The 57,671-nt window shown below is 73.3% G+C and carries 30 protein-coding genes and 2 pseudogenes (1 of these 32 cut by a window edge); 22 read left to right on the top strand and 10 right to left on the bottom strand.

All coding sequences use genetic code 11. The features are described from left to right. The 4 genes and pseudogenes from C7C46_RS04650 to C7C46_RS04645 all read left to right on the top strand — a co-directional run. Window positions 1-2,866, top strand: a pseudogene (locus C7C46_RS04650) (amino acid adenylation domain-containing protein) (its annotated part extends 1,655 nt beyond the left edge of the window); the annotation flags it as partial. Between the two features lie 72 nt (window positions 2,867-2,938). Further along, a pseudogene (locus tag C7C46_RS37690) lies at window positions 2,939-4,159 on the top strand (amino acid adenylation domain-containing protein); the annotation flags it as partial. After that, window positions 4,142-4,753, top strand: coding sequence for a phosphopantetheine-binding protein (locus C7C46_RS37685; protein ID WP_425470021.1), 612 nt, complete (start codon window positions 4,142-4,144; stop codon window positions 4,751-4,753). The pseudogene C7C46_RS37690 and the gene C7C46_RS37685, both read left to right, overlap by 18 nt. Beyond that, entirely contained in the window at window positions 4,753-11,937 is a 7,185-nt protein-coding gene (locus C7C46_RS04645) for a non-ribosomal peptide synthetase (RefSeq protein WP_110665968.1), read from the top strand. The genes C7C46_RS37685 and C7C46_RS04645 overlap by 1 nt, the downstream gene beginning before the upstream one ends. Before the next feature lie 49 nt (window positions 11,938-11,986). Here the strand turns inward: C7C46_RS04645 and C7C46_RS04640 are convergent, their stop codons facing one another. Both C7C46_RS04640 and C7C46_RS04635 read right to left on the bottom strand, forming a co-directional pair. After that, the gene (locus C7C46_RS04640) at window positions 11,987-12,706 is read right to left on the bottom strand and encodes a helix-turn-helix transcriptional regulator (protein ID WP_245984162.1); all 720 of its coding nucleotides are present in this window, start codon (window positions 12,704-12,706) and stop codon (window positions 11,987-11,989) included. Next, window positions 12,703-13,344 (bottom strand): helix-turn-helix transcriptional regulator, encoded by a 642-nt coding sequence (locus tag C7C46_RS04635; RefSeq protein ID WP_110665987.1) that lies wholly within the window; start codon window positions 13,342-13,344, stop codon window positions 12,703-12,705. The genes C7C46_RS04640 and C7C46_RS04635 overlap by 4 nt, the downstream gene beginning before the upstream one ends. 319 nt (window positions 13,345-13,663) lie before the next feature. Between C7C46_RS04635 and C7C46_RS04630 the strand changes: the two genes are divergently transcribed. The 4 genes from C7C46_RS04630 (at window position 13,664) to C7C46_RS04615 (ending at window position 20,678) form a co-directional block, all read left to right on the top strand. Next, window positions 13,664-16,552: a type 2 lanthipeptide synthetase LanM family protein gene (locus C7C46_RS04630; RefSeq protein WP_181442197.1), complete on the top strand. Its 2,889-nt coding sequence runs from the start codon at window positions 13,664-13,666 to the stop codon at window positions 16,550-16,552. A gap of 81 nt (window positions 16,553-16,633) precedes the next feature. Further along, window positions 16,634-16,843 (top strand): hypothetical protein, encoded by a 210-nt coding sequence (locus tag C7C46_RS04625; protein ID WP_110665964.1) that lies wholly within the window; start codon window positions 16,634-16,636, stop codon window positions 16,841-16,843. 101 nt (window positions 16,844-16,944) lie between these two features. Further along, the gene (locus C7C46_RS04620; protein ID WP_110665962.1) at window positions 16,945-19,899 is read left to right on the top strand and encodes a helix-turn-helix transcriptional regulator; all 2,955 of its coding nucleotides are present in this window, start codon (window positions 16,945-16,947) and stop codon (window positions 19,897-19,899) included. Window positions 19,900-19,955: 56 nt separating this feature from the next. Further along, entirely contained in the window at window positions 19,956-20,678 is a 723-nt protein-coding gene (locus C7C46_RS04615) for a ribonuclease H family protein (protein ID WP_110665960.1), read from the top strand. 41 nt (window positions 20,679-20,719) lie between these two features. Here the strand turns inward: C7C46_RS04615 and C7C46_RS04610 are convergent, their stop codons facing one another. The 5 genes from C7C46_RS04610 to C7C46_RS34800 all read right to left on the bottom strand — a co-directional run bounded on the left by C7C46_RS04610 (window position 20,720) and on the right by C7C46_RS34800 (window position 24,957). Then, window positions 20,720-22,012, bottom strand: coding sequence for a sensor histidine kinase (locus C7C46_RS04610; protein ID WP_245984160.1), 1,293 nt, complete (start codon window positions 22,010-22,012; stop codon window positions 20,720-20,722). Next, window positions 22,009-22,821: a response regulator transcription factor gene (locus C7C46_RS04605; RefSeq protein WP_110665958.1), complete on the bottom strand. Its 813-nt coding sequence runs from the start codon at window positions 22,819-22,821 to the stop codon at window positions 22,009-22,011. The genes C7C46_RS04610 and C7C46_RS04605 overlap by 4 nt, the downstream gene beginning before the upstream one ends. Continuing rightward, the gene (locus tag C7C46_RS34805; protein WP_181442196.1) at window positions 22,818-23,723 is read right to left on the bottom strand and encodes a hypothetical protein; all 906 of its coding nucleotides are present in this window, start codon (window positions 23,721-23,723) and stop codon (window positions 22,818-22,820) included. The genes C7C46_RS04605 and C7C46_RS34805 overlap by 4 nt, the downstream gene beginning before the upstream one ends. A gap of 117 nt (window positions 23,724-23,840) precedes the next feature. Further along, on the bottom strand, window positions 23,841-24,446 hold the full coding sequence (locus C7C46_RS04590; RefSeq protein WP_181442195.1) for a class F sortase: 606 nt from the start codon (window positions 24,444-24,446) through the stop codon (window positions 23,841-23,843). Window positions 24,447-24,522: 76 nt separating this feature from the next. Beyond that, window positions 24,523-24,957, bottom strand: a complete 435-nt coding sequence (locus C7C46_RS34800) for a Tat pathway signal sequence domain protein (protein WP_181442194.1) — start codon at window positions 24,955-24,957, stop codon at window positions 24,523-24,525. Window positions 24,958-25,141: 184 nt separating this feature from the next. On the opposite strand from C7C46_RS34800, the gene C7C46_RS04585 reads away from it, so the two are divergent. The 8 genes from C7C46_RS04585 (at window position 25,142) to C7C46_RS04545 (ending at window position 34,229) form a co-directional block, all read left to right on the top strand. Next, window positions 25,142-25,864 (top strand): aspartate/glutamate racemase family protein, encoded by a 723-nt coding sequence (locus tag C7C46_RS04585; protein WP_110665952.1) that lies wholly within the window; start codon window positions 25,142-25,144, stop codon window positions 25,862-25,864. 302 nt (window positions 25,865-26,166) lie between these two features. Continuing rightward, complete coding sequence (locus C7C46_RS04580) at window positions 26,167-27,768, top strand: sensor histidine kinase (RefSeq protein ID WP_245984159.1); 1,602 nt, start codon at window positions 26,167-26,169, stop codon at window positions 27,766-27,768. Continuing rightward, window positions 27,768-28,175, top strand: coding sequence for a roadblock/LC7 domain-containing protein (locus C7C46_RS04575; RefSeq protein WP_110665951.1), 408 nt, complete (start codon window positions 27,768-27,770; stop codon window positions 28,173-28,175). The genes C7C46_RS04580 and C7C46_RS04575 overlap by 1 nt, the downstream gene beginning before the upstream one ends. Further along, window positions 28,172-28,552 carry a DUF742 domain-containing protein gene (locus C7C46_RS04570; RefSeq protein ID WP_110665949.1) on the top strand — a complete coding sequence of 127 codons (381 nt, stop codon included), beginning with the start codon at window positions 28,172-28,174 and terminating at the stop codon, window positions 28,550-28,552. Before C7C46_RS04575 ends, C7C46_RS04570 begins: the two co-directional genes overlap by 4 nt. Beyond that, complete coding sequence (locus tag C7C46_RS04565; RefSeq protein WP_110665948.1) at window positions 28,533-29,201, top strand: GTP-binding protein; 669 nt, start codon at window positions 28,533-28,535, stop codon at window positions 29,199-29,201. Before C7C46_RS04570 ends, C7C46_RS04565 begins: the two co-directional genes overlap by 20 nt. Next, window positions 29,198-30,676, top strand: a complete 1,479-nt coding sequence (locus C7C46_RS04560; protein ID WP_181442193.1) for a cytochrome P450 — start codon at window positions 29,198-29,200, stop codon at window positions 30,674-30,676. Before C7C46_RS04565 ends, C7C46_RS04560 begins: the two co-directional genes overlap by 4 nt. Window positions 30,677-30,942: 266 nt before the next feature. Next, the gene (locus C7C46_RS04550) at window positions 30,943-32,610 is read left to right on the top strand and encodes a TROVE domain-containing protein (protein WP_110665944.1); all 1,668 of its coding nucleotides are present in this window, start codon (window positions 30,943-30,945) and stop codon (window positions 32,608-32,610) included. A 104-nt stretch (window positions 32,611-32,714) separates the two neighbouring features. After that, window positions 32,715-34,229: a hypothetical protein gene (locus C7C46_RS04545; protein ID WP_110665942.1), complete on the top strand. Its 1,515-nt coding sequence runs from the start codon at window positions 32,715-32,717 to the stop codon at window positions 34,227-34,229. Window positions 34,230-34,370: 141 nt separating this feature from the next. On the opposite strand, the gene C7C46_RS04540 is transcribed toward C7C46_RS04545, so the two are convergent. Next, window positions 34,371-35,339 carry an SDR family NAD(P)-dependent oxidoreductase gene (locus C7C46_RS04540; protein ID WP_110665940.1) on the bottom strand — a complete coding sequence of 323 codons (969 nt, stop codon included), beginning with the start codon at window positions 35,337-35,339 and terminating at the stop codon, window positions 34,371-34,373. A 229-nt stretch (window positions 35,340-35,568) separates the two neighbouring features. Beyond that, entirely contained in the window at window positions 35,569-36,033 is a 465-nt protein-coding gene (locus C7C46_RS04535) for a calcium-binding protein (RefSeq protein ID WP_245984158.1), read from the bottom strand. Between the two features lie 96 nt (window positions 36,034-36,129). Between C7C46_RS04535 and C7C46_RS04530 the strand changes: the two genes are divergently transcribed. Together C7C46_RS04530 and C7C46_RS04525 are read left to right on the top strand one after the other, a co-directional pair. Then, window positions 36,130-36,438, top strand: a complete 309-nt coding sequence (locus C7C46_RS04530) for a hypothetical protein (protein WP_146258985.1) — start codon at window positions 36,130-36,132, stop codon at window positions 36,436-36,438. A 103-nt stretch (window positions 36,439-36,541) separates the two neighbouring features. After that, a complete protein-coding gene (locus C7C46_RS04525; protein ID WP_110665936.1) occupies window positions 36,542-38,821 on the top strand; it encodes a S9 family peptidase in 2,280 nt (759 codons plus the stop codon). A 358-nt stretch (window positions 38,822-39,179) separates the two neighbouring features. Here C7C46_RS04525 and C7C46_RS04520 read toward each other — a convergent pair whose 3' ends face one another. Continuing rightward, entirely contained in the window at window positions 39,180-41,090 is a 1,911-nt protein-coding gene (locus tag C7C46_RS04520; RefSeq protein WP_110665934.1) for a DUF2075 domain-containing protein, read from the bottom strand. 1,891 nt (window positions 41,091-42,981) lie between these two features. Between C7C46_RS04520 and C7C46_RS04510 the strand changes: the two genes are divergently transcribed. The 4 genes from C7C46_RS04510 (at window position 42,982) to C7C46_RS04495 (ending at window position 57,646) form a co-directional block, all read left to right on the top strand. After that, on the top strand, window positions 42,982-43,767 hold the full coding sequence (locus C7C46_RS04510) for an exonuclease domain-containing protein (protein WP_181442192.1): 786 nt from the start codon (window positions 42,982-42,984) through the stop codon (window positions 43,765-43,767). A 111-nt stretch (window positions 43,768-43,878) separates the two neighbouring features. Continuing rightward, a complete protein-coding gene (locus C7C46_RS04505; RefSeq protein WP_146258984.1) occupies window positions 43,879-48,894 on the top strand; it encodes a DEAD/DEAH box helicase in 5,016 nt (1,671 codons plus the stop codon). Next, window positions 48,894-51,425 carry a hypothetical protein gene (locus C7C46_RS04500; protein WP_110665927.1) on the top strand — a complete coding sequence of 844 codons (2,532 nt, stop codon included), beginning with the start codon at window positions 48,894-48,896 and terminating at the stop codon, window positions 51,423-51,425. The genes C7C46_RS04505 and C7C46_RS04500 overlap by 1 nt, the downstream gene beginning before the upstream one ends. A gap of 263 nt (window positions 51,426-51,688) precedes the next feature. Continuing rightward, complete coding sequence (locus C7C46_RS04495; RefSeq protein WP_245984156.1) at window positions 51,689-57,646, top strand: hypothetical protein; 5,958 nt, start codon at window positions 51,689-51,691, stop codon at window positions 57,644-57,646. Window positions 57,647-57,671 lie beyond the last annotated feature (25 nt).

The raw sequence follows: 57,671 nt of genomic DNA, 5'->3' as shown, positions 1-57,671 counted from the left end.
GGCCGACCGGCTGGCCTACCAGATCGCCGACGCCGGGGTCGAGCTGGTGCTCACCCAGCACGCGCTGCTGGACCGGCTGCCGGCCCACCCCGCGCCACTGGCCGTCGAGGCCGCCCGGCGTGCGTGGGCCGACGAGCCCGCGGCCGAGCTGACGGTCGAGCAACTGGACGGCGCCGACGCGGCGTACGTGATGTACACCTCCGGCTCGACCGGACGCCCCAAGGGCGTGGTGGTCACCCACGGCGGGATCCGCAACCGGGTGCTCTGGTCGGTGGACCAGTACGGGCTCGGCCCGGGGGAGCGGGTGCTGCAGAAGACCGTGATCGGCTTCGACGCCTCGATCTGGGAGTTCCTGTCGCCGCTGGTCAGCGGGGCCACCGTGGTCTGCGCGCCGCCGGAGGCGCACCGCGACCCGGCGGTGATGCTGCAGGCCGTGCTCGAGCACGGGGTGACGGTGCTGCAGTTGGTCCCCTCGGTGCTGCGGCTGCTGCTGGAGGAGCCGCTGCTGGCACGGTGCACCTCGCTGCGCGCGGTCTGCGCGGCCGGCGAGCCGCTGCCCGCCGCGCTCTGCGCCCGGCTGACCGCGGAGCTGGACGTCGCGGTGGTCAACACGTACGGCCCCACCGAGTGCACCATCGACGCCACCGCCTGGCGCTACCTGGCCGGGGAGCCGGTCGAGACGGTGCCGATCGGGCGCCCGCTGCCCGGCGTGCGCACCTACGTGGTGGACAGCCAGGACCAGCTGGTGCCGGTCGGGGTGCCCGGCGAGCTGCGGGTCGGCGGCGTCTGCCTGGCCCGCGGCTACCTGGGGCGCGGCGCACTGACGGCGGACCGCTTCGGGCCCGACCCGTACGCCGAGCGGCCCGGCGAGCGCTGGTACCGCACCGGCGACCTGGTGCGCCGCCGGGGGGACGGCGTGCTGGAGTTCCTGGGCCGGGTCGACCACCAGATCAAGCTGCGCGGCGTGCGGGTGGAGCCCGGCGAGATCGAGGCCGCGCTGCTCGAGCACCCGGCGGTGGCCGCCGCCGTGGTGGCCACCCACCGGCCCGAGGGCGGCGAGCCGGCCCTGGTCGGCTACCCGGTCCTCGTGCGGGGCGCCCGGGTGGGCGTCGAGGAGCTGCGCGAGCACCTTGCGGCGAGGCTGCCGGAGGCGATGGTCCCCTCGCTGCTGATCCCGCTGGACGCGCTGCCGCTGACGCCGAACGGCAAGGTGGACCGCCGCGAGCTGCCGGACCCGCAGCACCGCACGGCGCCCGCACCCGCGCCCGCCGCCGCCCCGCGCACCGCGACCGAGCGGCGGGTGGCCGAGCTGATGGCCGAGGTGCTCGGCCTGGAGTCGGTCGGGGTCGAGCAGGACTTCTTCCAGCTCGGCGGCCACTCGCTGCTGGCGATCCGGCTGATGCTGCGGCTGCGCCGCACCTTCGAGATCAAGCTGACGGTGGGCGACCTGTTCACCACCCGCACGGTGGCCGCGCTGGCTGCCCGGGTGGACGGCGCGGTGGCCGACCAGGACCCGGCGGCGCTGCGCCCGGTGCCGCGCACCGGCGACCTGCCGCTCTCCTACGGGCAGCAGCGGATGTGGTTCCTGGACCAGCTGGAGCCCGGCAGCGACGAGTACCTGATCCCGCTGGCGATGCGGCTCAGCGGCCCGCTGGACCTGGCCGCACTGCGCGGTGCGCTGGGCGCGACCGTGGCCAAGCACGAGGTGCTGCGCACCCGCTACCTGCCGGGCGACGGCGACCCGCGCCAGGTGGTGGACCCGGCGGGCCCCGTCGAGCTGGCCGTGCACGACGTCAGCGACCAGCCGGGCGCCGCCGAGCGGGCCAAGGCGCTGGTCGACCACGCCGGCTCGGTCCCCTTCGACCTGGCCCGCGAGTGCCCGCTGCGGGCCACCCTGGTCAAGGTCGCTCCTGCGGAGCACCTGCTTCTCCTGACGCTCCACCACATCGCTTTCGACGCCTGGTCGATGGAGATCTACCTGCGGGACCTGGACGCGGCCTACCGGGCGCTGGCGGCGGGCCAGGAGTCTGCGCTGACCGCCCCGGCCGTCCAGTACGCCGACTTCGCGCACTGGCAGCGCGAGCGCCAGCCGGCGGACGAGACCCGTGAGCAACTGGACTACTGGCGCGAGCGGTTGGCCGGTCTGGAGCCGGTCGAGCTGCCGACCGACCGGCCCCGTTCCACGGTGCGCGACACCCGCGGCGCGAACCTCGCCGTCGAGCTGCCCGCTCCGCTCGCCGAGCAGCTGCGGGCGCTGGCCGACCGGCAGGGCGTGACCCTGTTCATGACCCTGCTGACCGCCTTCCAGCTGCTGCTCGGCCGCTACACCGGCGGCACCGACGTGGTGGTCGGCACCCCGGTGGCCGGGCGGACCCGCCCGGAGACCGAGGACCTGGTCGGCTTCTTCACCAACACCCTGGTGCTCCGCACCGACCTGGCCGGCAACCCGGTGCTGGGCGACCTGCTGGCCCGGGTCCGCGAGGACTGCCTGGCCGCCTTCGCCCGCCAGGACGTGCCGTTCGAGCAGCTGGTGGAGGCGCTACTGCCGGACCGCGACCTGTCCCGCAACCCGCTGTTCCAGGTGATGTTCGAGCTGCAGCACCTGGCCGACCTGCCGACCCGGCTCGGCTCGGCCACTCTCGAACTGGTCGAGGCCGGACCGGCCGTGGCCAAGTTCGACCTCACCCTGACCGTCGCCCAGCACGCGGACGGCCGGCTGGAGTGCGGCTTCGAGTACGCCACCGCGCTGTTCGACCGGGCCACCGTCGAGCGGCTGGCCGGGCACTACCTGACCCTGCTGGCCGGCTGCGCGGCCGACCCCGGCGCCCGGATCGCGGACCTGGAGCTGCTCACCGCCCTGGAGCTGCGCGAGCTGCTGGCCCCGGAAGCCGAGGACGCCGCCGAACTGCTCGACCCGGCCGCGGAGCACGGCCTGACCGTGCCGCAGCTGTTCGAGCGCCAGGTGGCCCGCGACCCGGGCGCGGTGGCGGTGGTCTGCGCCGGGGAGGAGCTGGACTACGCCGAACTGGCCGCCCGGGTGGACGCGTTCGCGCACCGCCTGGCCGCCCTCGGGGTCGGCCCGGAGACCGTGGTGGCCAGCTGCCTGGAGCGCAGCACGGCGGCCGTGGTGGTGCTGCTCGCGGTGCTCAGGGCCGGTGGCGTCTACGTCCCGTTCGACCCGCGGCACCCCGCCGAGCGGCTGGCCTTCATGATCGACGACGCCGCGGCCGAACTGGTCGTCACCAGCGCCGAGTTCGCCGAACGGTTCGTCGGGCGCCGGGTGCTGCTCGCGGACACCGCGGCGCCAGGCGCGCCCGCCGGGGAGCTGACGGCGGCCGAGCCGGACAACCTGGCCTACGTCATCTACACCTCCGGCTCCACCGGCCGCCCCAAGGGGGTGATGATCAGCCACCGGTCCTACGCCCACCACTGCCGGGTGATCGCCGACGCCTACGGCATCGCCCCGGGGGAGCGGGTGGTGCTGCTCTCCGCCCTCACCTTCGACGTGGCGATGGACCAGATCGCGGCCACCCTGACGGCCGGCGCCACCGTGGTGGTCGGCGACCCGGTCTTCTGGACCCCGGCCGAACTGCCCGCCCGGCTGGCCGAGCACCGGGTGACGATCATGGAGATCACCCCGTCCTACTACCGGGCGATGCTGGAGGCGCCCGAGGCTGGGCGGCTGAGCACGCTCAAGCTGGTCAACGTCGGCAGCGACGTGGTCACCGCGGCCGATGCCCGGCGCTGGGCCGCGCTCGGCCTGCCCGGCCGGTTCCTGTGCAACTACGGGCCCACCGAGGCCACCGTCACCTGCCTGCTGCACCCGGTGGACCAGGCCCGGCTCGCCGACCAGCCCCCGGCGGCCACCATGCCGCTGGGCCGACCGGTGCCCGGCACCCGGGCATACGTGCTCGACGCCGAACTGCGCCCGGTCCCGGCCGGCGTGCCCGGCCAGCTCTGCCTGGGCGGCATCCGGCTGGCCCGCGGCTACCACCGCCGGGCCGCGCTGACCGCCGAGCGCTTCGTGCCGGACCCCTACGGCGCCGAGCCCGGCGCCCGGCTCTACCTGACCGGCGACCTGGTGCGCCGGCGGGCCGACGGCGTGCTGGAGTTCCTCGGCCGGCTGGACCAGCAGGTCAAGCTGCGCGGACTGCGGATCGAGCTGGGCGAGATCGAGGCCGCGCTGCTGCGCCACCCCGCCGTGCAGGAGGCCGCGGTGCTGGCGCACCGCACCGCGCCCGGCGAGAGCCTGCTGGCCGGCTACCTGGTGCCCCGCCCGGGCCGGCAGGCCCCGCAGCCGGCCGAGCTGCGCGCGCACCTGCGCGAGCTGCTGCCGGACTACATGGTCCCCGCCCAGTGGGCGGTGCTCGACGTCCTGCCGCTGACCCCCAGCGGCAAGGTCGACCGCAAGGCGCTGCCCGCCCTGGCCCGCCCGGCCGAGCAGCGCGGGTACCTGGCGCCGCGCGACCCCGCCGAGGAGGCGGTGGCCGGGTTCTGGTGCGAGGTGCTGGGCCTGGACCGGGTCGGCGTGCTGGACGACTTCTTCGCGCTCGGCGGCCACTCGCTGCTGGCCACCCGGGTGCTGGCCCGGATCCGGTCGGCGTTCGGGATCGACCTGGCGCTGCGCGTGCTGTTCGAGGCGACCACCGTGGCGGAACTCGCCGACGCGGTGTCCACCGCGGTCGAGGCCGAGGTGGCCCGGCTGACCGACGACGAGGTCGAGGCCCTCCTCGCCCAGAAAGGTGTCCGGTGATGACCGAGACCGTGGTTGACCGCGCCGCCCTGCGGCAGGAGCTGCTGCGCCGCCGGCTCAGCGGCACGGCCCCCGCCGCCCCGCGCGAGGACGGCATCCGCCGGGCTCCGCGCAGCGGCCCGCTGCCGCTCTCCTTCGCCCAGCGCCGGCTGTGGATCCTGGACCAGCTCCAGCCCGGCGGCACCGAGTACCTGATGACCGCCGCGCTGCGGCTGAGCGGCGAGCTGGACCGGTCCGCGCTGCGCACCGCGCTGGACGCCCTGGTGGCCCGGCACGAGGTGCTGCGCACCTGCTACCCGCTGGAGGCCGGCGAGCCGGTCCAGCTGATCGGGGCGCCCGCCCCGCTGCCGCTGACCGAGCTCGACCTGACCGGCCTGGACCGGGAGGCGGCCTGGGCCCGGCTGGCCGCCCTGGCCACCTGGGACCGCACCCCGGTCGACCTGGCCCGCGGTCCGGTCTGCTCGGCCACCCTGGCCCGGATGGCCGAGGAGGAGCACGCGCTGCTGCTGACGGTCCACCACATCGCCTCCGACGGCTGGTCGGAGGAGCTGCTGGTCCGTCAGCTGACCCGGGGTTACGCGGACGCGGTGGCCGGCCGCTCCGTGGCAGCCGAGGGCTCGGGCCCGCAGTACGCCGACTTCGCGCGCTGGCAGCGCGAGCGGCTCTCCGGCGACCTGCTGGAGCGCCAGTCGGCCTACTGGAAGCAGCGGTTGGCCGGCCTGCCACCACTGGAGCTGCCCACCGACCGTCCCCGCCCCCCGGTGCGCGACACCGCCGGCGGCCAGGTCCCGCTGACCGTGCCGGCCGAGGTGGTCCGCCGCCTGAACGAGCTGGCCCGGGCCCAGGGCGCCACCGCCTTCATGACGCTGCTCGCCGCCCACAGCGTGCTGCTGGGCCGCTGGACCGGACAGCGCGACCTGGCGGTCGGCACCCCGGTGGCCGGCCGGGACCGGCCCGAGGTGCAGGAGCTGGTCGGGCTCTTCCTCAACACCCTGGTGCTGCGCACCGACCTGTCCGGCGCCCCCTCCTTCGCCGAGGTGGTCCGCCGGGTCCGGGCCACTGCGCTGGACGCCTACGCCCACCAGGACCTGCCGTTCGAGCAGCTGGTGGACGCGCTGGTGCCCGAGCGCGACCCGTCCCGCAACCCGCTGTTCGCCACCATGCTGCTCTGGCAGGACGGTTCGGCCGACGGCGCGCCCCAGCGCGCCGGGGGACTGCTGGTCGAACCGCTGCCGGTGGGCGAGAGCTCGGCCAAGGTCGAGCTGACCGTCGGGGTGGCCGAACAGCCGGACGGCTCGCTGGCCGGCGGGGTCACCTACGCCTCGGCGCTGTTCGACCGCGGCACCGCCGAGCGGTTCGCCGCCCAGCTGGTCCAGCTGCTGCACAGCGCCGTCGCGGACCCCGAGCGGCCGATCGACGAGCTGGAAGTCCTCCCGGCGGCCGAGCGGGAGCTGGTGCTGCGCGGGTGGAACGACACCGCGCGGCCGTACCCGACCGGCACCCTGGCCACCCTGTTCGAGGCCCAGGCGGCCCGCACCCCGCAGGCACCCGCCGTGCGCTTCGAGGGCACCGAGCTGAGCTACCGCGAGCTGGACGAGCAGGCCGAGCAACTGGCCCGGCGGCTGCGGGCGCGCGGGGTCGGACCCGAGTCGGTGGTCGGCGTCTGCCTGCACCGCGGCCCGGGCCTGGTGGCGGCCCTGCTCGGCATCCTCAAGGCGGGCGGCGCCTACCTGCCGCTCGACCCGGACTACCCGGCCCAGCGGCTGGCGTACATGCTGGCCGACTCCGGTGCCCGCCTGGTGGTCACCGACCCCGAGCTGGCTCCGGCGGGCGCCGAGCCGGTGTACCTGGACGCGGCCGAGGAGCTGCCGCAGCCGCTGCCCGCCCCGGTGCCGGCCGGCCCCGGGCACCCGGCCTACGTGATCTACACCTCGGGCTCCACCGGCAACCCCAAGGGCGTGCTGGTCGAACACCGGGCGATCGTCAACCGGCTGCACTGGATGCAGCAGGAGTACGGGCTGACCGCCGCCGACCGGGTGCTGCAGAAGACTCCGTACAGTTTCGACGTCTCGGTCTGGGAGTTCTTCTGGCCGCTGACCACCGGGGCCACCCTGGTGGTGCTGCGCCCCGGCGGCCACCGCGACCCGGCCGAGATCGCCCGGGTGGTCGCCGCCGAGCAGGTCAGCACCCTGCACTTCGTGCCCTCGATGCTGCGCGCCTTCCTGGCCCACCCGCTGCCCGAACTACCCACGCTGCGGCGGCTGGTGTGCAGCGGCGAGGCGCTGACCGGCGACCTGGTCGAGGCGGTGCACGCGCAGCTGGACTGCGAGCTGCACAACCTCTACGGGCCCACCGAGGCCGCGGTGGACGTCACCGCGATCCGCTGCGAGCCGGGCACCCCGGTCACCATCGGCCGCCCGATCGCCAACACCCGCTGCTACCTGGTGGACCGTGAGCTGCGCCCGGTCCCGATCGGCGTCCCGGGCGAACTGCTGCTCGGCGGTGTTCAGTTGGCCCGCGGCTACCTGAACAGGGCGGCCCTGACCGCGGAGCGCTTCGTGCCCTCCCCGTTCGAGGCCGGCCGGCGGCTCTACCGCACCGGCGACCTGGCCCGGTGGCGTCCCGACGGCACCATCGAGTACCTGGGCCGACTCGACCACCAGGTCAAGATCCGCGGCCAGCGGGTCGAACTGGGCGAGATCGAGGCCGCGTTGACCGAGCTGCCGGGCATCGCCGCGGCCGCCGTCACGGTCCACCAGCAGCAGCTGGTCGCCCATCTGGCCCCCGGCACCGCCGATCCCGAGCAGGCCCGGGAGCAACTGCGCCGCCGGCTGCCCGCGCACCTGGTCCCGGTGCACTGGACGCTGCAGGACGCGCTGCCGCTGACTCCCAGCGGCAAGGTGGACCGCAAGGCGCTGCCCGAGCCCGGCGGCACCAGGGCCCAGCTCGGCGGCGACTACCTGGCCCCGCGCGACGAGCTGGAGCAGGCGATGGCCCAGGCCTTCGCCGAGGCGCTCGGCCTGGACCGGGTCGGCGTCCAGGACAGCTTCTTCCAGCTCGGCGGCGACTCGATGCGCGCCATCAGAGTGGTCGGCGCGCTGCGCGAGCAGGGCATCGAGCTGGCCGTGCACGACCTGTTCACCCGTCAGCGGGTGGCCGAACTGGCCGCCCTGGTCCGCACCGAGCCCGCCGCCCGCACGGCGCAGGCCGCCCCGGTCGCCCCGTTCGAGCAGCTCACCGAGGCGGACCGCAAGCTGCTGCCGCCCGGCCTGGTGGACGCCTACCCCATGGCCCAGACCCAGGCCGGCATGGTCTACGAGCTGCTGGCCGGTGCCGACCAGGCCGTCTACCACAACGTCTCCTGCTACCGGGTCGGCGACGACCTGCCCTTCGACCCCGCGACCATGCACGCCGCGGCCGCGCTGCTGACCGCCCGGCACGAGATCCTGCGCACCTCCTTCGACCTGTCCACGTACGGCGAGCCGCTGCAACTGGTGCACGAGAGCGCCGAACTGCCGGTCGGCCTGGACGACCTGCGGGCGCTGCCCGAGGCCGACCGGCAGGCCGTGCTGGACGGCTTCCTGCTGGCCGAGCGGCGCCGCCGCTTCGACCTGGACCGGCCCCCGCTGCTGCGGTACCACGTGCACCTGATCAGCGATCAGGAGTGGCTGCTGACCCACACCGAGTGCCACGCGATCCTGGACGGCTGGAGCCACACCTCGGCCGTCGCCGAACTGCTCGGGCTGTACCGCACGCTGCGCCGCGGCGGCACCCCGGCGTTCCCGCCGCCGCCCCCCGCGCGCTTCGCCGACTTCGTCGCCCTGGAGCGGGCGGCGCTCGCCTCGCCCGCCGACCGTGCCTTCTGGGCCGAGGCCGTCACCGGGCGCGAGCGGTTCGAGCTGCCGGCCGGCTGGGCGGGCGGCAGCGCCGACGAGAAGGCCACCATCCTGGACGTCCCCTACCAGGAGCTGCTGCCGGGCCTGCGCCGGCTGGCGGCCGCGGCCGGCGGCTCGCTGAAGAGCGTGCTGCACGCCGCCCACCTCAAGGCGCTGGGCCTGGTCACCGGGCGCCGCCGGTTCTTCGGCGGACTGGTCTGCAACGGCCGGCCCGAACAGGCCCGCGGGGACGAGGTGCTGGGCCTGTACCTGAACACCGTGCCGTTCGCGGCCGAGCTGTCCGCGCCGACCTGGCGCGCGCTGGTCGCCGAGGTGTTCGCCGGCGAGGCCGCGCTCTGGCCGCACCGGCGGTTCCCGATGCCGGCCATGCAGCGCGAGTGGGGCAGCAGCGAGCCGCTGATCGAGGTGGCCTTCGGCTACCTGGACTTCCACGTGCTGGACTGGGAGTCCGGCGAGGTCACCATGGTGGACGACTTCAGTCCGAGCGAGCTGGCCCTGGAGGTGTGGACCTTCCCCGGCGTGCTGCGCCTGGGCGCCCGGCCGGACCGGGTGGGCCGGCGCCACCTGGAGCTGCTGGCGCGCTGCTACCGGCACGTGCTGGAGGCGATGGCGGCCGACCCGGACGGCGACGCGGCGGCGCTGACCCTGCCGCCGGCCGACCTGGCCGCCGCGGTGCGGGCCGGCAACGACGCGGCCCCGCCCGCCCCGGTCGAGCTGCTGGTGCCGGAGCTGGTGGCCGCGGCGGCCCGGGCCACGCCCACCGCCACGGCGCTGCGCCGGGGCACGCAGACCGTCGGCTACGCCGAGCTGGACGCACGGGCGAACCGGCTCGCGCACCGGCTGGGGGAGCTCGGCGTCACCACCGAGTCGGTGGTGGGACTACACCTGCCGCGCACCCCGGAGCTGTTCGTCGCGCTGCTGGCGGTGCTGCGGGCCGGCGGTGCCTTCCTGCCGCTGGACCCGGCCTACCCGGCGGACCGGCTGCGCCACATGCTCGACGACGCCCGGGCCGCCGTGGTGCTCAGCACCCCCGAGCTGGCCGACCGGCTCCCGGCCCACCTGGCCGACCGGGTCGAGGTGCTGGACGAGAGCGCCTACCTGGCGCTGCCCGAGCAGGCCCCGGTGGTGCCGCTTCACCCGGACCAGCTCGCCTACGTGATCTACACCTCCGGCTCCACCGGCCTGCCCAAGGGCGTCGGCGTCCCGCACCGCGGCGCGCTGAACCTGCGTCAGGCCCAGCTGGCGCCGCTGCGGGTGGCCCCGGGCGACCGGGTGCTCCAGTTCGCCTCACCCAGCTTCGACGCCTCGGTCTGGGAGGTGCTGATGGCGCTGACCAACGGCGCCGAACTGGTGCTGCCGCCGCCGGACACCGACCCCGGCGACCTGCGCCGACAGGCGCCGCTGGTCACCCACATGACCCTGCCGCCCTCGCTGCTGGAGCGGCTGGACCCGGCCGACTTCCCGCAGCTCAAGCTGCTCGTCTCGGCCGGCGAGGCCTGCCCCGCCGAACAGGCCGCGCGCTGGGCCCGGCACACCGGGTTCGTCAACGCCTACGGCCCGACCGAGACCTCGGTCTGCGCCACCCTGACCCCCGTGGCCGCGGACGACGCCGGCCGGACGCCCTCGATCGGGCGCCCGATCGAGGGCGTCCGCTGCTACGTGCTCGACGAGAGCGGGCAGCCGCTGCCCGAGGGGGTGGCCGGCGAGCTGTGTGTCGGCGGCGCGGGGGTGGCCCGCGGCTACCTGGGCCGGGCCGCGCTGACCGCCGAACGGTTCGTCCCCGACCCCTACGGCGAGGTCCCGGGCGGGCGGCTGTACCGCACCGGCGACCTGGTCCGCCGTGAGGCCGACGGCGCCCTGCGCTACCTGGGCCGGCGCGACCACCAGGTCAAGGTGCGCGGCCTGCGGGTCGAGCCGGGGGAGATCGAGCACCTGCTGCTCGAGCACCCGGCCGTGGCCGCCGCCGCGGTGACCGCGCACCGGGCCGGCACGGCGGCCGCCACGCTGGTGGCGTACGTCAAGGCGGTGCCCGGGCAGCAGGTCGGCGCGGCCGAGCTGCGGGCCCACCTGCGCGGGCGGATCCCGCAGGCGCTGGTCCCCGGGCACTTCCTCACCGTGGCCGAGTTCCCGCTCACCCCGGCCGGCAAGGTGGACCGGGCCAAGCTGCCCGCCCCCGAGGGCGACCGGCCGCAGCTGGCCACCGCCTACACCGCGCCCAGCGGCGAGCTGGAGTGCGCGCTCGCCGAGGCCTGGGCCGAGGCGCTGGAGGTCACCCGGGTCGGCGCCCAGGACGACTTCTTCGAACTGGGCGGCCACTCGCTGGCGATGATGCGGATCGTGGCCACGCTGCGCGCCCGGCACGGGGTCGAGCTGCGGTTCTCCTCCTTCATCGAGCACCGCACGGTGGCCGCGCTGGCGGCGAGCCTGGGCGCCGGCGCGGAGCCGGCCGAGGACCGGGACACCCTGGTCTGGCTGCGCCGGGAGGGCACCAGGACCCCGCTGTTCTGCGTGCACCCGGGCGGCGGCAGCGCGCACTGGTACCTGCGGCTGGCCCCGCAACTGGCGGCCGACCGCCCGGTGGCCGCCTTCGAGTGGCCCGGCCCGCACAGCGCCCCGACCGCGCCCAGCGCCGAGCAGGTGGCCGAGCGGTACCTGGCCGAGCTGCGGGGGGTCCAGCCCAGCGGCCCCTACCTGCTGTTCAGTTGGTGCGGCGGCAGCGGCATCGCCACCGAACTGGCCCAGCGGCTGCGGGCGGCGGGCGAGCAGGTGACCTTCCTGCTGCTCGACCCGGGCGTCGACATGCACCAGCGCGGCGAGTCCTGGCGCGAGTTGGGCAAGATCCGGCGCCTGGAGCAACTGCTCGTCGAGATCGACCGGCAGGGCTCGGCCGCCGACACCCCCGAGCGCCGGCAGGAGATCCTGGACCTGCTGGACCACCTGGTGGACGACGTGGACGAGGAGACCGGGATCAGCCTGCCCGAGCAGGGCGTGGGCAGCGAGTGGCCGCGGGCGGCCAGGGTCTGGCGCGAGGTGATGGAGATGGACCTGGCGTACCGGCACCGCCCCTACGAAGGCGGGCTGCACCTGGTGGTCAGCGACGAACTGGCCCAGGGCGAGCACGAGGTGGCGTACGGCCAGGCCTTCGAGGAGTACCTGGCGCGGTGGCGCGAGCTGGCCACGGGCGGGGTGACGGTGCACCGGGTGCCCGGCGACCACTTCGGGGTGATGAAGCCGCCGCACGTGGCCACGCTGGGCGCGGTGATCGAGGAGGTGCTCGGCGGGCGGTGACGGCGGGCGGGGCCGGCGGCGGGCCGGCCCCGTCGCCGGCCGCGACGGCTCAGACCAGTCCGAGGCGGACCGCGCGGGCCACCGCGTGGGCGCGGTTGTTCACCCGCAGCCGGGCCATCAGCTCGTAGATCACGTTCTTCACCGTGTGCGGCGAGCAGTCCAGGGTGCGGGCGATGGCCGCGTTGTCGTGGCCGTCGGCGACCAGCGACAGCACCGCGGTCTGGCGGGCTGTCAGGGGGGACTTCTTCTCCGCCGCCCCGGCAGCGGGTGGCCCGGCGGCGGGCGGCTCGGTCCCTTTCCCGTTGATCAGCCGCACCAGCACCTCGTGCGGCAGCCGCACCAGCACCTCGTGCGGCAGTCGGTCCTCGCCGTGGTACGCGGCCCGGGCCGCGGCCGCCAGCCGGTCCGGGGTGGCCCGGCCCGAGGGCAGCAGCGTCCCGGTGCCGGCCCGCAGGGCGCGCACCACCTCGGCAGTGGGGAACCGGTCGGCCACCACCACCAGCGGGTACCCGCCGGGCGCGGTGGGCGGGCAGGCCTCCAGCGCCCCGTCGACGGTGTCGGCGGCGGCCCCCACGACGGCGCCCGGCGCCCACTCGGCGGCGGGTTCGGCCCCGCCCGCCACGACCCGGGCGGCGAGCCGGCCGCGCACCGCCGGGTCGGCCGCCCGCACGTGCACCCGCAGCGCGTGCGGCGGGGCGCTCGGGCGGACCGCCGGCGCCGGGGCGGGGGCCGGGCCGGCGGTGCGGACCCCGACCTGCACGGTGCTCACAGCAGGCCTCCGCGCATGGCGTAGGCCACCGCGTGGGCGCGGTTGCGCAGCCGGTAGCGCTGGGTGATGTCACGCACCACGGCGGTCACCGTCCGTACCGAGTAGCAGAGTTCCTCGGCGATCTCGCTGGTCTCCCGGCCCTCCGCGACCAGGCGCAGCACCGCCGCCTCCCGCGCGGTCAGGCCGGGTCCGGCCCAGGCGCGGGGCGCGGCGGGGCCGAACCGCCCGCTCGGTTCGCCGGGCAGCCCCAGCGGGTCCGCGAGCAGCAGGCCCAGCAGGTCGGTGGGCAGGGTGCAGTCGCCGTCGGCGGCGGTGGTGACGGTGCGCACCAACCGGTCCGCGCTGGCCTCGCGGCGGCGCAGCAGCCCGCGGGCCCCCAGCGCGATCGCCCGGCGCGCCTCGTCCGGCGCCAGTTCGGTCGCCACCAGCACCACCTCCGGCCCGTACGCGGCACTGCGGGTGGTGCGCACCAGCTCCAGCACCTGGCCGTCCACCCGGTCGGCGACCACCACGGCCACCTTGGCCGGCTCGTGCGGCAGCACCATGGTGATCTCGGGGCTGCCGTACAGACTGCTCTTCGCACCGGCGTCCAGCACGGGGTCCAGTGCCAGGACGCTGACGGACAACGGGTTATCCAACGGGCGCTCCTCGGTCGCGACGGGCCCAACTCCCCCACTGCGCAGCATGCTGGCAGCCCCGCCGAGCCGCGCGCGTGGGTGCGGGCCCCGCAATTTCCGGGGGGTCCGCACCCACCATTCCGGGGGTTCCGGGTTGACCTGGGGCGTTCCGTGTTCCGACGGTTCGTCGGCGCGGGGGAGCGGCGCCCCCGCGCCCGGCCCCGGGCGCCCCTTGCCGAGGACACGTCACCACGGGGCCCGGGCGGACGGGACACCCTGCCCCGACTACCCCCGGCGCCGACCCTTGCGGGGTTGCCCGGGTGCTGCCAGGCTCGGGGGCATGACCGGGACGCACTTGGCGACACCGCCCGGAACCACTGGAATCGCCTGGTGGCAGGGCGGTCTGACGGAGCAGCAGATCGGCCGGGAAGCTGGGCCCGACTGGGCCCGCTTCACCACGCAGGCCGTCGCCGCCGCGCCCGTCACGCCCCTGGCATCCGTGGCGGGGCTGTCCGGGAGTGCCGGGTTCGCCCGGATCCTGGCCCCGTTCACCGATGCGGCCGTATTGCGACTGACGAGCCGTCAGCAGCCGTCGCCCGCGCTGCTGGCCGGCTTCGCCGAGCGGCTCGCCGCCCGACTGGTCCGCCTCGCCGCCCGCACCCTGGTCCTGGAACTGCACGTGAGCCGGGTGAACGGCCGGCTGGCCGGCGCCACCCCCGCCGACCGGTTCGCCGACTTCGTCCGGCAGACCGCCACTCCGGACGGCCTGACCCGGCTGTTCGCCGAATACCCCGTGCTGGCCCGCCTGCTGGCCCAGGCCTGCCTGCACGCGGAGGGCGCCACCGCCGAACTGCTGGAGCGCCTGGCCGCGGACCGCGACCTGCTGGTGGAGCACCTGTGGGCCGGCGCGGACCCGGGCCCGCTGGTCGCCCTGGAACCGGCCGGGGGCGACGGCCACCGCCACGGCCGCGCGGTGGCCGTGCTGCGCTTCGCCTCGGGCGCCCGCGCCGTGTACAAGCCGCGCCCGGTCCACGCGCACCTGCACTTCAACGAGTTGGCCCACTGGTACAACGCCCGGCTGGGCGAGGCCGCCGTGCCCACCGTCACGGTGCTGGCCCGCCCCGGGTACGGCTGGGTCGAGCACGTCAGCCCCGAGCCGTGCGGCTCGCGCCGCCAACTGGCCCGGTTCTACCGCCGCCAGGGCGCGCTGCTGGCCCTGCTGCACGCCGTCGACGGGACCGACGTCCACCACGAGAACCTGATCGCCCGCGCCGACCGGCCGGTCCTGGTCGACGTGGAGACGCTGTTCCACCCGGCCGCCACCGCCTTCGCCCCGCCCGCCGCCGGTCCGCCCGACCCCGCCGCCGAGGCGCTGGCCCGCTCGGTGCGCCGCACCGGCCTGCTGCCCCACCTGCGCCTGGGCGAGCGCGAGGGGTGGGACGAGTCGGGCCTGGGCGGCGACAAGGGCGTCCTGCTGCCGGTCGACGCGGTGGAGTTCGAGGGCTCCGGCACCGACACGATGCGGCTGGTCAGGCGGCCCCGGACGGCCGCCGGGGCGGCCAACCGGCCCACCCTGGACGGGCGGGACGCCGACCCGGCGGCCTTCACCGAGGAACTGCTGGCCGGCTTCCGCGCCGGGTACCGGGCGATCGCGGCCGGGGCGGCGGAGCTGGCCGGCCCGCACGGCCCGCTGCACCGGTTCGCCGCCGACGAGGTGCGGGTGGTGGTCCGGGCCTCGCGCAGCTACGCGCGGCTGCTGGACGAGTCGACCCACCCCGACGTGCTGCGCGCCGCCGGGGACCGGGACCGCCTGCTGGGCCTGCTGCGCGAGGAAGGCGCCGCGCCCGGTGGTTCGGCCCGCCTGACGGCCGACGAGGTGGCCCAGCTCTGGTGCGGCGACATCCCGCTGTTCACCACCCGGCCGGACTCGGCGGACCTGTGGGGCAGTCAGAGCGGGCCGCTGCCGGGGCTGTTGGGCGAACCAGGCCTGGACCGCGCGATGGCCCGGGTGACGGCGATGGACGAGGAGCAGCTCCACGAGCAGGAGTGGGTGGTCCGGGCCGCGCTGGCCACCCGGGTGGTGGGGCTGGGGAGTGCCGGGCGGCCCGGTCCGGCCGGCTCGCCCGGTTCGTCCCGTGCGCGGGCCGAACCGCTCTCGAGCGCGCAGGCGCTGGCCGCCGCCCGGCGGATCGGGGACCGGCTGCTCGCCTGGGCCCGGCACGGCCACGGCCGCGCCAACTGGCTCGGGCTGGAGCTGATCGACCAGCGCTACTGGCAGCTCGGCCCGCTCGGGGCCGGGCTGGCCGACGGGTACCTGGGGACCGCCCTGTTCCTGGCCCAGCTGAGCCGGATCAGCGGCGACGCGCGCTACGCGGACACCGCCCGCCGGGCGCTGGCCCCCGTGCCCGCCCTGCTGGCCGGCCTGGCCGCGCAGCCCGAGCAGCTCGGGTACGTCGGCACCGGGGCGTTCACCGGCCTGGGCGGGATCGCCTACGCGCTGAGCCACCTCGCCGTCGAACTGGCCGACCCCGCCCTCGCCGACCTGGTCGAGCCCGCGGTGGCGCTGGCCGCCGCCGCGGTGGCCGCCGACCAGGACACCACCGTGCTCTCCGGGCTCGCCGGGGGCCTGGCCGCGCTGCTGGCCGTCCACCGGGCCACCGGTTCCGCCGCCGCCCGGCACGCCGCCCGGGCCTGCGCCGAGCGGCTGCTCCAGGCGCCGGCCGCCGCCGCGCCCGGCTTCGCGCACGGGCGGGCCGGTACGGGGTGGGCACTGCTGGCCTTCGCCGCCCAGGGCGGTGGCGGGGACTTCGAGCGGGCGGGGCTGGCTGCCCTGCGCTCGGTCCCGCCCGGCGACGGTGACGCCTCCTGGTGCCGGGGCGCGGCGGGCACCGCGCTCGCTCTCTCCGACAGCCCCGCAGCACTGGCCGATCCGCCGCTGGCCCGGTACCTGGAGCGCGCCGTCGCCGCCCTCGCGACCGCCGACCCGCTGCCCGACCACAGCCTGTGCCACGGCGAGTTCGGCGTCCTCGAACTGCGCTCAGCCACAGGTCGACCGGGCCTGCCCGACCCCACCGCGGCAGGGTCCGCGCCGCGCTGCGGCACCCCGGGTGCGGTCAGCAGTCCGGGCCTGCTGACCGGGCTGGCCGGGATCGGCCACGGCCTGCTGCGCCTGGGCTTCCCCGACCGCGTCCCCGCCGTCCTGCTGCTGCGCCCGCCACTGGCCGACTGACCGCCCGACCCACCGCTGACTTGTCGTCAGCACCACGACCCCGCTCCGCCGGCCCCCTTCCCCACCTCCAGGAGACCCCACATGGACACCATCGACCCGAGCCGCACCCCGAAGAACCCGACCAGCCGTCAGTCAGCCGCCGCGGACCACCCCTGCGGCCCGATCATCCTGAGCGGCAGCGCCGGCCTCGGCCGCCGTAGCGCCCTGCTGTCCGGCGTGGTGGTCGGCGCGCTCACCGACGCGTACGACAACAGCACGATCATCCCCACGCTCACCCTCACCTGCGGCTAGGACCTGGCCCGGATCAGGGTGTTCTGCGGCTCCGGGCGGGTGGCCCGGGGCCGCCCCGTCGGCCTCTGTCAAGTCGACAAACCGTCAAGTAGCCTGCGGACATGCGAACCCCTTCGCCGATCGTGGTCGGCCGCGCGACCGAGCTCGCGCTGCTGGACGCCGCGTTGGCCGCCACCGCGGTGCGGCGTGGCGGGGTGGTCTTCCTGGTCGGCGAACCGGGCATCGGCAAGTCCCGGCTGGCCGCCGAGTGCGCGCACCGGGCGCACGGGCGCGACCTGGCGGTGCTGACCGGCCGGTCGGCGGTGGACGGGGCGGGCCGCCCGTTCGGTCCGTTGCGGGAGGCGCTGGCCTCCCGGTTCCGCCGCACCGGTCCGCCCACCGACCCGGCGCTGCTGCCGTACCGTCCGCTGCTCGCCCGGCTGGTCCCCGAGTGGCGCACCGCCGACACCCCCGTCGCCGTCCCCGGCGGTGAACTCGAGCTCGGCGAGGCCCTGTTACGCCTGCTCGCACAACTGGGCCGCCCGCACGGCTGTCTGCTGGTGCTGGAGGACCTGCACGACGCGGACCCCGAGACGGTGGCGGTGGTCGAGTACCTGGTGGACAACCTCGCCGAGCTGCCGGTGCTGCTGGTGGCCACGCTGCGCCCCGATCCCGGCCCCGCCCGCGAGATGGTCCGCGCCGCCGAGCGCCGCCGCTGCGCCGCGGTGGCCGAGCTGCGCCCGCTGGCACCGGCCGAGGTCCGCCGCCTGATCGCCGGCTGCCTGGACACGCCGGCCGGCCAGGTTCCCGAGGCGGTGGCGGAGCAGCTGACCGCCGACGCGGACGGCAACCCCTACCTGGTCGAGGAGTTGCTCGGCGCGCTGGTCGGCGCGGGCGCGCTGCGCCGCTCGGCCCACGGGTGGCAGGTGTTCGGCGAACTCGGCACCGTGCCGACCGCCTCGCTGCCCGCCTCGATCGTGCGCAGCTACGGTCGGCGGATCGCCGCCCTGGACCCCCGGCTGCGCGAACTGCTGCTGGTGGCGGCCTGCCTGGGGCCGCGGTTCGCGATGGACACCGTGCAGTTGGTCACCGGCTTCACCGAACGCCGGATGTTCGACCTGCTGCGCGCGGCCGCCGAGGCGAGCTTCCTGCTCCCCGACCCGGGCGCGCCGGGCTGGTACGCGTTCCGGCACGCGCTGACCGCCGAGGCGCTGCTGGCCACCCTTCCGCCGCTGGAGCGGGTGGTGGTCGCCCGGCACGCCGCCGCCGAGTTGGAACGGGCCGACCCCGCGCTGCCGGGGGAGCGCTGTCGGCTGGCCGCCGACCTGCTGCTGCTGGCCGAGGACCGGCCCGGCGCCGCCCGGCACTTCGCCGAGGCCGGCCGGCGGGCGCTGGCCGCCGGCGCCGTCGCCTCCGCGGTGGCGCTGCTCCAGCGGGCCCACCAACTGGCCGCCGAGCCCGACCGGGTGGTGGTCGGCTGCGCGCTGGTGGAGGCGCTCGCCGAGGCCGGCCGGCTCGACCAGGCACTCGCCCTGGCAGCAACCGTGGCCCAGGACGCTGACGTCGACCGCCTGGTGGCCGTGCACACCCGGCTGGCCTGGGCGGCGGTCACCGCCGAGCGCACCCAGGAGGCGGCGAGCCAGGCCGCCGCGGTGCGGGAGCTGCTCGGCGACCGCGCCACGCCCGAGCAGCGCGCCGCGCTGGCGGTGGTGGAGGCGGAGCTGGCGCTGCTGCCCGGCCCGGGGGAGCGGTCGGAGCGGTTGGCCGAGTCCGAGCGGCTGGCCCGGCTGGCGGTCGAGACGGCGCAGCGGATCCCGCTGCCGGTGGTGGCCTGCCAGGCGCTGCAACTGCTCGCGGTGCTGGCCCGCGACCGCGACTTCGACGAGGCCGACGCCCACCTGGAGCGGATGCTCGCCATCGCCGAGCAGCACGACCTGCCGAGCTGGCGGGTGGAGGCACTGCAGCGGCTCGGGGTCAACGCCTCGATGCGCACGGGCACCCCCGAACTGCTGGAACACGCCCGCCAGGCCGCGCTGCGGATCGGCGCCGTGGTGCTCACCCAGAACACCGACGCCGTGCTGGCGATGAACGCGGTGCTGTGCGCCCAGTGGGCCACCGCACGGGAGACCGCCGACCGCGCGCTGGCCGCCACCGCGCGGCTGCGCAACCTGACGGCCCACCGGTACCTGCTGCTGACCGAGGCCACCCTGGCCGCGCACCAGGGCCGGCGCCGCGGGATGGAGCAGGCGCTGGCCGCCTTCGACCGCAGCGGCGGCGGCGACTACTACCTGGTGCCGCTGGTGCTCGGCCTGTGCCGGGCGTTCTGCGCGCTGCTGGAGGAGGACCGGGTGCGGGCGACGGCCGACCTGGCCGCGGCCCGGGCCTGGGAGGACGAGCACCCGAGCGTCTACCACCTGACGGGCCGATACGGGCTGCACCCGCTGCTCGCGGTGCTGGCCGACACCCCCCGGTCGGCCGGCGCCGGGGCCGACAGCTCCAGGGCGGTGATCCCGGACGGCCCGGCCACCGTGCTCGCCTGGAACCGCCAGTTCCTGCTGCTCGCCCAGGCCGCCCAGCTCGGCCGGGACGGGCGCACCGAGGCTGCCACCCGCGCGGTCCGGGCGGCCCAGGAGGTCGGCGAGCCGTTCCCGACGGCCCGTCACCTGGGCATGCGGCTGATCGGCGAGGCGGCGCTGCGCGACGGCTGGGGCGAGCCGCTGCGCTGGCTGCGCGCGGCCGAGGAGCACTTCCACGCCCAGGGCGTCGGCGCGGTGGCCCGCGCCTGCCGCACCCTGCTCCGCCAGGCGGGCGCCAGCGTCTCCCAGCACCGCGACGGCCGCAACCGGATCCCGTCCCAGCTCCGGTCCCAGGGCGTCACCCTGCGCGAGTTCGAGGTCTTCGGGCTGCTCCCGGAGGCGCCCACCAACCAGTCCATCGCCGACCGCCTGGCGATCTCCCCCCGCACGGTCGAGAAGCACGTCGCCAGCCTGCTGGCCAAGACCGCCAGCCCCGACCGGGCCACCCTGTGCAACCTGGCCGCCGGCCTGCTGGCCCAGGACCCGCCGGAGCCGGCCTGACGGCTTCGGCACCCCTCTGGTGGGGGTCGAGCCTCCTCGGCTGGCATGATCGGAGCATGGTCGAACGAGTCATCGCCGCATGTGACGGAGCAGCCAAGGGCAACCCCGGGCCGGCGGGCTGGGCGTACGTGGTCGCCGACAGCGCCGCGGTACCGCAGCGGTGGGCCTCCGGCGCGCTCGGGCACAGCACCAACAACATCGGCGAGCTGACCGCCCTCGAGCAGTTGCTCGCCTCCACCGACCCCGGCGTGCCGCTGGAGGTGCGGCTGGACAGCACGTACACCCGTGACGCGGTCACCAAGTGGCTGGCCGGGTGGAAGCGCAACGGGTGGAAGACCGCCGCGGGCAAGCCGGTCGCCAACCAGGAGCTGATCCAGCGCATCGACGTGCTGCTGGACGGGCGGGACGTCACCTTCGTCTACGTCGCCGCGCACCAGGTGGACGGCGACCCGCTGAACGCCATCGCGGACAAGGCCGCCAGCGACGCCGCCCGCACCCAGCAGGGCGCCGCCGGCACCGCGGCCGACCTCCCCGAGCCCGACCCCACGACCGCCGCCACGGCCAAGCCGCGCCGCCCGGCCAAGAGCCCCGGCAGGAGCGCGAGCACGAGCGCGAGCGCGGGTACGAGCGCGGGTACGAGCACGAGCAGGACCACCGGCCGCACCCTCGCCGCCCGCTTTCCGGGCAGTTGCCCCTGCGGCCGTTCCTACCCCAAGGGCGCGACCATCACCAAGGTCGGCGCCGGCTGGGGCCACCCGGAGTGCGCCGCCGCCCACTGACAGGGCTTCACCTGCGGGGCCGGGCGGAAGCTGACGGATCATCAGCTGTCGGCGGAAGGGCCCTCACCGGCGGGCGGCAGTCGCAGTTCGGCGACCGCGCCGCCCGCCGGGTCGTTGCGCAGCACCAGTTCGACGCCGATCGCCGCCGCGTGCCCCTGCGCGATGGTGAGCCCCAGCCCGTGGCCGTGGCCCCGTTCGCGCGCGCCGGTGCGGAAGCGCTGCGGCCCCTCGCTCAGCACCTCCGGCGGGTAGCCCGGACCGTGGTCGCGCACCGTCACGGTGCTGCCCGCCACCGTCACCCGCACCGGCTGGGCGCCGTGGCGCAGCGCGTTGGCCACCAGGTTGGCCAGCACCCGGTCGAGGCGGCGCGGGTCGGTGGTGACCTTCGCGTCCGCCGCCAGCCGCAGTTCGACGCCGGGTCCGGCCGTGCGCACGATGCCGCCGACGAGCGCGCCGAGCGGCACCACCGCCAGCTCGGGAGTCTCGGCGCCCGCGTCCAGCCGCGAGACCTCCAGCAGGTCCTCGGTCAGCCGGCAGAGCAACCGGACCCGGTTCTGCACCAGTTCGGTGGGTCGGCCCTCCGGCAGCAGCTCGGCCGCGGTGAGCAGGCCGGTCAGCGGGGTGCGCAGCTCGTGCGCGACATCGGCGGTGAAGCGCTGCTCGTTGGCCAGCTTGGTGCGCAGCACGGCGGACATCGAGTCGACGGCGGCGGCCAGTTCGGCCACCTCGTCGCGCGGGCGGCCGAGCGGGCCGATCCGCGCGTCCAGGTCGCCGCCGGCGATGGTGCGGGCGATCCCGGCCGCGGTGCGCAGCCGGCCGCTGATCCGGTGCGCGGCGAAGGTGCCGGCCAGCACGGTGACCAGCACCGAGAGCAGACCGGAGACCAGGATGGTGCGGTCCAGCTGGGTGATCGCGTGCTGGTGCTCGGAGTAGTCCAGCCAGACCGCGAACAGGCGGCCGTGCCCGTCGCCGGCCGCCGCCCACATCACCGTGCCGGGCTGCGCCGCGGGGCCCGGCGCGAGCATCGAACCCCGGTGGCCCTGCGCGGCGAGGCGAAGCAGGGCGGGCGGCAGCGGCGGGGGTGGCGGGCCGGCAGTGGTGCCGCCAGGAGGGGAGGCCAGGGTCCAGGTCCGGGCGCGGGCGTCCCAGGCCGGGGAGAGGCTCCCCGTCCGGTTGTAGGTGTCGAGTTGGATGTCGAGGGCGGTGGTCGCGGCGCTGCGAGCCTGGGCAACGTGCTGGCCCACCTCGGCCCGGTGCACCAGCAGTCCCAGGGTCAGCGCGAGCAGCAGCGAGACCACGGCCACCGTCGCGGCGATCTGGCGGAGCAGGTTCACCGGGCGGCGTCCGGGCGGGTCCGGCGCAGCTTGTAGCCGAAGCCGCGCACGGTCTCGATCCGGTCCGCGCCGATCTTGGCGCGCAGGCGCTGCACGTGCACGTCCACCACCCGGGTGTCGGCACCCCAGGAGTAGTCCCAGACCCGTTCCAGCAGGGTCTGACGCTCCAGCAGGATGCCTGGCACCGCGGTGAACTCCAGTAGCAGCCGCAGCTCGGTCGGGGTGAGCAGCACCGGCAGGCCGTCGACCCGGACCTCCATCGCGTCGGTGTCGACCTCCAGGCCGGCCACCGCGCGCAGCGCACCGGCGGGCGGTTCCTCCGGGGCGGCGGGCGTGGTTGCGGCCCCCGCGCCGGCCCGCGATGTGGCGGCCGGTTCGGCCACCGGCCCGGCCACCCGTTCGGCCGGGCGCTGGGGCAGGCCGGTGCGGCGCAGCACCGTGCGGATCCGGGCCACCAGCACCGCGGTCTCGAACGGCTTGACCAGGTAGTCGTCCGCGCCCGCCTCCAGGCCCGAGACGACGTCGATCGGATCGGTGCGCGCCGACATCATCAGGATCGGCAGCTGGCTCTCCTCGCGGATCCGGCGGCACAGGCCGACGCCGTCGAGCAGCGGGAGCATCACGTCGAGCAGCAGCAGGTCGGGCTGCTGGGCGCGGAAGCGCTCCAGGCCCTCCAGGCCGTCGGCGGCGGTGTCCACCGGGAAGCCGTAGCGCTCCAGCGCCATCCGGGTGGCCTCGCGGATCACCTCGTCGTCCTCGACCAGCAGGATCCGCGGGGTGGCGTCCGGGGACACGGCGGGGGAGGTCATCGCGGCTGCTCCAGGACGTTCGGCGTGGCGGGGGCGCTCGGCCTGGCGGTGGCGCTCGGCGTGGCGGTGGCGTTCGGCACGGCTCGCGCAGTCGGCGCGACCGGTGCGTTCGGCGCCACGGGTGCGTTCGGCGTGCCCGTGGCGGCCGGCCGGGCGCTGGGCACCGGCAGGGGCGGCTTGGATGGGCCCGGCCTGGGACCCGAGCCCGGCTCCGGCCACCCCGGGGGCGGGACCGAGACCGCGGGCTGGCAGCCCGGCACGTCCGCGGCCGGCCCGGTCGCCTTGATCTCGCGCCCCTTGAAGGCCAACCGGGTGCCGTTCCAGACGTACGTGCTGTCGGTCTCGATCGCCGCACCGGTCGGCTCGTGCACCAGCAGGTCGGTCCCGACGGTGTCAGCGGTGAAACCGGCCTGCACGGCCACCGCCAGGACCGGCAGCAGATGGCCGTCCTGCAGCCGGTAGGCGTGCAGGACGGCCTGCTGCTCTCCCGTCAGCACCGCGGTGAGCAGCTCGTCATGACCGTCGCCGGTGAGGTCCCGGTACTGCGCGGGCAGCACCTGGCAGCCCTGGCACCCCGTCAGCGCGCGCTTCTCGTCCGGACGCCCCGTCACCTCCGGGTCCTCGGCCAGCACGTGCGCGGCGTCCCCGGCGGCGCGGATGTCCTCGCCGGACACCGTGACCCCGGGCAACGGGCTCGGCGCGGTCGGCTCGCCGGTCGGCGAGGCCTGCGGGGACGGCGTGACGGCCGCGGCCCGCCACACCGGCACCGGGCTCGGCGGCGCGGTCAGGCGCGGAGTCGTGCCGTCGTCCCGCAGCCCGCCGGCCGCGCCGCAGCCGGCCGTACCGAGCAGCCCCGCCACCGCCAGCACGGCGAGCACCGTCCGTCCGAGCCACAGCTTCACCGCGCCGTCCTCCTCTTTCCTCTTCCGCCGGTCTCCACCAGCCCGCCGGTCTCCACCAGCTACACGGGGTGATCCGCTCCCGCGGTTCCCGCAGGTCGGAAGCGGCGGAGGCGGGGTTCACCGGACCAGGTCGGCCAGCACGATGATGTTGTCCGTGTAGTGGCCGTCGGCGGCCAGCGAGCCGCCGCAGGTGATCAGGCGCAGCTCCGGGTCCGGGGTGTCGCCGTAGACCAGTTGGGTGGGGAACGCGTTCTTCGGCGCCCGCCGCAGCTCGCGGACCTGGTAGCCGACCGAGCTGCCGTCCGTGCGCCGGATCTCGATCCGGTCGCCGGGCGCCAGTTCCGGCAGCCGGCTGAAGACGGCCGGTCCCTTGTGGGTGTCCAGGTGGCCGAGCAGCACGGCCGGGCCGACCTGCCCGGGGGCCGGGCCGCCCCGGTACCAGTCCACCTGTGCGGGGCGGTCCAGCGGCGGGACCTCCACCGTGCCGTCCGCGTTCAGACCGCCGGCGCTGACCGGGGCGTCCACCCCGATCCGGGGAATAAGCAGCCGCTGCGGCGGCGGGACCGGCGCGGCTGCGGCCGGGTCCGGCGTGGTGGCCCCGGTCGCGGGCCCGGGCCCCGTGGTGCCGGCCTGGTGCCCTGGACCGTCGCCGGACGCAGCCGGGGTGGCCGCCGCGATGCCGAGCCCCACCGGCGGCGGCGACGAGGGGATCAACAGCAGCACGCCGAGCACCAGGGCAGCGGCGCCGCCCGTCGCGGCCGGCGCCCACCGGGGGCGCCGGCCGCGACGGTGGCCACGGTCAGCCGCGCGCACCGGCACCGTTCCGGCGGTGCCGCAGCACGGCGAACCCGAGACCGGCCACCCCGATGGCGGCCAGACCCGAACCGGCCAGCACGGTCCCGGTGGACGGGCCGGTGGCACCCTCACCGGTCTGCGCACCGCCCTTGGGCACCGCCTTCACCTGCGGGGTCGGGACACCGCTCGGCAGCACGCCGGGCCGGCCGGTCGGCATCGGCGCGGGGGTGGGTGCCGCGGACGGCGCCGCGGAGGGCACCGCGGACGGCGTGCGGGTCACCGCCGGAGCCGGCGCGCCCGGCGCCGCCGTCTGCGCCGGCCCGTCCGCGAAGGCGACGGCCGCGGGACCGGTCAGCGCGACCGCCACGGCGAACGGGACCACCGACAGCCGTACCGCGCGCCGCACGACACCCGAACCTGACGCGATGACACCTGACATGCGATTACCTCCAGGGATCCGCCGCCCCAACCACCTCGGCCGGGGTCGGCGCAGCCCACGCTAGGAACGCCTCCGCACGGTCACCGCTCAGCCGGGTAACACCCTGCGCCCGACCGTGTAACAGTCCGCCGCCACCGCGACACCTGACATGCTTGGCTCCTTTCACCTGACCGAGGGGTACGCGATGAAGACGATCGGGTTGATCGGCGGGATGAGCTGGGAGTCGACGGCCGAGTACTACCGGCTGTTGAACGAGTGCACGCGCGAGCGCCTCGGCGGACTCCACTCGGCCCGCTGCGTGCTCTACTCGGTGGACTTCGCCGAGATCGAGCAACTCCAGGTGCAGGGCCGCTGGGCGGAGGCCGGCGAGGTCCTGGCCGCCGCTGCCCAGGCACTGGAAGCAGCCGGCGCGGACATGGTGCTGATCTGCACCAACACCATGCACAAGGTCGCCGACCGCGTCGAGGCGGCGGTCTCCATCCCCCTCCTGCACCTTGCCGACGCCACCGCCGCTGCCGTCCGGACCTCGGGCCTGCACCGAGTCGGCCTGCTGGGCACCGCGTTCACCATGGAGCAGGAGTTCTATCGGGGCCGCCTCGAAGCCGCCGGACTCGACGTGCGCGTCCCGGACGCCGACGGGCGCAGGCTCGTGCACCAGGTGATCTACGAGGAACTCTGCCTGGGCATCGTGCGGCAGGAGTCACGAGCCGCGTACCAGCAGGTCATCGCAGACCTGGTCGCCACAGGCGCGGAAGGCATCATCCTGGGCTGCACCGAAATCGAACTCCTCATCGGCCCCGAGGACAGCCCTGTCCCGGTCTTCCCCACCGCCCGCCTCCACGCCGCAGCCGCCGTGCAGGCCGCACTGTCCGGACCGTCGGCGATCAGAGCGACGCACCGGATGTAGCCGTCCGGCGCATCCTTGCCCGGCACACCGCCGGGGGAGGAGAACCGGCGCGCTCGGCCCGCCCGTCCAGCCGGCGGGCATGGCTCAGTAGCGAGGTTAGCAGCTCTGACGACACGTCAAGTGATTTATGCACGAGGCATATTGATCTGCCACGTGCCGGGTGCACGGCCGCTAGGCTGCCTGGCGGGCCGAGTCGCAGTCAGCAGGTTCGGCCGATGCCACCGGGCTGCGCCCAGGCGCGTACCGGTGTCAACGGGGGAAGCTGACACGCCGTTACGCCCGCCCTGATCCCAAGGACCCCCATGGTTCGTGCTGACTCATCGCCCGGCGACGGATCCGTCCCGGCCGGCGTCTCCCGGACGCTCTGGATACTGCCCGCCGTGGTGGCCGCCCTCGCCTGGGCCGGCGCCGCGACCGCGGTACCGGGCGGTGGCAGGTGGCTGGTCGCGGAGTGCGGGGGTGTGGCCGCGGCCATGGCCGCGCTGCTCTGCGTCGAGGTCGCCCGGCGCGGCCGGCACCTTGCCGAACTGGGCAGGCGCGGACAGGCCGCTGAGCGGCTGCTGGCCGGCCGGATCTCCGCGCAGGAGCAGCAACTCCACCACCTCTCCGTGAAGTTGCTTCCCCAGGCCGTGGCCAGGGTGCAGCGCGGCGAGTCCGTGGAGGACATCCTGCAGGACAGTGCCATCGCCGTGAGCGGCGTCACGCCCGAGTTTGCTGCCGCCGCACAGGCCACCCTGCGCACGGTGTTGGAGGCGGTGGACGCCGAGGAGGCGCTGCGCGAGTCGGCGCAGCGGGCCTTCGTCAACATCGCCCGTCGGGTACAGGCCATCGTCCACCGGCAGGCGCAGGACCTGCGGGAGATGGAGGACCGGCACGGCGAGGACCCCGGCGTCTTCGACGACCTGCTGCGCCTGGACCACGGCAACGCGCTGGTCGGCCGCCTCGCCGACTCCATCGCGGTGCTGGGCGGCGCCCGCCCGGGCCGGCAGTGGGGCCGGTCGGTGCCGCTGTACAGCGTGCTGCGCGGCGCGATGTCGCGGATCCTGGACTACCAGAGGGTGGACCTGCACCCGGTGTCCGAGGTCGCCGTGCTGGGACCGACCGTCGAGCCGCTGATCCACGCGCTCGCGGAGCTGCTCGACAACGCCACCCGCTACTCGCCGCCGCACACCCGGGTGCACCTGACTGCGGCGGAGGTGCAGAGCGGCATCGCGGTGGAGATCGAGGACGGCGGCCTGAGCCTCAGCGAGGAGGGTCGGGCCCGGGCCGAGCGGATGTTGCGCGAGGCGCAGTCCGGGATCGACCTGAACGACCTGGGCGAGACACCGCGCCTGGGCCTGGCCGTGGTGGGCCGGCTGGCCCAGGCCAACGGGTTCCAGGTCTCGCTGCGCCCGTCGGCCTACGGCGGGGTACGAGCGGTGCTGATCGTCCCGCAGGAGAAGCTGACCAGCGTGCCCGGCACCGGGGTGGCGCACGGGATCGGCGCGGCCTCGGGTCCGCGGCGCGCGGGCGAGAACGGTAGGGCCCGGCGCAGCGCGATCCGCTCCTTCCCGTCGCCCTCGTTCCCGTCCTCGGAGCGCGGTCGGCACGCCGCAGCCGTACCGCCCCGGGTGGGGCAGGTGTCGCAGGTCCGGACAGATCCGGGCGGTTCGGGGTCCGCCGACCCGGCCGCTGACCTGCCGCAGCGCCGGCGTCGCACGCCGCAGGCCGCGGTCGGCCCCGAGCAGACGACCGCGGCGGAGCAGAGCATCCAGCCGGGACTGTGGTTGGCCGCGTTCCAGAGCGGCGTCAACGACCCACCGGCCCACGGTGCGGCGGACGCGGCCCAGGACGGGCGGCAGCCGCCCGCGCACGGCTTCGCCGGCGAGGGCCACAGCAGCGAACACGAGCGAGGTGCCGACTGATGATCTCTCAGCGAACGAACATGGACTGGTTGCTCCGCGACCTCGCCGAGAGCGTCCCGCAGACCCGGCACGTGATCGTGCTCTCCGCCGACGGGCTGCGGATGGCCCAGTACGGCACCGACACCGACACCGCCGACCGGTTGGCCGCCGCCTGCGCCGGCCTGCAGAGCCTGGCCCGCGCGGTGGCGGACGAACTGCCGCAGGGCGACGGCCGGATGCGGATGGTGGTGATCGAGATGGCCGGCGGATTCTTCTACCTGATGGCCGCCGGGGCCCGGGCCTACCTGGCCGTGCTCGCGGAGGACGGGGTCGACGCCGGCCTGATGGGCCAGCGGATGCGCGATCTGGTCGCCCGGATCGGCGAACACCTCACCACGCCGGTGCGCGTCGACGGGCCGGCTGGATGACCGACCAGCACCACGGCACACCGGCCGGCCCCGACCGGTGGGGCGAACAGACCCCGGAACGGCTCTACGTGATCACCGGAAGCCGGGCCGCCTCGCACGACCGCACCTCGATCGACCTGGTCTCGCTCGTCGTCGCCCGCGTCGGACCGGACCCGATGACCCCGCCCGAGCAGGCCGCGATCCTGCGGCTGTGCGAGACCCCGCTCTCGGTGGCGGAGATCTCGGCCTACCTGCGGCTGCCCGTGAGGGTCGTCACGCTGCTGCTCACGGACCTGCTCACCGACGGCAGCGTGCAGGTCCGCGGACCGGTCCCCGTCGCCGTCCTTCCCGACCGTGAACTGATCGAGGCAGTGATCCATGGACTACAGCGCCTATGAAGCCGGGGCCGTCGCAGCCGGCGACGACCGGGCCCCCACCGGTCCCCGCCGCGAGCACCTGCTGCCCCACACGGCCACCGCCGCGGTGAAGGCCGTGGTCGTGGGCGGTTTCGGGGTCGGCAAGACCACTTTCGTCGGCGCGGTCAGCGAGATCCGCCCGCTGACCACCGAGGAGACGATGACCCAGGCCGGGGTCGGCGTCGACGACCCCGGCGGGGTCCGCACCAAGACCGCCACGACCGTTGCCATGGACTTCGGCCGGATCAGCATCAACGAGCAGCTGGTGCTCTACCTCTTCGGCACGCCCGGCCAGGAGCGCTTCTGGTTCCTGTGGAACGGGCTGTTCGAGGGTGCGCTCGGTGCGGTGGTGCTGATCGACACCCGGCGGATCGAGGTCAGCTTCGACGTGCTGGGCCGGCTGGAGGAGCGCGCGGTGCCCTTCGTGGTCGCCGTCAACGCCTTCCCCGAGTCCCCGCACTACGACCTCGACGCCCTGCGCGCTTCGCTCGACCTGCCCGCGGCCGTCCCGATCGTCAGCTGCGACGCCCGCAGCCGCGAGTCCAGCCGCGATGTGCTGATCGCCCTCATGCACTACCTCCGCTCGCTCACCACCACCGCAGCCACCGCCACCGCACTGGAGCCTTCGTGACCCTCCACCCCGCCGACCGGTCCACCCCGCAGCCCGGCCCGGACGCGCCGACCGGCCGCTGCCCGGTCGCCGGACTCGACCTCGACGCCCTGCGCGGGCTGTTCGGCCCCGAGGCGGAGACCGACCCGATGGGCCTGTACGAGAAGCTGCGCACCGAACACGGCGCGGTGGCACCGGTCCTGATCGCCGAGGGCGTGCCGGCCTGGCTGGTGCTCGGACACCGCGAGAACCTGGACGTGGTGCGCACGCCGTCCCGCTTCTCCCGCGACCCGCGGCGCTGGCACGCCCTCCAGGACGGTCTGATCGGCCCCGAGCACCCGCTCACGCCGATCGTGGACTGGCAGCCCATCTGCGTGTTCGCCGAGGGCGCCGAGCACAAGCGGTTGCGCGGCGCCGTCACCGACAGCCTGGACCGGTTCGACCGCCGGGGCGTGCGGCGGCACATCACCCGGTTCGCGAACCAACTGGTCGACTCCTTCGGGCCCGGCGGCACGGCCGAGCTGGTGCACCAGTTCGCCGAGCCGCTGCCGATGCTGGTCCTGACCCAGCTGTTCGGGATGCCGGACGAGTTCGGGCCGCAGATCGTGGCGGCGGCGCGCGACATGATCCGCGGCACCGAGACGGCCGTGGCCAGCAACCAGTACGTCGTCCACACGCTCGCGCAGCTGCTGGAACGCAAGCGGCGCGACCCCGGCTCGGACTTCGCCTCCTGGCTGATGGCGCACCCCGCCGGGCTCGACGACGACGAACTCGTGCAGCACCTGCGGCTGATCCTGATCGCGGCCTTCGAGACCACGGCCAACCTGATCGCCAACACCCTGCGACTGACCCTCACCGACCGGCGATTCCGCGCCAGCCTGGCCGGCGGGCAGATGACGCTGCCCGACGCGCTGGAGCAAGTCCTCTGGGACGAGCCGCCGTTCACCACCGTCCCGGGTCGATTCGCCACCGGCCCGACCGAGTTGGGCGGCCAGCGGATCGCCAAGGGCGACATGCTGATCCTCGGCCTGGCCGCCGGGAACGTGGACCCCGCGGTGCGCCCCGACCCCGACGTCCCAGTCCACGGCAACCGGTCCCACCTGGCTTTCGGAGGCGGCCCCCACGAGTGCCCCGGCCAGGATCTGGCCCGCGCCATCGCGGATACCGGCATCGACACGCTGATGTCCCGCCTGCCCGACCTGCGGCTGGCCGTCGGGGAGGAGGAACTCTCGTGGCGATCCGCCCTGATGTCACGTCATCTCCTAGCGCTCCCGGTCGAGTTCACCGCGAGCCCGGTCGGCGGGTCCGACGCCGCGGAACCTGCCCCCACCTGGGTCGCCGGCCAGCGCGACGAGCACGAAGCGGATCCGGGCGCGGTGCGGCCGCGGCCGGCCGAGGCATCCGTGCCGCAGCCCGCCGCCCCGGTCGCGGTGGTCGCCCCGGCACCGCCGTCCCGGTGGCGCGCGTTCCTGGACCGGGTGCTGCGCCGGCGGTAGGCGTCGGCAGCCCGAGCGGCCGGCCGGTGGCTGATGCGGAATTAATTCGGGTGACGTCGTCTGCGGGTGTTGGGTAGCGTGCCGTCAGGCGCCTCCCGATGCGCCGGGCCCCGGTTACTTCCTGAAAACACACACCGGCGCCCTTCCTTGATCCCGGGAGGCGGCCTCGTCCGGCCCGCCGGCGCACCGTGCCCTTTCACCTCCTTCCGCCGCGCAACCGTGCCGCGCGCCCGCTCCGATCCGCCACCCACCAGGGGGACTTCTGCATGACCCGGTTCAACCGCCAGCGGACCAAGTCCGAAGCCAGGGCAGAGATCCGGGCCGAGACTCCGGGACTCACCGCAGGCGGGGCAACCTCCCCGCTCTCCGTCCACGGGCAGTGGATACCGGTGTCGCGGCAGGCGTTCCGGCCGTCGGCGATCGCCGCCGAAGCGACCCTCAACCACCAGGGCGGCAGCGGCTACCTGCGCAATCCGAAGTCCGAGCTGCTGCTGCTCGCGGTCGCCCACATGGCCGGCCGGCGCACCTTCTACGAGAGCGCAGCCGACCGGGACGAGCGGTTCGCGCAGTTGGTCCGCCGGTTCGCCGTCGAGGACCCGCAGTGGACCCTCGGCCTGCTCCGCTGGCTGCGTGCCGAAGCCAGGATCCGTAGCGCAGCCGTGGTCGGGGCTGCCGAGTTCGTCCGTGCCCGAGCCGAAGCCCGGGCCCCGGGCTTCTCCCGTCAGGCGGTCGACGCCGTGCTCCAACGCCCGGACGAGCCTGGTGAGTTGCTGGCGTACTGGACGGCCAGGTACGGCCGCCGGCTGCCGCAACCGCTCCGGCGCGGCGTGGCCGACGCCGTCCGCCGGCTCTACACCGGCCGGGCGCTGCTCAAGTACGACACCCCCTCGCGCGCGTTCCGCTTCGGCGACGTCCTCGAGCTGACCCACCCGACGCCTGCCGCGGACCGCCCCTGGCAGGGTGCGCTGTTCCGGTACGCGCTCGACCGCAGGCACCACCCGGACCGCGCCGTCCCGCCGCCCGGGGAACTCCTGCTGGAGGCACACCACGCCCTGCTGAACACCCCCACCGAGCAGCGGTATCCGATGGTCACCAGCCCCGGCGGCGCCGACCGGCTGGCCGCGGCCGGGATGACCTGGGAGGCGTTGGCGGGCTGGCTGCAGGGGCCGCTGGACGCCGCCGTGTGGGAGGCGGTGATCCCGTCCATGGGTCCGATGGCGCTGGTCCGCAACCTGCGCAACTTCGACCGCGCCGGGATCGGCGACCAGGCCGCCGCCGAGGTGGCCCGGCGCATCGCCGATCCGGCCGAGGTCGCCCGCTCGCGCCAGTTCCCGTTCCGCTTCCTGGCCGCCCACCGCGCCGCACCCGGGCCGCGCTGGGAGCAGGCGCTGGAGACCGCCCTTGGCCACTCGCTCGCCAACGTGCCCGCGCTGGCCGGCCGCACCCTCGTCCTGGTGGACCGCTCGGGATCGATGTTCGGGGAGCCCGAGCGGGGGACCGAACTCACCCGCGCCGACGCCGCCGCGGTGTTCGGCACCGCCTTGGCCCTGCGGGCCGAACAGGCCGACCTGGTCGAGTTCGGCACCGGCAGCCGCGTCGTGCCGCTCGAGCCGGGCGACAGCGTGCTGCGTACGGTCGAGCGCTTCCACGACCTCGGCGGCACCGAGACGGGCGCCGCTGTCGCCCGCCACTACCGCGAGCACGACCGGGTGGTGGTCATCACCGACGAGCAGCCCCAGCGGTACCGGACGGCGGACCCGTTCGCGCCCGTCCCCGAGCAGGTCCCGGTCTACACCTGGAACCTGTGCGGCTACGCCACCGGCCACACCCAGGCCGGCCCGCACCGGCCCACCTTCGTCGGCCTCTCCGACGCGGCCTTCCGACTGGTCACGCTGCTCGAGGCGGGGGAGGGGAGTTGCTGGCCTTGGGAGTGACGATGCCGTGCCCGCCGTGCCCGCCGCGTGCGGCGGGCCGGCCCCGTGCTGTGAAGTGCCCGAGCCAAGGACCCCGAGGTGCCAGTGAAGCAGGATGACGCGCTGTGAACCATGCGCTGCTCGGCCTCGCCGTGAACCCTGCCCTCCCGACCCACCTGGTCGACCGGCTGATCGGTGCGGCTGACGACGAGCTGGCCGCTGAGCTGGCGCGCCGGCCGGAGCTGAGCAGTGCCCAGGTCCGTGCACTGGCCGCGCGATCCGAGTGGGCGGCCGTCCGCCTCGCGTACGAGGGCCGGCTTAAGGCGGCGGACGTGGACCCCGCCGTGCAGCCCCTTGCCGCCCTCGCCCTGCTGGACGAGGGGGCCGGCCTGCCGCACTGGGCCCGGTACTTCGCCGCCCACCCGTGCGTGGAGCACCGGGAGAAGCTGGCCAGGTGTCCTGGGCTGCCGGCCGACGTGGCCCGCAGCCTCGCGGACGACCCCGAGATCGGGGTGGTCGCCGCGCTCGCCGCGTGGGGCCCGGGACACCTGGCCGCCGAACTGGCGCGGCATCCGCACGCCGAGGTCCGTCGCGGGGTCGCGGGCAACGGGGCGACACCGCCGGAACTGCTGGCGGCGCTGCTCACCGGGGAGGGGCTGCCGCCGGCGAGCCACTGCCGCGTCTGCGACCGCGAGGAGGTCCCCTTCGTTCACGCTCCGGACTGCCCCCGCGGCGACTGTGAGCTACTGCCAGGGGATGCCTGCGACGGATCCCACCAGTCCGCCGTGCGCGACGCCCAGTGGCAGGCCCTGCACAACCCTGCCACCCCGGCGTGGGCAGTGGCCCGGTCGGTCGACCACTGGTCGGCGCTGCTGCGCGAACTCGTCGCCGCACGCGAGGGTTTGCCCCCGCAGATCTACGCGCGGCTGGCCACGGACCCCATACCGATGGTGCGCGCGCCGCTGGCCAAGAACCCGTCGATCGACGAGGCCCTGATCCGCAGGCTTGCCGAGGACGCGGGCCACGACGTCCGGCGGTCCCTGGCACTCCACCCGTCCCTGCCGCTCGAGGTCCTGGCACGGATCGCCCACTTGGCAAAGCTGGGATCCGAGTTGCTGCCACGCGTCGCCACGGCCACGCCCGCAGAGGTCGCCGACCTCGCCGCAGCGGCGGACCCGACCCTGCGCATGGTGGTGGCCCAGCGCCGCGATCTGCCGGACGAGATCCGCGACGCGCTCGCCCGCGACGAGGACGCGAAGGTCCTCAAGGCGATCGCCCCGCACCCCGGCCTCAGCGAGGCACAACTGCTCGCCATGATCGACCGTCACGGTCCCCGCGTGGCGGCAAAGGCCGCCACCAACCCCGACGCGACCGCGACCGTCCTGGAGCGCCTGACCCGACAGCCTGCCTCCCGGAAGGCCCTGCGCGAGATCGCCCGACACCCGAATGCCTCCCTCCCAGCACTCCTGGCCTGTCTGACCGACCCCCGGGCCCGCCCCATCGCCGCCGCCCGACCAGAGCTCCCGGCCGACGTGCTGATCGAGCTGCTGGCCGACGAGGACTGGCAGGTCGCAACGGCAGCCGGCGCCAACCCGTCTCTCCCCGCCGATGTAATGAGCGGGCTCGTGCTCCCGCGCTGAGCTGCGAACCGCCCCGCCCTGGGTGTCAGCAGCCCCCGAGCGAGCCTGACCGCCACTGTTCTCTGCGGCCCGGGGACCTCACCCGGTCGAGGCTTCCGCTTCGTCGCGCCCAACCGCTGGTCCTTCGGCCCTGCCGGACCCTCACGGTGCGGTGAACGTCGGTTCGCAGCCGGTCAGGTCGCAGCTCGCCGCCCACAGACGTGCCGCGGTCGTGCTGTCGGCAAGGTGCTTCCAGAGAGGTTCGGTCCTGGGCGCACCGCGCAGCCCGAACGCACGGGGACTCACCATCTGGCCGCCGCGCACGCTCGGGTCGAGGACGGCCCGGACGGCAGGCCATGCGGCAGCGTCCTTGCCCTGGACGACAAGGCCGAGCGGGAGGCGGCTCAGCCGCTCGCCGGTGGTCCGGACATGGAACGGCGGGCGCGAAGGAGTCAGGGAGTCGAGCGCGCCACCGGGATGAACGAGCACGCTCTCCGTCGTGCTGCCGGCGGCCCGCAGGCGGCGGTCGAGCTCGAGAGCGAAGAGCATCTGGGCCAGCTTGGAGCGCGAATAGGTGCGCTTGGGCTGGTAGTCGTGCGTGTTCTGGAGATCGTCGAGGTCCAGGCGTACCGACTTGGCGGCGAAGCTGCCGGTGGTGACGACCCGGCTCCCCGGGGTCGTCGTGAGCAGCGGGGCCAGGTGGTGGGTGAGCGCGAAGTGCCCCAGATGGTTGGTTCCGAACATCAGCTCGTGGCCGTCCTTGGTTTCGCGGCGGGGCGGATGGTCGAGCGCCACCCCGGCGTTGAGGACGACCGCATCGAGGCGGTCAAGCCCGAGCGCGTCCACGGACGCCTTGAGCGAAGCGAGATCGGCCAGGTCGAGAGGCACGTGCTTCACCCTGGCGTCGGGGACGCGCGAGGCAATGGAGGCGATCGCCTCCTCGGCCTTCCCCGTGTCGCGGCTCCCGAGGACGACCGTGGCCCCGGCGCCGGCCAGCTGCTCGGCGACGAAATACCCGATCCCCGCGTTGCCGCCGGTGACCAGAACGCGCTTTCCCACGGCGTTTGGCAACCGGTGGACGTCCCACTGCAGGACCCGGGGTACGGAGGGTATGGAGGCTACGGAGGGCATGGCGGTCTCCCGGAAGCTCGGAACGGTCTGGAGTCAGGCGGGCCACACCTTCACGGTCAGCCGCGCCCGGTTCCTATGGTCCCGGGGGCCACTCACATCCCACCGACAGGTCACTGTCCCCACTGACAGCCGACCGACAGCGCGGTACCGCCCATCGGGTGATCTGGCGCCCCCGCTCCTCCGCTCCTCCACGGCTCTCATGGGACTGTCGAGGATCGGACTCGTCCCGTCAGAGCGCCCAGTGGCAGAACGCCTCGATCCACTCCGCACCTTCGGGCGCGGGCGAGGGAAGCGGAAGGTCGATGATATCGATGGCCTGGCGGTGCGGTCCGCGAGAACAGACCGCCACGATCTGAATGCCCCGAAGGTCAACCTTCTCCACAGTGACCTCGACTCCGAGTACCACGGTCTTGAAAGGGACGGCCACGTGCTCCTCGATCACGGCGTACCAGCCGGAGAGCTCCTCGTCCTCGCTGTAGCAGTCGACCGTGGCCTCCGCGGCCAGCTTCACGAGCCGCGCCCTGCTCATCCCACTCATGACGACGGAGAATAGCTGAGGCACCGCCAGGTGAGCGAAGAGGTCAACCTGCCCTGCGAAGACCGTGCCGCGGCCTGTCTCCCGGAGACTGGCTGCGCGGAACTGCTGTGATGCCGGCCGCTGGCTGCCGCCAACTGGGTCGGGCCTGACGGCCACCGTCCGTTCTCCTGCCGGCATCGTGAACCCCGGTGTTAACGGACGTTGCAAAAACCGCCGTTGTTCGTGCCGCGAGCTGCGGGAATGCTGGGCCGCATGAACATCACCTACCCCACAGTGGTGTTGAAGGTCAGCGATCCGGCCGCTTCCAGCCGCTTCGTTGGCTCGCCCGCTGGCCGACTCGGCGTCGTCCCGTTCGCCGTGATCGGTCTCGCGGGGGCGGCACGGAGTCTTGCCGGCGAGGGCGCGGCCGTGCGTTCACACCTGCCCGGCGCCTGTGGGGCGGGGTTTCCCCACTCCGCGATCCGTGTCGGCGAACTCGGCAGTGGCACCACGAAGTTGTACCCCGCCGACGGCAGGTTCGAGGCTGGCGTCCCCCTGGCGACCGTCGTCCACCGGCGCTGACCCCGACGTGGCACCGGCCGTGCCCACTTCGCATCGCCCTGCCGTGATGGCACCACCGTGGCATCACGATGCCCGGAACCGATCCCGAAAGAAGACAGGAAGAATGAGCACCACTCAGGACTACCAGGTCGCGGAGCAGCTCCTGCGCCGTGCCGCCCGACCTGGCGAACTCGTGATCGGGGACAAGGTCAGGCCGCAGTGGATCGACGGAGGCCCCCGCTTCTGGTACGCGGTGCGCACCGGAGCCGGCAAGCGGTTCGTGCTGGTCGACCCGGTGGTGGGCACCTGCGGGCCGGCCTTTGACCACACCCGGGTCGCCGCCGCGCTGAGCGCCGCCTGTGGCCAGCCGGTCGACCCCGTGGCCCTGCCCTTCACGGTTCTCGAACTGACCGGGAACACAGTGGAGTTCGACGCGTTCGGCGAGTACTGGCGCTGCCGCCTGAATGACTACACCTGCGAGCGGGCCGAGTTCACGCCGCCGCCGGCCGGCCCGCTGGATGTGCTCTCACCCGACCAGAAGGTCGCGGTGTCCCAGCGGGGGCACGACCTGTGGGCGCGCTCGCTGTCCGACGGACGCGAGTGGGCGCTGACCACCGACGGCGAGCCCGACTACGCGTACGGCACGGGCCCGGCCAGCACCGGCAACGCCACCCTGCTGCGCAAGTTCGGCCTGCCTCACCTGCCGCCCGTGGTGGCCTTCTCGCCCGACTCGGCCAAGGTGCTGGCGCATCGGACCGATGAGCGAACGGTCCGGCGGACCCACCTCGTGGAGTCCAGGCCCGCCGATGGCGGCGCGCCCCTGCTGCACACCCAGCGGTACGCCTACGCCGGCGACGAGAGCATGCCGCGGGCCGAAATGGTCGTGCTGGACATCGCCGAGGGCACGGTGGTGCGTGCGCAGGCCGAGCCGCTGCTCATGCCGCAGTTCTCGCCGATCGCCGGCAAGTGGGCGTGGTGGGCTCCGGACGGCTCGGCGGTGTACTACCTCGACCGGCCCCGCGACCTGCGCACGCTCACGCTCCACCGGCTGGACCCGGCCACCGGCGAGGTCAGCACCGTCCTCAGCGAGACCGGCTCCACCCGGGTGGAGCCCAACCAGTGGATGTACGAGCCGCCGATCGTGCGGATGCTGGCCGACGAGGTGCTGTGGTACTCGCAGCGCGACGGCTGGGGCCATCTGTACCGGTACGACCTGCACACCGGCGCCCTGCTCGGGCAGGTCACCTCCGGGCAGTGGGCGGTACGGCAGATCCTGCGCGTGGACGAGGCGGAGCGGGTGGTGTACTTCACCGCCTCCGGGCTGGTTGCCGAGGATCCGTACCGGCGCACGGTGTGCCGGGTCGCTCTGGACGGCTCCGGCTTCGCCAAGGTCACCGACGACGCTCTGGACCACGTCGTCACCGTGTCGCCGGGCCAGGAGTACTTCATCGACTCGGCGTCCTCCGTCGACACCCCGCCGGTGTCCCGCGTCCGTGACTGGGCCGGGCGGGTGCTGGTCGAGATGGAGCGCGCCGACATCAGCAGGCTTGCCGCCACCGGCTGGACGCCGCCTGAACGGTTCCGCGTCAAGGCGGCCGACGGGGTGACGGACCTCTACGGAGTGCTGTACCGGCCACGGGAATTCGACCCGGCCAAGCGCTACCCGGTGGTGGACAACCTCTACCCCGGCCCGCAGGTCAACCGGGTCAGCCCGTGCTTCGACCCCGGCGGGATGGGCCTCGACGCGGAACCCATCGCGGCGCTGGGCTTCGTCGTGGTGGCGTTGGACGGGCGGGGCACCCCAGGGCGGAGCAAGTCCTTCCACGACGCCTCCTACGGCCACTTGGCCGACGCGGGCTGCCTGGCCGACCATGTCGCGGCGCTGCGGCAGCTGGCCGGATCCCGGCCGTGGATGGACCTGGACCGGGTCGGCGTACTGGGCCACTCCGGAGGCGGCTTCGCCGCGGCGCGGGCGATGCTGGACTTCCCCGAGGTGTACAAGGCCGCGGTCGCCCTCTCCGGCTCGCACGACGCCCGCTACTTCAACGCCGGCTTCGTGGAGGCCTACGACGGCGCGGACAATGCCGAGGCCTGGGCCCGTGCCTCCAACGTGGACCTCGCGGACCGGTTGGTGGGCAAACTGCTGCTCATCCACGGCGAGATGGACGACCAGGTCCACCCTGACCACACGCTACGGCTGGCCGACCGGCTCATCGCCGCCGGCAAGGACTTCGAGCTACTGCTGGTACCGGGGGCCGAGCACACGTTCCTCGACTTCCTGGCTTACGTCCGCACACGCTGCTGGGACTTCCTGGTACGCGAGCTGATGGGCACGCAGCCACCCGCCTACCGTCCCGCCCCCATCGCCGTCGATCCCGAGCTGCTCGGCGAGATGTTCTCCTGAGCGCGACGCCAAGGACGAGGAGCCAGGGACGCTGCGCGCGGGGCTCCGGGGCGGCGGCGCGCGCTCGATGCTGCCGTTGCCCTCTACCCTCTACCGCGGTCGTTGCGGGCATTGTGGTGCGACAGGTCATCGGGCTCGGCCAGGAGGGCAGGAACACCTGCTGGGCGGCGGGCTCCCAGCTTTAGGGCAGCAAGGGCGGCGGCGCGGCGAGAGGTGATCTCCACTCCTACTCGTGTGAGTGGAGATCACCTCTGAAGTCCTGGCACAGGCGCGGCGCGATGTGCTGCGGAACGGGGCCAGGAGCAGATCTGTCGGAGACGACGGACTGGCTGCGCACGCGACCGGGCCTGCGGTGCAGTCATACGTTGACCTGAAGTCCGGCGGCTCGTTTTGCGATGGCTTGCTCGAACGGGGTCGACACCAGCTCACGTAGCTTGGCACGGGTCTCGGCATCAGCCGAGTACACCACCGTGCCTCTGACACCTCGGGTCAGCAGCACCTTGTAGGTATGCCTGATCAGCCGGTCGACCTCGGCGTCCGTGGTCGCCTTGGTGAACACGTTGTCTTTGGAGAGGTGCCGGTTCACCACCCAGCGGTCGCCACGCCACACCATGTCCGGGCCGATGATCACCCCGCTCCAGTCGTACTCGAAGCCCTGGGCGGTGTAGACGCAGCCGACCTGGCCGAAGCCCGCCGGGTCGGTTGCCCAGAGCGCGGCTGGTGGGGCACCGGAGATCGAGCGGTCACCGCGCAGGTTCCACGGACGGGCCCACGTGTCGATGACCACATCCTGGGGAAGCGGCTCACCGTCCTTCGGCTCGGGGCTCCACCGCCAGCAGTACCCCGCGGTGATCCGCGCTTGGTACTTCTCGGCCAGACGCGCCCGTAGGAACTCCTCCAGAGCCGAGGGCGAATCGGCGACCAGCAGATCCATCAGGCCGTCCGGCTCCCAGACAGAGGGACCGCCATCGGTCAGGTCCAGCAGACGGTTTACCCAGTTCACGTAGGCGTCGCTTCCACCACAGCGGAACTGGTCGCTCAGCTGCACCACGTGCACGTCCAGCCCCTTGGCCTTGGCAGCTTCGACGATCTGCGCCTCAGTGCCCAGTTCCCCAGGCCGTACTACCTGATTCTCGTCCAACAGGAACACCGGCACCCGGGCTGCGTCGATCAGCTCATCCACCTGGGACCGGTTGGTCCGGTGACCGGCCGGCGTCCAGCGGGTGCTGGAGGTCGATCGGAGGCGGTGAGCCTCGTCGCAGATCAGCACGTCGAGGGCGTTCTTCTCCGCGGTTATGAAGTCGTTGAAGTACTTGAACAGTTTCTGTACGGCAGGTTTGCGAGCTCCAACTACTTTACGCATGGTCAAGGTGAATGAGCGTGAGCCGGTGGCGTGCAGTGCGCTGCGTCCCTGCCGATACAGCTCGCCGAGCAACGACAGGGCGATGACGCTCTTGCCCGTCCCCGGACCGCCGAGGACCACCACCACTTCCTTGCGGTCTGCCCGATGGGAGCGTTCTACCGCACGCAGCACCATCTCGTAAGCGAGCCGCTGTTCCTCCAACAGCACGAACTGCTCGCGTGCCCGGACCTCCTGAGCGGCCACTGCCATCAGCTGCTTCGATGGCCGCTGCTTTCCGAGGAGGAGCTCGTCGGCAGCTTGAGCACCCGCGGCGGGGGCGAGCAACGTCGTCAGGTGCTTCAGCAGATCGGCCCTGCGTTCGCCGCTGAACATCCGTCCGCGGAGGTCCTGCCCCACATCCTGCAGTCCCCGGATGCCGAACTCGGTCGCGTTGCGAAGGTACGCCACGCCTGCGACCCGATGCGGGTGCTCGGCGAGCGCTCCGTTGAAGTCGGCCAGGTAGTCGCAGTACCCGCGGACCTGCTCGATCGGATTGAGCCTCGGCGTGGGGTAGGAGTCGACCCAGCAGAGCGCCGGCGCATCATCGTCGGGGGAGGCGTCACTCCACTGTTTCAGCTCGACGACGACGTAGGACGGCTCCTGGGTCCGCGGATGGACGCCCGCCAGCACGATGTCGGCTCGGCGGCTGGTCAACGGAAGCTGATACTCCAACAGGACCTCGACCTCGCCCAGGCCAGCGTCGAGCAGCGCGTCCGTGAGGACCGGGATACTTCGCTCCCATGACCGCGCTTCGGAGGGGCTCGGCCGGTGGCCATGCTTGCGCACGAAGTTCTCGCTCAGGCGGGGCACAAGAGTGCCTGCGGCCCTCTCGGCAGAGACGGAGGATGCGGAACCGCGGAACAGCAAGACATGCCCCCAGGCAGCACGAAGAGACTCGTGCGGGTGGGGGCATGTCCTTCGAGACTCGATACCGGCTAAGTCGGTGCCGAGCGGAAGCCCGTCGGGCCGCGTTGACGATGTGATCAACCCTACCGTGGGTCACCGACAGTGAGGGAGGCCTCACCTCGACAGCAGTTGGCAGAAGGCCTGCGAAGCCCTTTCGACCTGTTGCGTTCGATCGCTGCATTTCCGCTGTTCAGGCACGAGATTGGCGTTCCGGCGGCAGGGATGACACGTTGTGTCGTTCCTTGCGAGTGGATGCCGACGGTGATGGGGTTGCTGGCGGAGCGGGAACGCGCTTCCCGGCAGCGGCGGAAGTTCTGCAGGCTTGGCGAGCCGCACGAACGTGGTCAGACGTCAGCCGCTCAGTCCGACAAGCAGCCTGTGCCGGTCGCGGGTGCGGTGCCGGGGACGATGGTGCTGGTCTGGAGGAAAGGCTCAACGCCAGCGTTCTGGCGCAGGTCAGCAGTAGCCCGAGGGCGTCCACCACGATGTGGCGCTTGCGGTCGCTCATCTTCTTGCCGCCATCGCAGCCCCGGGACGCGGCCGCACCGAGGCTGCCCCTTCACCCACTGCGCGTCGATGAAGCCCGCGGTCGGCTCCCGGTCCCGGCCTGCCGCCTCTCGGCCTGCCGCCTCGTGGACCCGGTAACGTAGCCGGTCGTGTAGCTCGCCGCCGAGACCCCGCTGCGCCGCCGGCGCCAGAACGCGTGGACCTGCTCCCAGAAGGGCAAGTCGACCGGCATGGAAGCCACTTGATCCATTGTCGGCCAGTTGGGACCACGCGGGCGAGAACGGCGCAGCGGTTCCAGACGGCTCGGTGCCGTCGGCCTGAGGCTGCTCGTTCGGCTGCGTGCACGGAGCAGGCCGGTCGGCGGAGGTCGCCTCTGCCTGGCTTGGGGGGTCCGTACCGGGTGCTCCTGGTGTGCTTACGCGTGAGCTTGAGGATGCGTTTCCGGGTAGTCAGCATCTCCGACGGGTCCCGTCGTGACGTGGGCTGGTGACCGACGAGCCTGGCCATGTCGGGCATGCGGGGCGACCAGCCGTAGGCCTGGTGCCTTCTAAGCACTCGGCCCTACCGCGTGCGAGATCCCACCGGTCGACGAAGCGGGACAGCCGCGTCACTGCTCTTGCGGTGACGCGGCTGAACAGCCATCGTTCGAGCGCCCCCGGCAGGAGCCAAAGAACATGGCTGGTCGTTCGGGGCGGTTGAGCATGCGTCAGGCCGTCTCGTTGCGGAAATAGACTTCGCCAGGCGGGTTACGAGGTGCGGCTGGTCGCGGAACGGTCAGGCCTGATGGAGATGTTCTCGTAGTTGGAGTGGATCTGCACGTCGACCGGACGTTCACCGATGCCGCCAGACCCCGCCACCGTCCTGGTGTCGAGACAGGTGTACCTCGGCCTGCAGGGAACGGCGTGCGGCCCGAACTGCGCGGGCCAGATTTCGGGATGTCGTACACGTTCAGTCGGCGGCCTCCCGGCTCAAGCTCACAACAGGCGGGCGGAGTTGGTGTGCTGCGGGGAGGCCAGGTTGTCTGCTTGTTCGTCAGGTACCGCGCCCCGGAGACCTGACACGCTGCTGGGGGTCTCGGATTGTAAGAACGCCACCACGGAAGGTGGCTGTGGTTGCACAATGGATCAGTTCGGCATGACTGAGCCGATACGAGCACCTGGTCTGGATCGGAAGTGACGGCACACTGAGAAGAACCGCGATGGGTACATCGGAGGGCAGCGCGGTGTCGACTGCCGCGGCGCCTCTCGTTCGACTCGTTGCCGCGTACCCTGAGGGAATCACCGTAGCGGAGCTCCTTGAGGCAGCCCGTGACCGCTTCAAGCGAGTGCCCGCCCAACGCTTGACGATGCTTCTGGAGCAGGCCCTGTCCGCTCGGCTGTTGCACGAACGTGACGGGCTGCTGTTCGTCGTCGGCGGCGAGGGGCGGACGGGCCCGGAACCTCAGGACGGCCTCGAACCTCGGCGCGGCGCGCGTGCCGTAGCCATCGACGTCGAGACTGTCGTACACACGACGGCCGCGGCCCCGTATGTGGAGCGCCGGATCTTCCAGATCGGTGCCGTTCGGACGGGAACAGATGCGGCCTGGGTGGCGGGCCAGCCGCGGATCGAGGTCTTCCTCTCGCTGCCTGGTGAAGACTGGGTCATCCACGACCGCGCGCTCCGAGAACGACAGCAGGTCGAGGCGACGGATCCCCGCACCGCCCTGGAGCGCGTCCACGCGTTCTGCACCGGCACGGATGTCCTGCTCGCGCACAACGGGATCGCCGCGGACTTTCCGCTGCTCGATGAGGCATGCGGGCGGGAGAACCTGCCCGTGCTGCCCGGCGAGCGCGTGGACTCGCTCTACCTGGCGCACTGCGTGTGGCCGCTGGCACGCAGCCACCGGCTCGCGATGCTGGCGGACAGCTGCGGCGCGGATCGGTCCGGGCTACGGTGGCACGATGCGGCCGACGACGCCGAGCTCCTGGTCCGCGTCATGGCACAGGCCGCCGACGAATTCGCAGGCTGGCCCGGGGAGCTCCGTGCCCTCGTCTCCGCCGTTTGCCTCGACTCTCCCGCATGGAATGTACTGCGCCAGCTCGCGGGCGGCCCCGCGGACGTGGCGGAGATGGACGGAGCGACCGACGCCTAGGGCGCCTGGGACCTGCAGAAGATCTCCGCCGTCCTCATCGATGGGCTGCGGCACCATGCGCCACGCCGCGGCGGGGCCCCCGCTGGCGCGCTCGGCCACGCCCCGCTCACCGTGCCCGAGCGGCTGCGCCCGGATGGCCGGGTCGACCCGGGTGAGCTGGCCAGGGTAGTGCATGGCGCCGGGGCCCGCCCGCGCCTGGCCCAGCAGCAGATGACCGCGAGCCTGCACGCCTGGGCGGACGCCGGGGTCGGCGCTCTGGTGGAAGCGCCGACGGGCACGGGTAAGAGCTTCGCCGCACTGGCAGCCGCCATGGACTGGCTCGGCGGCGGACCCGATCGAAGCGTGGTCATCGCCACCTTCACCAAGCAGCTCCAGAGTCAGCTCGCCCGGGATGTGGAGACGCTGAGCCACGCCATGCCCGGCCTCCTGGGCGCTGCGGACCTGATCAAGGGCCGGACCAACCGCCTCTCCCTGCGCGCTCTCGCCGCGGCGTTGTCCGACTCGACCGCCCTCGGCTCGCGGAGCGACCGGGGGATGCGCTCACGCTTCGTCGAGCACCCGAGGTTCCGCGAGCTGGCGGCCTTCCTCCTGCTACGCCTGATCGCGGCTACCGCCGCCCCCGACGTGTGGACCGCCCGGTCGGTGGACCCTGTCGACGTACCCGTGTTCCTCGACGGATACTGCGGACCACCGCTGTCCCTGTGGCTGAAGTCGCTCTCCCAGGCCGACGGGGACTACTCGCCGACGGCGAGCACGCCGCTGGCTGTCCACACCGACAGCGTCCGCGAGGCGATCGCGTCCCATCGGCTGGTGCTGGCCAACCACGCGGTGCTGCTGGCGCATCTGGATGACCTCCGCGCCCTTCCCGGCGAGACGATGCTGATCGTCGATGAGGCGCATCTGCTGGAGGACGCCGCGACATCCGCCCTGACGGTGTGCCTGGACTACGGAGCGGTGGAGGACCTCGCTGCGTCGTGCCACGCCTGGCTGAAGGCCGCTGCGTCGGGGCCAGCTCGGGACCGGGTGGCGGTCGCGGTCGCGGAGTTGGAGACCCTGCTCGACCACGAGGTCCTCCCGCAGGCCGCCGCCAGGGCGTTCGACGCACTGGGTGGGCAGGATTCGTCAGTTGTCGGTTCCCGTGCCGTGACGCTCGCCAGCCCGTACGGCAGCGGCACGGGGCTTCCCCAGGTACGGACCCTGCGGCTGCTGGTGCGCCGGCTGTCCTCGGTGTGCGTGCGACTGGAGCGGGCACTGGCCGACTTCGCGCAGACTCATGCGGGCGCGCTCGACGTCTTCTCCCTCGAACTTCTCAACACGCTGCAGACCCGGGTGACCGAGCTGCGCGAGACGGCCGACATGCTGCTGGCGGACTTCCAGGAGATCCTCGGCGCGGCGCCCGCCGAGAGCCGCGCGGGGAGCAGCGGTCCGACGACGGGAGCGAACCGCGACGCGGGAGCCGAGTCGGATCTCGGCGACCCGGCGGACGAGGATCCGGGGACCGGCAGCGACGGAGATCTCGACGTGGTACAGGGCAGCCTGCTCCCTCCTCCGCTGCCCAACCGGATCGTGTACGCCGAGGAACTCACCATTCCGCTGGCCGGGCTGCGCCACTACCGGTTCCGCGTCTCGTCCAGTCCGGTCGAACTGCCCGGTGACGCGCAGTGGCAGCGGTTCCTTGGCTCGTTTCCGCGCACGTATTACGTATCGGCAACCCTGCGGGTGGCGGGGAGCTGGGACTTCATCATGGGGCGGCTGGGGCTGTCCGGGATCCCGACGATGTGCGTGGACACCCCGTTCGATCTGCGCCGACAGGCGGAACTGGTCTGCTTCTCCGACTTCCCCTCCTGGGCAGAGCAGCAGGAAGGTGCCATGCGGACCACCGCCCATCAACTCGCTAGTTACGCAGCGGAAGTGGCGCGACCGCGGGCGGGGGCCGCGGGCACCATCGGAGGCGCCCTGGTGCTCACCACCGCGCGTTCCACGGCGGGCGGCATCTCGGAGTTCCTGACTGAGGAGCTTCGCCGGCGCAGCGCCCCCACGCCCGTGGTCAGCGCACTCGCGCTGGGAAACGCCCGGGCCTTCGAGCAGTTCACCGATCCCGGGCACGGGGGCGGAATCCTGGTCGGTACCAAGGGCCTGTGGCAGGGGGTGGATGTCTCGGACGAGCAGCAGTTGCGCCTGGTGTGGATCAACAAGCTGCCCTTCGCACCCTTCGCGGCACCGCTGGTGGAGGCCCGCCGCGCCGCCGTGTGCGCGAGGGCCGAGGCGGCGGGGCTCGAAGACCCAGACGCGCACGCGACGGAGCACTACTACATCCCGCTTGCGGCCCTCCAGCTGCGCCAGGCGGTGGGGCGCCTGATCCGCTCGGAGCGCCATCGCGGGGTGATCGTGATCAGCGATCGCAAGCTGGCGGGGCACACGGCCCTGCGTCGCGCCTATCGCCGCGCCTTCCTGGGCAGCCTCGATCAGGGGCTGCTGCGCACCGACCCCCGTACCGGGGAGCCGGGAGCCGGCAACGTCGTCAACATGGCCGAGGGATGGGCCCGCATCTGGGACTTCTTCGCGCGCCACGGCGTCCTCTCCCCGCAGCGCGCGGCCGAACTCTCGGAGCCCGCAGCGCTGCTGCGGCACACCCTGCTGCCACAGACCCTGCGGATCAGGCAGCTCGAGCTCTCACCGGAGGACGTGGCGAAACTAGCGGCTGACAACCGGCTGGAAGAGGAAGTGCTCCACCGGGCCTCGGAGGTCGCGGGACTGCTCCGGCTGATGGATGATCCGGGCCAGTTCCGGCTCAAGGCCGCGCAACGCGCCGTCATCGAGGCGGTCGTCCAGGGGCGCAACGTGTTGGGTCTGCTTCCGACGGGGTTCGGCAAGAGCTTCACCTTTCAGCTTCCCGCGCTGGTCCTCCCGGGTGTCACCCTCGTGGTCAGCCCGCTGGTGGCCCTGATGCAGGATCAGGCGCTCGAGCTCAACCGCTCGATCGGCGGCGCCGTCCGAGCGCTGATCGCGCCCCTGCGGGAATCCAGTAGCCGGGCCGGCAAGACGGAGGTGGCGGAGCAGCTGCTCGGTCGCGCGAACCACGGAATCAAGATCGTGTACGTGAGCCCGGAGCGGCTGTGTCAGCGTAGGTTCCGGGAGTTGGTCCGGTCCGCGGTCGTGGCCGGAACCGTCAGCCGGATCGTGTTGGACGAGGCGCACACCATGGTCCAGTGGGACGACTTCCGGCCGAGCATGCAGCGGGTCGAGCAGTTCCTGAGTCAGCTTCGGCACACGTGCGGGCTGCCGGTCACGGCGCTGACCGCCACCGCCAACCACGCCGTGCACTCCGGCTTGAGAACAGGGGTCTTCGAGGCAGGCGAGAACCCCCCGCCCGTGGGCAGCGAGTCCGCCCGTCGGGAGGCGGCGGGGCCGGTGGCCGCCGGCGGTCTGGTGACTGTTCGGGAGAACCCCATCCGTCCGGAGCTGGCGGTCTTCCGACGTTCCCTCAACCAGTCGAGCCCCGCCGTGGTCGCCGGCCTCGCCCGGCACGTGCTGGAGGCACTGACGGGACATGCGGTGTTCTACTGCCTGACGGTCAAGGAGGTGGTGGCCCTCCACGCGTACCTGCGCGAGTACCTCGGCGATTCCACGCTCCGGATACGTCGCTTCCATGGTCGTCTGACGCAGGCCGAGAAGTCGGCCGTCATGACGGAATTCCGCGAGGCCCCGCGCCGTGGTGAGGAAGGGTTCTCGCCCCTCGTCGTCGTCGCGACCTCCGCCTTCGGACTGGGGATCGACCGCGACGACATCCGGACGGTGTTCTGCGTGTCAGCCCCGACCGACCTGGCCTCGCTCTACCAGCAGTTGGGGCGTGCGGGCCGCGACGTGGCGGGGAGCGGCTCGTCTGCGGACCCCGAGGCGGAGGCCAACACCGCACTGGCCTTGCTGACCACCAAGGGGCTGCGCACAGTCGCCTTCATGACCGGGCAGGATCTGCACCCCGGTGTTCTCACCCGGATGGGGCGAGCGGTCCTGGCCTGCGACGCAGTGCTGGACGCCCGGGACATCGCTGACCGGCTGATCGGTGAGGATATCCGGTCGGGCCGGATCACCGAGCAGGAGGGACGCTCGGCCCGGGTGGCCGATGCCTACGTGGCGGGCCTGATGCGCGCGTTCAGCCAGCTGTCACGCCTGGGCGCGGTCACTGACCAGGGCGACTTCCCGCCACTGTGCAAGGTCCGCCGCGGCGAGCTGGCTCCTGGGGACGAGGAAGAGCCGCTCATCCTCGACGTGGTGGCTGCGGTGGCGGGCCTCCCGGATCGCGGCCGAGGCCGGCATGGCCTGGTCCGGTCCCGGCTCGACGTCGCGGCGCTGGACAAGTGGCTCGCCGCACGGGTGGTCGGATACCGTGAGCTGGCCGAAGGCCCTGCGGGAACCTGGCAGTTGCTCAGCGACCTCCATGACCGCGGACTGCTGGACGTTTCGGCCGCGCCCAGCCGTCACTGGGTCAGCGGGATCGATGTCCTCAGCACCGAGCTCCCGGCGCAGTTTCAGACGGCTCTCTCCGGAAAGGCGCGGCGGGCGGCGGTGGAGATCGCTCGGCTGCGTGACTTCTTCCAGGATTCCGCGACCTGCGCACACCAGAAGTTCGCCGACTACTTCGGGGTCACCGAGCTCCCCGAGTCCTGCTGCACGACGGCGGCGAACCGGTGCGGGGCGTGCTGGGGTAAGCCGGACTGGCCGGTCGGCGAGGCCATGCCGGCAGCTGCCGAGGCTCTGCTGACGCCCAAGCCACGCCCGATCGACAGCGCCGCTCAGCCGGAATCGCGCCGGAGGCGGCTGGACGACCAGGTCTACCGGCTGGTCTGGGCGGTTCCGCGCGGTGTCCACCCGCGTGGCATCTGGCGTGCCCTGCGCGGCGAGGAGAGCTCGTACTCGCCCAAGCTGGGCCGCCGGATCCGACTGCCCCAAGGGCTCGTCGGAAGCCGATACTTCGGAGCGCAGGCCGACCTTCCCCTGCGTGCGGTGGAAGAGAGCATCGCCCGGCTGGCGCAGGCCGGGCGGCTGACATCCTCGGGCGTCCTGTGGCGCGTCGCGGCGCCGGCCAGTGCCCGATTCGCTCCCGCCCACGTCGGAGGAGACGTGTGATGACCGCATCACCCATCGCCCCTGGCCGCGTGTGGCGACCGTACGACGACGACCCGCTGGTCACGCCGGACATGCTCGCCGGCCTGGACGCCTGCGACTCGGTGGCGCGCGGGCGGCTGTTGGCCTACCTGGGTGCCGTCGTCGCGCACCGAGCCGCGCCCGTGCACACGTCCGTGGCATTCAACGCCGTGTACTTCGGGTACGACATCGAGGCCGGCGGGTATGTCGGAGGCCCACTGGACATAGGGGACTTTCCTTCGGTCGCGCTCGGCGACGAGGTCGAGGCCCTGCCGGTCGGCGCGATGATCAATATCCGTACGGGTGGGGACCTGCTGCCCGCTGAGGTCGTCTACAAGGAAGGGGCACACACCGGAATCGGCTTGTACGGAGAGACGCCCTACTGGCTCTCCGGGGCGCCCTCGGGCGCACGGGGGCCCGGGCTCCTCGCACCGGACGAGGCGCCCGCTCTGCGCGAACGGCTGGTCTTCGACAGCACGGCCTTCGGACAGGGACTGGCGCCGAAGGCGGAGCGGCTTCAGCGCCTGCGCCGTCAGGACCGCACCGACGCGTTCGGACACCTGGTGGTCGACTCCAGATACGCCCGCGCTGACGCCGACCTCAGTGATGCCGACTACTACGCGCATTACCTCGTCGCGCGCGGCCGAGCGCAGCTCACCAGTGCCCTGGCACCGGTGGCGCTGCCCCTTCTCCTCGAACCGGGCAGCGGTGACGGGGAGTTGCTGGCGGCGGTCAGAGGGCTGATGAGCACGGTGCGGCAGGCGCTGGCCGCCCTGGACGAGGCACGGACGTGGGGGGAGTACGCCTTCACCCGGGCCTCGATGGCGCGGAGGCTCGCGGACTCGGGGTCGTTGGGCCGTGACGATCTTGTCCGGCTCGCCGAGTCTACGGCGAGGCATGGGATTCCGCGCGAGCGGCGCCGTGTCGGCAGCGCTATGCCCCGGCCGGCGTACACCGCGCTAGGTGTCGTGCTGCGGGCGCAACCGGAGTGGCGGGAGAGGTTGTGGGGCACCGACTATCCGCTTGCCGTCTGCCACGCTAACTCCGTGCTGTCCGACTACGCGCGTCGGGAGCACGACGAGATGACCGGCCTGCTCCCCTCAGGAGTGCGGTTGAGCCTGGACGACCGCTGGCAGGGAGGTGGTGTCTGGCGCGCCGAGCTCGCCGCGGTGGGGGGACGCGTGGGCAGGGCGCTCGCGAACGCCGCCGTGGACGAACCGGCGGGCCTGGGCTGGGGGGAGAGCTTCCCTCGGCAACCATCCCCCCAGGTCCCCCGGTCGCGGGTCCCGGTGCAGGCGCAGACCGGGCCAGAGTCACAGCCGGAGCCGCAGTGCCAACCCCGGTCCGCGGACATCACCGCTCCTGAGGTCGGCAGCACGGACAGCTCTGCGGTGGCCCCCGAACCAGCGGCCGAAGGGAACACGCAGCTGCCGAACGAGTGCCCGGGCGACCCCACTCCGCCAGACGCTCCCCAGGCCGTGGAGGCGGACGCGGCCGCCAAGGAGCCGGAGCCCGCACCGCGGTGGCCCCACGACAGCGAGCTCGGCTTCGCCGTTCTGCTCTCTGCGGACGACAGCCAGACCGAGTGGGCCCAGCCGCTGCGCCTCAGCCATGTGCTGGGAGAATTTCTGCCGCTGCCCGAGCATGTCGCCCGCCAGCTCGCGTCCGGAGGCGCGGCGCTGGGCCGGGTGCGGGTCGTGCTCCACCACGCCGGACAGCCACTGCCGCCGGAAGAATCCTGTCACGACGCGCGTCTCATAGTGGGCGAGCATGGCTCTCAACTCGACGGCATCCCGTGGCCGTTGGACTTCTTCCCCGGTATCTGGCTGTCGTTCACCTGGCAGCGCGGCAGCAGCGTGATCCATGCGCGCACGGCTCTGTTGCAGCACCCGGTGACCATTGACGGAGACCTGATCTCCCATCGCTACGATCCCCAGGTGCTCACCCGGGACGGCTCGGCCGCGGCGCGTACGGCGGCTGAATGCGTCGAGGGGCTGTCTCCCCGTCAACTGCTACTGGTTGCGGTTCGCCGTCTCGGCCTGCTCGACCGGTTCGGCCAGGCAGTTCTCGCTCGGACTGACGTGCCGGATGCCGTGGACGCTGTCATGGGTGGCGCCCGCATCGAGGCCGCTCGCATCGAGGCCGCCCTCGCCGGGCTGCTCGCCGATGAGCGCCTGACGCTCGGGCGGGGTAGCCGGGGCACGGACGGTGCCACGCATCATCCGCCCCAATCCGGCGAGCCGCTCGTGGACCTTGTCTGCTACCGGCCGCATCGCGTCGACGTGAGGCGTCCCGGCGGTAGCACCAGCCCTCGCGAGCCGGCTCCGTTCGGCCCGAAGGTGCTTGAGCACGGAGTGGCAGGTTTCCTTCGCCGCATCGGCCATCTCGGGCACGAGGCGACCGATGAGCAACGCGCGCTCTACCGCGCTGACCATCGCAGGTTCCGGCTGAGCGGTCCCGCCGAGTTGCCGCCCGGATACACCTACGTGCGCCCACACAAGCGCGGCCACTAATCGTCCTGTCCTGACCGCTCCCTCTTCGTGTCATCGAGTGGTCTTCCCCTGGAGGCTGAATGAGTCCGTCCCCTCGCCCCCGCTCTCTCCCCGGCGAGGAGAGCGGTACGCCCTACCCTGTCGACCCGGAATCCAGGCGGCAGAAGAACGTGCCGCCTGAGCGCCTCTCAGCCCTTGAAGCGCTATCCGCTGCCCTCACCGGCACCCTTGCGGCGGATCCCACTCCGCTGGCCGCCGCGGTGCTGAGGCTCACTGAGGCGGACGTGGAGCACTCGCTCAACTCCACACCTGTGCAACGGCGACGCTATCTGCTGAATACGCTCCGCATTCCCATCGACGGAACCCGGGTCAACCGGGCGCTCTGCAAAGATGTACTGACGCGCATTCAGCGGGATCCCGAGTCGGCACGGGCCCACCAAGCAGCCCATCAGCTGACCCAGCCCGTGTTCTACGACTTGGCCTTGGCCGGATTCGAGTACGGGCGGGGGGTGTTGGACGAGTCGTCGGGTCCACTCACGCATCGATGGAGCCCTGCCCTCCTGCGGCTGACCGCCTGGTCACAGCTCGGGGTGAGTGTCGACCACGCCCAGCTGTGGGAGTGGGCCCTGCTGCAGCCCTGGATGACGGACACGGGGATCCCGATCCAGGAGGTGCTGGAGGCCGCGCAACGGGTGGTGGAACTGGCTCCGGATCAGGACGACGAAGAGGAAGAGGGCGAAGAGATGGCGAACGAGGCCGACACCTTGCTCGAGGAGGACGAGTCCGGGCGCGCCGATGACGGTGGATCGGTCTCCACATCCGAGGTGTCACCCGACGCCGACCAGCTGAAGGCCGCATTGCGGCGGGTCGCGGAGACGCTGGAGTCCGCGGCTGAGCCGGCCCGCCGCACCGCCGAGGCCATCGCCGCCCAGGCCCGACCGGCCGACGCAGATCTGGCGATGCTGTTCAGCGTGGCTGAGGCCTTCGATGCCGCGACGGACGGACTCCGGGCGCACGGGGTGGTCCCGGTCACGGCCGACCTTGTCCACCTCAGGCAGGAGACCGAGACGGCGTTGGGCCGGCTGTCTCTCGCCCCCCTGCGGGAACGGCTCACCCAAGTGGCACGGTTGGCGTGCCGCCAGGACAACCCGCTACTCGTCCAGGATCTTGCAACCGCCCGGGAGCGAGCACGGTCCATTGCCGATGCCCCTGAGTGGGATGCCGTGGACCAGGAGGACGCCGAGGCCTTCGATGCGCTGCTGACCATGGTGGAACTGCACCTGGACGGGCACGGCCCCGCTGACATCCTCGCTCTGCTCCCCGCGGCGGTGCGGAGCCGGTGGTTGGCGTATCCGGCTGGGCGCTATGCGGAGCTTCTGCTGCGCCCCGTCGGCGAGGAGGGCGCCGAGACCGTCACGGAGCAGGTGGGATCCGTGCTGTCCGGACCTGCCCCCGCAGCTCACGCGGCGGAGCCCGAGGACAACGATCCTGCCCGGTCTCACCACCCCGCCGGCGGTACTGCGAAGCGGGCCGCCGGTGGCCGCGAAGGCAGCGGGCACCGGGCCAGCGCACCGGACGAGGCGGCGGCGAGTCCTGTCCGTACCGCGATCCCCGAGCCCCGGATGGTGGATCACACCGCGGCCGTGACCGCCCCGATCGTCCCGGTGATGGCGGGAGAGCCCGCTGCGGGGCGGGCGTCGGAGCGGCCCGCCCTCGTAGGGCGGGCGCCGGAGCCCGTCTCCGCTGTCGGCGTCTCTTCTCGCACCGCACCCACCGCTAAGCCCACCGGGCAGCGAGCCGCGAACGAGCTCACCGAGTCCGACACCTCTCTGGCCAAGCTCATCGCCGCCGAGCGTTACGGCCTGGCCGCCTCGCTCGCGGCCAGTCTCGGCGAACCGCCGCATCGCATCACGGCCTTGCAGCTCGCCGCCTGTGCCGATGCGGTGCGCTCGGCGAGCAGCGAGAGCGTCAGCCGCATTCGAACGCTGCTCGCGCGCCCGGACTTCGAGGAGCTGGCGGCCAGTCGGTCCGACGCCGCTCTGGCGACCGCTGCGCTGCTGCGTACGGTCCTGGTAACGGGCGACACCGAGGTCGGCGCCTCGCTCAGCCGCGGCGCAGCCGGGCTGCCCCTCAGCCTGGCCCAGGTCTCGGACGAGGTGGCCCAGCGCGCGCTCAAGTCCCTTCTCGTGCACTCCCCGCCACTTGCCCTTGCCCGTGACACGGCCGAGCTCGAACGGGCGCTGGAGGATGCACGGGAGGACTGCAAGCAGGGGCTCGACCAGGTACCCAGCATCCGCTTCCCCCGGGCCCACAGGATCGTCCGCCAGTGGTGGGACCCCGAGAAGGGGCTCATCGGCTCGTTGTTGCGGCACGCGGTGGAGGACGACAGGAGTGGCCTCGAAGCGCTCTCCCGCGAGGTGCGCGAGCTCCGCGATTCGGCGACCATCCAGTCCAAACTCGACAAGATCGACCGGCAGTTGATGACGCCGGGAGCCCGCAGCCGCCTTGAGGGTCCGGCCCGCCAGGACCTGCTGCGCCACACGGCGGACCGGCTCGCGCTGGTCGACAGGTGGATCCGGCAGGCCCAGGAGCTGGGCGCGCGCGAAACGGACTGGAGCGCCGACCAGGTGCGGGAGATGCGCGCCGTGGTCCTCCGCCTGAGCGAGGACGTCGTTCGCGAGGTGCGCGAACAGGCGGTCACGGCTGATGTACTCACCGCCGCCGCCATGCGGGCCACGGCGACCTCGCTGGCCCGGACATTCGCCCTGCTCTCCGGCGAGGCTCGGCTCGACGACATCGAACTGACCACCGAGCTCGCCCTGCACGGGGAACTCCTGAAGGTTCCTGGGGCCGTCGTCGACGCCACCACGGGGGAGGTCCGGTCACCGCAGGTACCCGCCGCCGAGTTGCTGCGCGCGGGTGGCCGCTCCTGGGAGGAGGCCGTGCATGTTCAGGTGTCGAACGAGCACTTCGCCACGGCGCAGACGCTCCTCGATCTCTGGGCCAACCGGCAGCTGCCAGGACTCGGGGATCGCACGGCCCCTCCGGAGACCGCGGAGAGACTGCAATCGCTCGTCCTTGACTCCGGCAAGCGAGTTGCGAACGAGCTGCGCGACACCCGCCAGCGGCTTGAGGAGACCTTGCGGCGTGCCCGCGTCGACGGTGCCCTCACCGAGGAGAAGGAGCGCGCCTTCGAGCGCCGGATCCAGGACGCGGTACCCGCTCCCGACGGCGACCTCGCCGACGTGCGCCGTCGACTGGATGCCCTCTCCGAGGAACTCAATCGGGCGCATGCCGTCCACGCTGCCGCTCTGCGGACTCGGCTCGGCGAGATCGACGGGCTCGATGTCGAGGACCGGAAGCGCGTGGAGCAGCTCGTCGGCGCGGGTGATCTGCTCACTGCGGATGAACTCATCTCGCACCTGGCGAACGGCGAGAGAATTCCGGACGCCCACGCGACAGACCGGAGCCTGGCCGCCTTCTTCCCGCAGGTCCCGGACGCGCTGCCCGGAATGGGGATCTCCAACCAGCTCATCGACGCCGTGCGGCGGCGCGAGCGCTTCCAGGACCTGGCCGCACTCGACTACTCCGCCTTGTCGTCCGAGATCGCGGAGCAGACCGCGCACGGTCTGACCGGATGGGCCGAGCTGGCTGCCCGGAAGGGAAGCTTCCGTACTCAGGGGGTCCGCGAGAGCGAGTTGCTGATGCCCGCTCTGCGCCTGATCGGTTATAGCAGCAAGAAGGGCCCGCAGCGGGTCGACAAGCCGCGTTCGGGCAGCTACCGCTTCCTTGACGTGCCCGCCGTCGAGTACACCGGCTCGGCCCTGGTCCCCGCGTTCGGATCGGGACTGCGGGGCGCGCTCCGGGTGATGCTGGTGTGGGACCGGCCCTCGGCAGAGACCCTGATGTCCTGGATTCAGCAGGACCCGAACGACGATAGCCTGCTCGTCGCGTACTTCGGCACGATGTCGGTGCGAGACCGCCAGGCCCTCGCCGCGTTGAGCGCCGGTGACAGGCGCGCCATCGTCGTCCTGGACGACGCTGCGCTCGCCCATTTGGCCGCGTGCGGCAATCAGCGTCTGGACTCCGCGATGCGCGTCCTGTTGCCCTTCTCCGCGGTCAACCCCTACGTGATGGGCAAGCGGGCCCCCGTGTCCGAGGAGATGTTCTTCGGCCGCCGTAAGGAGCTCGACTCCGTGCAGAGCGCGACCGGGGACCAGGTGGTGTTCGGTGGCCGCGGGCTCGGCAAGTCGGCCTTGCTGAAGGCGGCCGGACGGAGGTTCGAAGCGCAGATCCCGGACTCGCGTATCAGCCTGCTGCTGTCGCTGGACTCTACGTTCACCGGCACCAACGCGCCGTCCTCCACCGTCTGGAACCGGATCGGCAGGCGCCTGCTGGAACGTGACGCGCTTACGCTGCAGCGGAGGGTGAAGGCCGACTCCGTGCTTACCTACCAGCAGGTGTTGGACGGGATCAAGGCATGGCTGCGCGAGGACTCCAAGCGCGGGTTGCTGATCATGCTCGATGAGGCGGACGGCTTCTTCGAGTCCGACTCCCCTCAATTCACCGAGACCCGCCGGCTGCGCGATCTGGGCGCCGAGACGGAGGACCGGGTCAAGGTCGTGTTCGCGGGCCTGCACTCGGTGCAGCGCTACGCAAAGATCGCGGTGAACAGCCCGTTCAGCCACCTCGCCCAGCGCCCCACAGTCATCGGGCCCCTCCGCCCTCAGGACGCGGTAAGCCTGCTCATCGGGCCACTGGCCGTGCTCGGCTACGAGTTCGAGGAGCCCGCGCTGGTGCACCGAATCCTCGGCCACTGCTCGTACCAGCCGTTCCTGCTCCAGATGTTCGGGCAACGGCTGGTTCAGACCATGCACTCCAAGCGGAGCGGTTCGGAGTCCGGTCCGCCGTACACCATCACGCGTGCCGATGTGGAGACGGTCCAGTCGGACAAGGCTCTCAGGGCGAGCATCACGGAGGCCTTCCATGACACGCTGCGGCTCGACTCCCGGTACAACGTCATCGCGAACGTGGTCGCCCACCACGCACACTACAACGGCCTGGACGCCCGGCTGAGCCATGTGCAGCTGCGGGAGGAGTGCACCTACTGGTGGCCGGAGGGCTTCGAGAGTCTGGACACGGACCAGTTCCGCGCCTACCTCTCCGAGATGGAGGGCCTGGGCGTGCTCGCGCCCGATCCCGACCACCGCGGCTGGCACCTGCGCAGCGCCAACGCTCTCAGCATGATCGGCAACCTGGAGAGGGTGGAAGCGGAGCTGGAGGAGGCCTCGAACCGCAAGGTGGCGGAGCACTTCAGCAAGTTCGAGGCCCGGTACCGTTCACGCCACGTACACTCGCACTCCCCTCTCACCGCTGACCAGATCGCGGATGTACTGCCGGGCCACGGCAACCAGGCCCGGTTGATCATCGGCACGGTTGCCACGGGGATCGACCGGGTCAGCGCCGCCCTGCGGGAGGTGGCCGAGACCACCGGCTGGGAGATGCCGCAGATCTCGAAGCGCTCCGAGTTCGACCGCGAGCTCATCGGGGGCAAGCCCGGCCAGCGGCGGGTCGTCGTATCGGACCTCACGGTGAAGTCGCCCGGCGAGGAAGCCTGCCGGGGCACGATGGAGGGCGCGGTCCGGCGCATCCCGATCGCCTCCGGGATCACTCGCTCGGCGGTCGTCATCGCGGGCCCCGAGCAGCTGCCCCTGTGGTCGCTCGCCCTCGGCGCCGAGGAGGAGGGCGTCGAGATCGAAGCGCTTCCCCTGCGCCGCTTCACGCCGGACGGTCTGCGCGCCTGGGCCCAGGACAAGGAGGCGTTCACCTCCGAGGTGCAGTTGGAACGGCTCCGCGAGTCCACCGGCGGCTGGCCTCTGCTGGTCGACCGGCTCTCGGCCGCCCTGGCCGAGGGGCGGAACGGAGACAGGGCGCTGCAGCAGGCCGTGGCCGGTCTCCAGGACGCCGAGGGTGCGCGCGAATTCCTCGGGCAGACCGGTCTGGTCCCGCAGACACCGCAGTGGTCCGCCTATCGGGCAGTGCTGGTGTTCATGACGGACGAGGGCATGGTCGGCGACGACCTCCGGGAGGCGATCGAGGCCGACACGGACGACGGTCAGTTGGACGCGGCCGATGCCCTCCGCATCCTACGTGCCCTCCAGGTCTTCGATGTGGACGGCGCGGGCAGGCACCGCCTTGAGCCCGTTCTGCGAGCTTGCTGGACACGGGTCCACGCTGGCTGACCAAGCGTGCGTGCGGGGCTGCCAC

The organism is Streptomyces tateyamensis, assembly GCF_003205575.1.
Taxonomy (GTDB): Bacteria; Actinomycetota; Actinomycetes; order Streptomycetales; family Streptomycetaceae; genus Kitasatospora; species Kitasatospora tateyamensis.
This window is presented reverse-complemented; position numbering and strand designations above follow the sequence as displayed.

What these genes read in the sequence shown, in the direction of transcription:
- C7C46_RS04645 (WP_110665968.1), top strand. Translation starts at nt 4,753, where the DNA reads ATGACCGAGACCGTGGTTGACCGCGCCGCCCTGCGGCAGGAGCTGCTG.
- C7C46_RS04630 (WP_181442197.1), top strand. Translation starts at nt 13,664, where the DNA reads ATGACCGGGACGCACTTGGCGACACCGCCCGGAACCACTGGAATCGCC.
- C7C46_RS04625 (WP_110665964.1), top strand. Translation starts at nt 16,634, where the DNA reads ATGGACACCATCGACCCGAGCCGCACCCCGAAGAACCCGACCAGCCGT.
- C7C46_RS04620 (WP_110665962.1), top strand. Translation starts at nt 16,945, where the DNA reads ATGCGAACCCCTTCGCCGATCGTGGTCGGCCGCGCGACCGAGCTCGCG.
- C7C46_RS04615 (WP_110665960.1), top strand. Translation starts at nt 19,956, where the DNA reads ATGGTCGAACGAGTCATCGCCGCATGTGACGGAGCAGCCAAGGGCAAC.
- C7C46_RS04605 (WP_110665958.1), bottom strand. Translation starts at nt 22,821, where the DNA reads ATGACCTCCCCCGCCGTGTCCCCGGACGCCACCCCGCGGATCCTGCTG.
- C7C46_RS34800 (WP_181442194.1), bottom strand. Translation starts at nt 24,957, where the DNA reads ATGTCAGGTGTCATCGCGTCAGGTTCGGGTGTCGTGCGGCGCGCGGTA.
- C7C46_RS04585 (WP_110665952.1), top strand. Translation starts at nt 25,142, where the DNA reads ATGAAGACGATCGGGTTGATCGGCGGGATGAGCTGGGAGTCGACGGCC.
- C7C46_RS04580 (WP_245984159.1), top strand. Translation starts at nt 26,167, where the DNA reads ATGGTTCGTGCTGACTCATCGCCCGGCGACGGATCCGTCCCGGCCGGC.
- C7C46_RS04575 (WP_110665951.1), top strand. Translation starts at nt 27,768, where the DNA reads ATGATCTCTCAGCGAACGAACATGGACTGGTTGCTCCGCGACCTCGCC.
- C7C46_RS04570 (WP_110665949.1), top strand. Translation starts at nt 28,172, where the DNA reads ATGACCGACCAGCACCACGGCACACCGGCCGGCCCCGACCGGTGGGGC.
- C7C46_RS04565 (WP_110665948.1), top strand. Translation starts at nt 28,533, where the DNA reads ATGGACTACAGCGCCTATGAAGCCGGGGCCGTCGCAGCCGGCGACGAC.
- C7C46_RS04550 (WP_110665944.1), top strand. Translation starts at nt 30,943, where the DNA reads ATGACCCGGTTCAACCGCCAGCGGACCAAGTCCGAAGCCAGGGCAGAG.
- C7C46_RS04540 (WP_110665940.1), bottom strand. Translation starts at nt 35,339, where the DNA reads ATGCCCTCCGTAGCCTCCATACCCTCCGTACCCCGGGTCCTGCAGTGG.
- C7C46_RS04530 (WP_146258985.1), top strand. Translation starts at nt 36,130, where the DNA reads ATGAACATCACCTACCCCACAGTGGTGTTGAAGGTCAGCGATCCGGCC.
- C7C46_RS04525 (WP_110665936.1), top strand. Translation starts at nt 36,542, where the DNA reads ATGAGCACCACTCAGGACTACCAGGTCGCGGAGCAGCTCCTGCGCCGT.
- C7C46_RS04510 (WP_181442192.1), top strand. Translation starts at nt 42,982, where the DNA reads ATGCTTCTGGAGCAGGCCCTGTCCGCTCGGCTGTTGCACGAACGTGAC.
- C7C46_RS04500 (WP_110665927.1), top strand. Translation starts at nt 48,894, where the DNA reads ATGACCGCATCACCCATCGCCCCTGGCCGCGTGTGGCGACCGTACGAC.